Source organism: Pedobacter sp. AJM (genome assembly GCF_002197755.1).
Classification (GTDB): domain Bacteria; phylum Bacteroidota; class Bacteroidia; order Sphingobacteriales; family Sphingobacteriaceae; genus Pedobacter.
Map to the genome: position 1 here is coordinate 57672 of NZ_NHOT01000013.1, position 56697 is coordinate 114368.

The 56697-nt window shown below is 37.8% G+C and carries 51 protein-coding genes and 5 tRNA genes (1 of these 56 cut by a window edge); 16 read left to right on the forward strand and 40 right to left on the reverse strand.

Annotation, left to right across the window (positions count from 1 at the left end):
- Window positions 1-75, reverse strand: partial view of a YchJ family protein gene (locus CBW18_RS18730; protein ID WP_253249084.1) — the start only. It extends 306 nt beyond the left edge of the window; the window shows 75 of its 381 coding nt (coding positions 1-75); its start codon is at window positions 73-75; its stop codon lies off the left edge, out of view.
- A 74-nt stretch (window positions 76-149) separates the two neighbouring features.
- Between CBW18_RS18730 and CBW18_RS18735 the strand changes: the two genes are divergently transcribed.
- Window positions 150-950, forward strand: a complete 801-nt coding sequence (locus CBW18_RS18735) for a tRNA pseudouridine(38-40) synthase TruA (RefSeq protein ID WP_088302910.1) — start codon at window positions 150-152, stop codon at window positions 948-950.
- A gap of 116 nt (window positions 951-1066) precedes the next feature.
- On the opposite strand, the gene gyrB is transcribed toward CBW18_RS18735, so the two are convergent.
- From gyrB to CBW18_RS18750, 3 genes are all read right to left on the reverse strand, one after another.
- Window positions 1067-3025 (reverse strand): DNA topoisomerase (ATP-hydrolyzing) subunit B, encoded by a 1959-nt coding sequence (gyrB, locus tag CBW18_RS18740; protein ID WP_088302911.1) that lies wholly within the window; start codon window positions 3023-3025, stop codon window positions 1067-1069.
- Between the two features lie 142 nt (window positions 3026-3167).
- Complete coding sequence (locus CBW18_RS18745; RefSeq protein ID WP_088302912.1) at window positions 3168-3551, reverse strand: VOC family protein; 384 nt, start codon at window positions 3549-3551, stop codon at window positions 3168-3170.
- Between the two features lie 56 nt (window positions 3552-3607).
- Window positions 3608-3994, reverse strand: coding sequence for a hypothetical protein (locus CBW18_RS18750; RefSeq protein WP_088302913.1), 387 nt, complete (start codon window positions 3992-3994; stop codon window positions 3608-3610).
- A gap of 404 nt (window positions 3995-4398) precedes the next feature.
- Here CBW18_RS18750 and CBW18_RS18760 point away from each other — a divergent pair, with 404 nt between their 5' ends.
- The 3 genes from CBW18_RS18760 (at window position 4399) to CBW18_RS18770 (ending at window position 6371) form a co-directional block, all read left to right on the forward strand.
- The gene (locus CBW18_RS18760; protein ID WP_088302915.1) at window positions 4399-4998 is read left to right on the forward strand and encodes an OmpH family outer membrane protein; all 600 of its coding nucleotides are present in this window, start codon (window positions 4399-4401) and stop codon (window positions 4996-4998) included.
- A gap of 66 nt (window positions 4999-5064) precedes the next feature.
- Window positions 5065-5544, forward strand: a complete 480-nt coding sequence (locus tag CBW18_RS18765) for a nucleoside deaminase (RefSeq protein WP_088302916.1) — start codon at window positions 5065-5067, stop codon at window positions 5542-5544.
- A gap of 53 nt (window positions 5545-5597) precedes the next feature.
- Window positions 5598-6371: an EcsC family protein gene (locus CBW18_RS18770; protein ID WP_088302917.1), complete on the forward strand. Its 774-nt coding sequence runs from the start codon at window positions 5598-5600 to the stop codon at window positions 6369-6371.
- A 49-nt stretch (window positions 6372-6420) separates the two neighbouring features.
- Here the strand turns inward: CBW18_RS18770 and CBW18_RS18775 are convergent, their stop codons facing one another.
- Window positions 6421-6822: an RNA-binding S4 domain-containing protein gene (locus CBW18_RS18775; protein ID WP_088302957.1), complete on the reverse strand. Its 402-nt coding sequence runs from the start codon at window positions 6820-6822 to the stop codon at window positions 6421-6423.
- 206 nt (window positions 6823-7028) lie between these two features.
- Between CBW18_RS18775 and CBW18_RS18780 the strand changes: the two genes are divergently transcribed.
- Together CBW18_RS18780 and CBW18_RS18785 are read left to right on the forward strand one after the other, a co-directional pair.
- Window positions 7029-7847, forward strand: coding sequence for a 2,3,4,5-tetrahydropyridine-2,6-dicarboxylate N-succinyltransferase (locus CBW18_RS18780; RefSeq protein WP_029283273.1), 819 nt, complete (start codon window positions 7029-7031; stop codon window positions 7845-7847).
- 78 nt (window positions 7848-7925) lie between these two features.
- Window positions 7926-9053: a glycosyltransferase family 1 protein gene (locus CBW18_RS18785; protein ID WP_088302919.1), complete on the forward strand. Its 1128-nt coding sequence runs from the start codon at window positions 7926-7928 to the stop codon at window positions 9051-9053.
- On the opposite strand, the gene CBW18_RS18790 is transcribed toward CBW18_RS18785, so the two are convergent.
- Entirely contained in the window at window positions 9046-9612 is a 567-nt protein-coding gene (locus tag CBW18_RS18790) for a DUF4136 domain-containing protein (protein ID WP_088302920.1), read from the reverse strand. The two genes, CBW18_RS18785 and CBW18_RS18790, sit on opposite strands and share 8 nt — an antisense overlap.
- A 192-nt stretch (window positions 9613-9804) precedes the next feature.
- On the opposite strand from CBW18_RS18790, the gene CBW18_RS18795 reads away from it, so the two are divergent.
- The 4 genes from CBW18_RS18795 (at window position 9805) to miaA (ending at window position 13592) form a co-directional block, all read left to right on the forward strand.
- Window positions 9805-10371 carry an L-threonylcarbamoyladenylate synthase gene (locus CBW18_RS18795; RefSeq protein WP_088302921.1) on the forward strand — a complete coding sequence of 189 codons (567 nt, stop codon included), beginning with the start codon at window positions 9805-9807 and terminating at the stop codon, window positions 10369-10371.
- Window positions 10372-10456: 85 nt separating this feature from the next.
- On the forward strand, window positions 10457-11863 hold the full coding sequence (locus tag CBW18_RS18800) for a CCA tRNA nucleotidyltransferase (RefSeq protein ID WP_088302922.1): 1407 nt from the start codon (window positions 10457-10459) through the stop codon (window positions 11861-11863).
- 99 nt (window positions 11864-11962) lie between these two features.
- On the forward strand, window positions 11963-12607 hold the full coding sequence (locus CBW18_RS18805; protein ID WP_088302923.1) for a hypothetical protein: 645 nt from the start codon (window positions 11963-11965) through the stop codon (window positions 12605-12607).
- 76 nt (window positions 12608-12683) lie between these two features.
- Window positions 12684-13592: a tRNA (adenosine(37)-N6)-dimethylallyltransferase MiaA gene (miaA, locus tag CBW18_RS18810; protein ID WP_088302924.1), complete on the forward strand. Its 909-nt coding sequence runs from the start codon at window positions 12684-12686 to the stop codon at window positions 13590-13592.
- Window positions 13593-13642: 50 nt separating this feature from the next.
- On the opposite strand, the gene CBW18_RS18815 is transcribed toward miaA, so the two are convergent.
- The 24 genes from CBW18_RS18815 to rpsU form a co-directional block, all read right to left on the reverse strand.
- Window positions 13643-14929: an SGNH/GDSL hydrolase family protein gene (locus CBW18_RS18815; protein WP_253249085.1), complete on the reverse strand. Its 1287-nt coding sequence runs from the start codon at window positions 14927-14929 to the stop codon at window positions 13643-13645.
- Window positions 14930-14940: 11 nt separating this feature from the next.
- On the reverse strand, window positions 14941-16164 hold the full coding sequence (locus tag CBW18_RS18820; RefSeq protein WP_088302926.1) for an OmpP1/FadL family transporter: 1224 nt from the start codon (window positions 16162-16164) through the stop codon (window positions 14941-14943).
- A gap of 72 nt (window positions 16165-16236) precedes the next feature.
- On the reverse strand, window positions 16237-16548 hold the full coding sequence (locus CBW18_RS18825) for a DUF3467 domain-containing protein (protein WP_029283255.1): 312 nt from the start codon (window positions 16546-16548) through the stop codon (window positions 16237-16239).
- Window positions 16549-16624: 76 nt separating this feature from the next.
- On the reverse strand, window positions 16625-16900 hold the full coding sequence (locus CBW18_RS18830; RefSeq protein ID WP_088302927.1) for a hypothetical protein: 276 nt from the start codon (window positions 16898-16900) through the stop codon (window positions 16625-16627).
- Window positions 16901-16989: 89 nt separating this feature from the next.
- Entirely contained in the window at window positions 16990-21276 is a 4287-nt protein-coding gene (gene rpoC / locus CBW18_RS18835) for a DNA-directed RNA polymerase subunit beta' (RefSeq protein ID WP_088302958.1), read from the reverse strand.
- A gap of 91 nt (window positions 21277-21367) precedes the next feature.
- Complete coding sequence (gene rpoB, locus CBW18_RS18840) at window positions 21368-25171, reverse strand: DNA-directed RNA polymerase subunit beta (RefSeq protein WP_088302928.1); 3804 nt, start codon at window positions 25169-25171, stop codon at window positions 21368-21370.
- Window positions 25172-25328: 157 nt separating this feature from the next.
- Window positions 25329-25706, reverse strand: a complete 378-nt coding sequence (gene rplL / locus CBW18_RS18845; protein ID WP_029279312.1) for a 50S ribosomal protein L7/L12 — start codon at window positions 25704-25706, stop codon at window positions 25329-25331.
- A 64-nt stretch (window positions 25707-25770) separates the two neighbouring features.
- Window positions 25771-26292 (reverse strand): 50S ribosomal protein L10, encoded by a 522-nt coding sequence (gene rplJ / locus CBW18_RS18850; protein ID WP_088302929.1) that lies wholly within the window; start codon window positions 26290-26292, stop codon window positions 25771-25773.
- A gap of 2 nt (window positions 26293-26294) precedes the next feature.
- A complete protein-coding gene (gene rplA, locus CBW18_RS18855; RefSeq protein WP_029283242.1) occupies window positions 26295-26993 on the reverse strand; it encodes a 50S ribosomal protein L1 in 699 nt (232 codons plus the stop codon).
- Window positions 26994-27013: 20 nt separating this feature from the next.
- Window positions 27014-27457: a 50S ribosomal protein L11 gene (gene rplK / locus CBW18_RS18860; protein ID WP_010601094.1), complete on the reverse strand. Its 444-nt coding sequence runs from the start codon at window positions 27455-27457 to the stop codon at window positions 27014-27016.
- A gap of 151 nt (window positions 27458-27608) precedes the next feature.
- On the reverse strand, window positions 27609-28073 hold the full coding sequence (locus CBW18_RS18865) for a hypothetical protein (protein ID WP_088302930.1): 465 nt from the start codon (window positions 28071-28073) through the stop codon (window positions 27609-27611).
- Entirely contained in the window at window positions 28070-28708 is a 639-nt protein-coding gene (locus CBW18_RS18870; protein WP_088302931.1) for a hypothetical protein, read from the reverse strand. Before CBW18_RS18870 ends, CBW18_RS18865 begins: the two co-directional genes overlap by 4 nt.
- Complete coding sequence (locus tag CBW18_RS18875) at window positions 28660-29199, reverse strand: hypothetical protein (RefSeq protein WP_088302932.1); 540 nt, start codon at window positions 29197-29199, stop codon at window positions 28660-28662. The genes CBW18_RS18870 and CBW18_RS18875 overlap by 49 nt, the downstream gene beginning before the upstream one ends.
- Window positions 29200-29318: 119 nt before the next feature.
- Window positions 29319-29858: a transcription termination/antitermination protein NusG gene (nusG, locus tag CBW18_RS18880; protein WP_029283241.1), complete on the reverse strand. Its 540-nt coding sequence runs from the start codon at window positions 29856-29858 to the stop codon at window positions 29319-29321.
- A gap of 9 nt (window positions 29859-29867) precedes the next feature.
- Complete coding sequence (gene secE, locus CBW18_RS18885; RefSeq protein WP_010601092.1) at window positions 29868-30065, reverse strand: preprotein translocase subunit SecE; 198 nt, start codon at window positions 30063-30065, stop codon at window positions 29868-29870.
- Window positions 30066-30174: 109 nt separating this feature from the next.
- Window positions 30175-30245 (reverse strand) — tRNA-Trp (locus CBW18_RS18890).
- A 56-nt stretch (window positions 30246-30301) separates the two neighbouring features.
- A complete protein-coding gene (gene tuf, locus CBW18_RS18895; protein WP_029283239.1) occupies window positions 30302-31489 on the reverse strand; it encodes an elongation factor Tu in 1188 nt (395 codons plus the stop codon).
- A 119-nt stretch (window positions 31490-31608) separates the two neighbouring features.
- A tRNA-Thr gene (locus CBW18_RS18900) sits at window positions 31609-31680 on the reverse strand.
- 77 nt (window positions 31681-31757) lie between these two features.
- Window positions 31758-31830 (reverse strand) — tRNA-Gly (locus CBW18_RS18905).
- Window positions 31831-31919: 89 nt separating this feature from the next.
- Window positions 31920-32002, reverse strand: a tRNA-Tyr gene (locus CBW18_RS18910).
- Window positions 32003-32039: 37 nt separating this feature from the next.
- Window positions 32040-32112: transfer RNA gene (locus CBW18_RS18915), tRNA-Thr, on the reverse strand.
- A gap of 230 nt (window positions 32113-32342) precedes the next feature.
- Complete coding sequence (gene hpf / locus CBW18_RS18920) at window positions 32343-32690, reverse strand: ribosome hibernation-promoting factor, HPF/YfiA family (protein ID WP_088302933.1); 348 nt, start codon at window positions 32688-32690, stop codon at window positions 32343-32345.
- Between the two features lie 14 nt (window positions 32691-32704).
- Window positions 32705-33589 (reverse strand): tyrosine-type recombinase/integrase, encoded by an 885-nt coding sequence (locus tag CBW18_RS18925; protein ID WP_088302934.1) that lies wholly within the window; start codon window positions 33587-33589, stop codon window positions 32705-32707.
- 157 nt (window positions 33590-33746) lie between these two features.
- Window positions 33747-33941: a 30S ribosomal protein S21 gene (rpsU, locus tag CBW18_RS18930; RefSeq protein WP_010601088.1), complete on the reverse strand. Its 195-nt coding sequence runs from the start codon at window positions 33939-33941 to the stop codon at window positions 33747-33749.
- 168 nt (window positions 33942-34109) lie between these two features.
- On the opposite strand from rpsU, the gene CBW18_RS18935 reads away from it, so the two are divergent.
- On the forward strand, window positions 34110-34496 hold the full coding sequence (locus CBW18_RS18935; protein ID WP_088302935.1) for a hypothetical protein: 387 nt from the start codon (window positions 34110-34112) through the stop codon (window positions 34494-34496).
- A 190-nt stretch (window positions 34497-34686) separates the two neighbouring features.
- Here the strand turns inward: CBW18_RS18935 and CBW18_RS18940 are convergent, their stop codons facing one another.
- Together CBW18_RS18940 and CBW18_RS18945 are read right to left on the reverse strand one after the other, a co-directional pair.
- Entirely contained in the window at window positions 34687-35841 is a 1155-nt protein-coding gene (locus tag CBW18_RS18940) for an acyl-CoA dehydrogenase family protein (RefSeq protein WP_088302936.1), read from the reverse strand.
- Window positions 35842-36108: 267 nt separating this feature from the next.
- On the reverse strand, window positions 36109-37008 hold the full coding sequence (locus CBW18_RS18945) for a ComEA family DNA-binding protein (RefSeq protein ID WP_088302937.1): 900 nt from the start codon (window positions 37006-37008) through the stop codon (window positions 36109-36111).
- A gap of 96 nt (window positions 37009-37104) precedes the next feature.
- Here CBW18_RS18945 and CBW18_RS18950 point away from each other — a divergent pair, with 96 nt between their 5' ends.
- The 5 genes from CBW18_RS18950 (at window position 37105) to CBW18_RS18970 (ending at window position 42199) form a co-directional block, all read left to right on the forward strand.
- Entirely contained in the window at window positions 37105-38856 is a 1752-nt protein-coding gene (locus tag CBW18_RS18950; RefSeq protein ID WP_088302938.1) for a lysophospholipid acyltransferase family protein, read from the forward strand.
- A 329-nt stretch (window positions 38857-39185) separates the two neighbouring features.
- Window positions 39186-39995, forward strand: coding sequence for a 1-acyl-sn-glycerol-3-phosphate acyltransferase (locus CBW18_RS18955; protein WP_140418713.1), 810 nt, complete (start codon window positions 39186-39188; stop codon window positions 39993-39995).
- 179 nt (window positions 39996-40174) lie between these two features.
- A complete protein-coding gene (locus CBW18_RS18960) occupies window positions 40175-41332 on the forward strand; it encodes a hypothetical protein (RefSeq protein WP_088302940.1) in 1158 nt (385 codons plus the stop codon).
- A 115-nt stretch (window positions 41333-41447) separates the two neighbouring features.
- Complete coding sequence (locus tag CBW18_RS18965) at window positions 41448-41723, forward strand: hypothetical protein (RefSeq protein ID WP_140418714.1); 276 nt, start codon at window positions 41448-41450, stop codon at window positions 41721-41723.
- Between the two features lie 164 nt (window positions 41724-41887).
- A complete protein-coding gene (locus CBW18_RS18970) occupies window positions 41888-42199 on the forward strand; it encodes a hypothetical protein (protein WP_088302942.1) in 312 nt (103 codons plus the stop codon).
- Between the two features lie 52 nt (window positions 42200-42251).
- Here the strand turns inward: CBW18_RS18970 and CBW18_RS18975 are convergent, their stop codons facing one another.
- The 8 genes from CBW18_RS18975 to pheT form a co-directional block, all read right to left on the reverse strand.
- Window positions 42252-45506, reverse strand: a complete 3255-nt coding sequence (locus tag CBW18_RS18975; protein ID WP_088302943.1) for a TonB-dependent receptor — start codon at window positions 45504-45506, stop codon at window positions 42252-42254.
- Window positions 45507-45808: 302 nt separating this feature from the next.
- Window positions 45809-47332 (reverse strand): Ig-like domain repeat protein, encoded by a 1524-nt coding sequence (locus CBW18_RS18980; protein ID WP_140418715.1) that lies wholly within the window; start codon window positions 47330-47332, stop codon window positions 45809-45811.
- A 36-nt stretch (window positions 47333-47368) separates the two neighbouring features.
- On the reverse strand, window positions 47369-50176 hold the full coding sequence (locus CBW18_RS18985; RefSeq protein ID WP_140418716.1) for a TonB-dependent receptor: 2808 nt from the start codon (window positions 50174-50176) through the stop codon (window positions 47369-47371).
- 112 nt (window positions 50177-50288) lie between these two features.
- The gene (locus CBW18_RS18990; RefSeq protein WP_088302946.1) at window positions 50289-50804 is read right to left on the reverse strand and encodes a DUF962 domain-containing protein; all 516 of its coding nucleotides are present in this window, start codon (window positions 50802-50804) and stop codon (window positions 50289-50291) included.
- 151 nt (window positions 50805-50955) lie between these two features.
- Window positions 50956-52527 carry a ribonuclease Y gene (rny, locus tag CBW18_RS18995; RefSeq protein WP_088302947.1) on the reverse strand — a complete coding sequence of 524 codons (1572 nt, stop codon included), beginning with the start codon at window positions 52525-52527 and terminating at the stop codon, window positions 50956-50958.
- Between the two features lie 296 nt (window positions 52528-52823).
- A complete protein-coding gene (locus CBW18_RS19000; protein WP_088302948.1) occupies window positions 52824-53114 on the reverse strand; it encodes a cell division protein ZapA in 291 nt (96 codons plus the stop codon).
- A gap of 33 nt (window positions 53115-53147) precedes the next feature.
- The gene (locus tag CBW18_RS19005) at window positions 53148-53438 is read right to left on the reverse strand and encodes a hypothetical protein (RefSeq protein ID WP_088302949.1); all 291 of its coding nucleotides are present in this window, start codon (window positions 53436-53438) and stop codon (window positions 53148-53150) included.
- Window positions 53439-53469: 31 nt separating this feature from the next.
- Complete coding sequence (gene pheT, locus CBW18_RS19010; RefSeq protein ID WP_088302950.1) at window positions 53470-55869, reverse strand: phenylalanine--tRNA ligase subunit beta; 2400 nt, start codon at window positions 55867-55869, stop codon at window positions 53470-53472.
- Window positions 55870-56697: the final 828 nt, after the last annotated feature.

The window sequence follows — 56697 nt, forward strand, 5'->3', positions numbered from 1 at the left end:
AGCCCTGAGATGATAAGGCTGACAACAGTTTATGTAATCCAGGCCACTACTGCAAGGGCATTTTATAACATTCATAACTTAATGTGAATTGCAAAATTAGGATTTTAATACCTGCTCTGATAAAATTTGATTAAAATTGCAATGTAAAAATGAGATATTTCTTCCATATTGCCTACCAGGGACAACACTATAATGGGTGGCAAAAACAGCCGGGTGCCATTAGTGTACAAGAGGTAATTGAAAAGGCACTGCTGAAAATTTTCAAAACCCCTATCGCCATAATTGGTTGTGGAAGAACGGATGCCCATGTACATGCCAGTCAGTTTTTCTTTCATGCAGATATTCAACAGGAATTTGAATTTGATCTGGCCTATCGTCTGAATAAAGCCTTACCACAAAACATTGCCATTTTTCATATTTTTAAAATGGAAGGTTTGCCGCATGCCCGTTTTGATGCCGTTCAGCGTAGATATGATTATTTTATCCACACGTACAAAGATCCTTTCCTGGCTAATCAGAGTTCTCTTTATTTAGAATCAAACCTTGACTTGCTCAGCATGAAAAAGGCGGTTAGTTTATTACCAATTTATAAGGATTACCGGGCTTTTTGTACCCAGCCGAATAAATACGAACATACCATTTGCAACGTGATGGAGGCAGATTTATTCATGAACGCAAAGGGCGATCGCATTCGGTTTCATATTGCAAGCAACCGTTTCCTGAGCAAAATGATTAGAATCTTGATGGGTAAATTACTCCGAATTGGCAAAGGTGAATTGAGTCTGGATGAATTCGAAAGTCTTTTAATCAACCTGGAAACACCTAAAACATTAAATCCGGCACATCCCACCGGCTTATACCTCTCGAAGGTTACTTATCCCTATTTAAATTTAGAGCCGAGAACAACGTTTCTTACCGCTATGCAGGGAACAGATTGGAAATCAATTTAGTTCTTGCATTTATCGTTGCCAATTTATTTTAATAGCGCCTGATAAATAAAAAACCCTCTCCAAGTTTTAACTTGAAGAGGGTTTTATCAGTTTTATTTCTAAGCTTTCAGCTCTTGTTAAGCGTCAATCTTTGCATATTTTGCATTGCGCTCAATAAATTCTCTGCGTGGGGCCACTTCATCGCCCATCAACATAGAGAAAGTATGATCACACTCTGCAGCACTTTCAATGGTGGCCTGCAACAAGGTACGCGTAGCCGGATTCAAAGTGGTATCCCAAAGTTGTTCGGCATTCATTTCACCCAAACCTTTATAGCGTTGAATGTGCACACTATCTTCTTTACCTGCACCTTTTAAACGCTGTACAGCCGCATCACGTTGTATGTCATTCCAGCAATATTCAAATTCTTTACCTTTTTTAACCTGATAAAGCGGTGGTGATGCAATATAAACATAACCGGCTTCAATCAAAGCCCTCATATAACGGTAGAAGAATGTTAAAATCAGGGTGGTGATGTGTGATCCGTCGATATCCGCATCCGTCATGATCACGATTTTGTGGTAACGCAGTTTCGTTAAGTTCAAAGCCTTATCATCTTCTGGCGTACCAATGCTCACACCAATGGCCGTGAACATATTCTTAATCTCATCGTTTTCGTAGATTTTGTGCTCCATAGCCTTCTCTACGTTCAAAATTTTACCCTTTAGCGGTAAAATGGCCTGAATGTTTCTATCTCTGCCTTGTTTAGCGGTACCACCCGCCGAGTCACCCTCTACCAGGTAAATTTCACATTTTACAGGATCACTGTCTGAGCAATCGGCAAGTTTACCTGGCAAGCCAGAACCACCCATTACGCTCTTACGCTGAACCATCTCGCGGGCTTTACGTGCCGCAGCACGAGCCGTTGCCGCTAAAATCACCTTGTTAACAATCATTTTAGCTTCCTTCGGATTTTCTTCCAGATAAGCACCCAATGCCTCACCAACAGCAATATCTACAGCACCCATCACCTCACTGTTACCCAGTTTGGTTTTAGTTTGCCCTTCAAACTGCGGCTCCTGCACTTTTACAGAAACGACAGCTGTTAACCCTTCTCTAAAGTCATCGCCGGTAATTTCCATTTTCAGGTTCTTTAACAAACCTGATTTATCTGCATAACTTTTTAAAGTACGGGTTAAACCCCTACGGAAACCAGCAATATGTGTTCCGCCCTCATGTGTATTAATGTTGTTTACATAAGAGTGCACATTTTCTGAATAACTGTCGTTATACTGGAAAGCCAGTTCAACCGGAACCCCGTTTTTAATGCCATCGATATAAATCGGTTCCGGTAAGAATGAAGCTCTTGTTCCATCTAAAAAGGAAACAAATTCTTTTAAACCTCCTTCAGATTGAAAAACTTCTGATAAGAATGTGCCGTCTTCCAAAGCTTCACGCTCATCCGTTAAGGTTAATTTTATTCCTTTATTTAAGAATGCCAGCTCGCGTAAACGACTGGCTAAAGTATCGTATTTGTATTCAGTTGTCTGGGTAAAAATAGTTGGATCCGGACTAAAAGTTACAATCGTACCCCGTTTATCAGTTGTTCCAACTTCTTTAACGTCATACTGCGGAACACCAATTTTATATTCCTGCATCCAGATTTTACCTTCACGGTGTACTTCGGCTTTTAAGTCGGTAGATAATGCATTCACACAACTTACCCCCACACCGTGTAAACCACCGGAAACTTTGTAGGTATCTTTATCAAATTTACCACCCGCATGCAAAACCGTCATTACGATTTCCAACGCCGATTTATTTTCTTTTGTATTAATTCCTGTAGGAATACCACGACCATTATCTTCAACCCGGATGGCATTTCCTTCTAAAATTCTAACGTCGATTGTATCTGCATGACCGGCTAAAGCCTCATCAATAGAGTTATCCACAACCTCGTAAACCAAGTGGTGTAAACCCTTCACACCCGTATCACCTATATACATCGAAGGGCGCTTCCGCACCGCTTCCAAACCTTCTAAAACCTGTATATTATCTGCCGAATAATTTGACTTTAAATCCTGTTCTTCGCTCATATTTTATTTAAAAACTATAAGTATCAAAAATACGGAATATTTGGCATTTAAACTAATATGTGGATAAATGTACCCGCAGTTAAAAAAGGTTTTATGAACCCATATATCCCCCACAGATAATGAAGATGAGCATTGTGGCAGATTATTTCTGCTGTTTCAACTGGAAAACATTTCCTTCCGGATCTACCCCGTCACATAACCAATAATCATAAGCATCAAAAGTTTTAACCTCCCTCATCTCCACACCCTGATCCATCAAATGAGTTCGGAGTAAATGAATATCCTGATCAATGTTAAAAACAATTTTTGTATTGCTGTCAAACTTAAATGCGCCTTTACTTTTATCCAGGTAATCTGCTCCGATTTGATGAAGACCTATTTTACCATCTCCAGCAGAAAGCAGTGCCCAGGTAGATTCGAATGCTTCTACCACTTCAAAACCAAAAATAGCAGAATAAAAGGTCTTTAAATTTTCTACATCCTGTACATAGAATATGATGGTATCCAGGTTAAATGTTGTTTTCATACGGTATACTCAGCTTTGTAATATGGAAAGATTTATAAAATTGCGTGTTAACTAACTTAGCGTTGCGCCCTTGTTGCTTTGTCAAAGGTGAAAACCAAATTTTTCTGATCAATTTTATTTAACGGAATTTCGATGGTTTTGACGCCTTTAACTGTGGTGAAATAAACTTCTGACTTTACTTCCGACCCCTTATCAAGTCCATCTTCAAATAGGGCAATTCCAAACAGGTTTGGATCTGTCTTAGACGTAGCAGTAATACTAACCGTACCTAAATCATACTGACCGTTATTTTTTAAAGTGACTACCCCATTCTTATAAGTATAAGTTAATCCTTTTACGGTAGCCAAATAGGTTTTGTTTTTACTGGTTACAGCCTTATAGGTTTGTGCCTGCACAGAAATGCCCACTCCCAGCGCAATCAAAAAGGTGAAGAATGTTTTCATTGTTTTTTATTTAAAGTAAAGCTAAGAATATATCCATAAATCCAAATGTGCAACATCATAAATATTTTCTTTAATCTACTTATCACTAGCCGTTAACAGATTTTAAGCACTAACCTATGCTTTAATTCCGCCTCAAATTTCAGCTCTCATTAAAAAATAATTTTAGCCGCCATATGCCAGGTAATTTTAGCTTCAACCAAGCACCTAAATGCAGTAAAAGCGAACTCGCACTGCTGCCTTTTAAAGTTGATAAGCAACATAAAGCAATTAGCTGAAACAGGAAAAACATACCTGCTTTCCAAATCATCTTTAGCCATTAATTTAATTCGGCTGGCCCTATACATAACTCTTAATTGCATTTAAAAACTAATTTCTATAAGTTTGTTAAAATTTATTAAACAATAATGGAAAGAAAAACCTTTAAAACCTTTGGTTTATTTGCTACAGCTGCTTTAATCACAGCATTTTCTGCATGCCAAAACAAAGACACTAAAACCACTGAAACTAAAAAGACAGATAGCACTACTGCAGCAGTTTCTGTTAACGAAAAAATAGTATTTGTTAACCAGGATTCTTTATTAACCAAGTACGAATATTATAAAGACCTTAAAAATAAATTTGAGAAAAAAACCAAAGATGCGCAGTCAGACCTGCAATCAAAACAACAAGCATACCAACGTGAAGTAACGCAATACCAACAGTCTGCAGGTACACTTTCAGCTGATCAGCGCAAAACTACTGAGGAGCGTTTAGGCAGAAAAGGTCAGGAGTTACAGGCTTATCAGCAAAATGCTGGCGGTGCTTTACAAAATGAGCAGGCTGTAGAAACTGAAAAACTTTATGATAAAGTAGCAGGTTACTTAAAAACCTACTCGAAAGAAAAAGGTTATAAAATGGTGTTAACTTACTCCAAAGGTAACAGTGCAATTCTTTTTGCAGATGAATCTCTTGATATTACTTCTGATGTAATTAAAGGATTGAATGCCGAATACACTAAAAAATAATTACTAATATATCTAATAAAAAATGCTCCGGGTAATCGGGGCATTTTTTTTGTGTCATCATTTAATATGGAGAATCAAAAACACGAAGAATTTATGAAGATGGCCATTGCGTTATCTGTTGAAAATGTAACAGAAAATATTGGCGGGCCGTTTGGTGCTGTTATTGTAAAAGATGGAAAATTTATTGCAGGCTCAGCCAATAAAGTGACGTCAACCAATGATCCAACTGCACATGCCGAGGTTTCTGCCATTCGTTTGGCTTGTGCTCAACTCAATACTTTTGATTTGGGTGGCTGTGTCATTTATACCAGTTGCGAACCTTGCCCCATGTGTTTAGGTGCCATTTACTGGGCAAAAATTGACACTATTTATTATGCTAACACCAAAACTGACGCCGAAAATATCGGTTTTAGCGACAAATTTATCTATGAAGAACTGGATAAGCCAATGGAAAAAAGATCATTACCATTGGTTCAAATGATGCGCAACGAAGCTTTAAAGGCATTTAAACTTTGGGAAACTTCCCCTTTGAGCATCAAATATTAACGTGATACAGAAACAATTCGCGCCAGTTAATGTCTGAATATTAAATATAGCCCATGACTTACGAACAAAAGATAACCAGTGAACTGGATTTTTGGAAATTTAAAACTTTACAGAAATCTTCATTTTTGAATAAAGTTACGGATACCGTTCAGAAGAGGATCAACAGCTATATTCCGGATAAAATTCATAATGCCATTACCATGGCTATAAAACAGATGGTGAAGGCAGTGCTTTTTGGATCAACTTTTACAACCGCAAAGCCTGTTACCGATTTAACACTGATGCACCGTGAGGCCTTAATTAATAAGAAAATAGACACCTACAAAAAAACCGGTGCTGCCGAAGGTGGCATTACCGGTGCAGGTGGCTTTTTAATGAGTCTGGCTGATTTCCCTTTGCTGTTGGGTATTAAAATGAAAATGCTTTTTGATATTGCTGCCTTGTATGGCTACGATGTGAAAGATTACCGTGAACGACTGTACATTCTGCACATCTTTCAACTGGCTTTTTCCAGTAAGGAAGAAAGTAAGAACATATTTTTGAAAATGCAGGACTGGGACGATAAAGCGCATCAATTACCCACAAATATCGATGAATTTGACTGGCTTACCTTCCAACAGCAATATCGTGACTATATTGATCTGGCGAAACTGGCGCAGATGTTACCCTTTATTGGTGCCGCAGTTGGAGCAGTTGCAAATTATAAACTGATCGAGAAACTGGGCAAAACTGCCATGATGAGTTATCGCATGCGTTATTTTAATCTTCAGTCTATAACTTTAAGTCATGAGCCAACCAGCAATTTCAAAATCACAAAAGGGAATTGATTTCCCTAGTCTCATGCCTATGAACTTCGGACTCCAGACTGATGGATAACTAATCTTCTTCTTCAAACATTCCGCTGATCAGATCATCGGTCTCACGCCTATCCTTTTTTGTCGGACGGCCCGCACCACGATCACGCTTTAAGCTAGGCGCATGAAAGGCAGATTTAAAAGCATGGGTTTCTTCAACCGGAGTTAAATCTTTGTACTTGGTTAAAGCTGTCGGAGAATCTGTTCTGTTATAAGAAAAGTCTACCACCTCAATTACTTTTTTTTCTATTCCTTTTGATACCTGATAAACATCGCCGATTTTAACAATCGCTGATGGTTTGATATTTTGCCCTTTCAGTTTTACGCGCCCTGCCTTACACGCATCTGTAGCCAGACTTCGGGTTTTGAACAACCTGATCGCCCATAAATATTTATCAATTCTAAGTTTCTCTGTTTCTGCCATAAAATTCAAAAATACGGTAAAATTGTTAAATTGCTTTATTGTTAAATCCTTACCGGTAACAACCTCTAAAATCTTTTTCCCTGGGCAGCAATTCCAACAATCTGACAATTTAGCAATCTTTCACCTTAACAAGGAACAAACAATTTAAACAATTAGCCCTTTAATAAGCAAAAATTGATTTATTTTGCGTAAAATTTAAAAACATCATGTATTCAGATTTAAAGAAATTAATTGAAGCCGCCTGGGAAGATAGAACCCTTTTAAAATATAGCAATTATTGCGAAGCGATCGAAACCATTATTCAGGGTTTGGATAAAGGTGAAATTCGTGTCGCTGAACCAGTTCTAAATTCATGGGGCATTAATGAGTGGGTAAAGAAAGCTGTAATTCTATACTTCCCGATTCGGGAGATGAAGGAAATTAAGAGCGGTCCTTTTGTATACCACGATAAAATGGATTTAAAAACCGATTATAAAGCAACCGGTGTACGTGTGGTGCCAATGGCCAGTGCCCGTTACGGTTCTTATTTAGCAAAAGGCGTGATTATGATGCCATCTTACATTAATATTGGCGCTTATGTAGACGAGGGTACAATGGTTGATACCTGGGCTACGGTAGGCTCATGTGCACAAATTGGCAAACGTGTTCACTTAAGTGGTGGTGTAGGTATTGGCGGTGTTTTAGAACCTGTTCAGGCTGCGCCAGTGATTATCGAAGATGATGCATTTTTAGGTTCAAGAGCTATTGTTGTTGAAGGTGTTAAAGTAGAGCGCGAGGCAGTATTGGGTGCTAACGTAGTATTAACCGCATCTACTAAAATTATAGATGTAACTGGTCCAACGCCGGTTGAATATAAAGGTGTGGTACCAGCACGTTCTGTCGTGATTCCAGGTAGTTATACGAAGAAATTCCCTTCAGGTGAATACCAGGTTCCTTGTGCTTTAATCATTGGTAAACGTAAAGAAAGTACAGATAAGAAAACCTCACTTAACGATGCGTTGAGAGAAAATAATGTAGCAGTATAAAATGGTTTAAGGTATGGGGTTTAGGGTGTAAGGCAACACCCAAAGCCTTAAGCCTTCTACCTTAAACCTTTCACCCTTATGAAAATCGGTTTCGATGGTAAACGTGCCGCAACTAATTTAACCGGACTGGGTAATTACAGCCGTTCTTTAATTGAATCTCTTGCCCGCCAGTATCCTGAGCATCAATATTTGGTTTATTCCCCTAAAGTAAAAAGTGCCGGTCAAATTGATACCTTCTTCGAAAAAGAAAACATTAGTCTAAAACTACCTCAAGATGGTGGTTTTCTGTGGAGAAGTCTGAATATTGTTAAAGACCTTGCCCGCGATCAGGTACAATTGTTTCATGGTTTAAGTCACGAAATACCTTTCGCCATTCAGCATACCCGGATTAAATCCGTCGTTACCATTCATGATTTAATTTTCCTCCGTTTCCCGCAATACTATCAGTTTATCGACCGTAAACTCTACAAATGGAAAAGTAAGTCTGCCTGCAAAAGGGCAGATCAGATCATCGCCATCAGTGAGAAAACAAAGGCCGACATCATTGAATTTTACAGCATCAACCCAGATAAAATTGAGGTAATTTATCAGAGCTGCGATGATATATTCAAAAACCCATTTGATGATTCAACACTGAAAAGAATTAGTTTAAAGTATAAACTTCCTGAAAAATTCATTTTAAATGTAGGAACAATTGAGGAACGTAAAAACCTTAACCTAATCGTTCAGGCATTAAAAAATGTGGATGAAGATTATAAGCTGGTTGTAATTGGAAAAAAGACAGGCTATTTCAAAACCGTTAAAAAGGAAATTGAAAAACTCGGCCTGAACAAAAGAGTCATTTTTCTCCAGAACATTCCTTTTGCAGATTTACCGGGTATTTACCAACTGGCAGATTTATTTGTTTATCCGTCCTTTTATGAAGGTTTCGGCATTCCGATTATCGAAGCCTTATATTCAGGTGTGCCGGTTATTGCCGCTACAGGTTCCTGTTTGGAAGAAGCCGGTGGCCCTGACAGCATTTACGTCGATCCAACAAATGTGAATGACTTAAGCACTGCAATTAACCATGTATTGGGTAATCCTGCACTACAAAAAGAGATGAAAGAAAAAGGGCTGGAATTTGTTCAAAAATTCAACAGCCCTAATGTTACGCAGCAATTAATGGATTGCTATATCAATTTGTTAAGCCCTTCCACTACTTAGCCGCCAATGCATTTGGTGGATATTGCGCTAAAATTTCTTTAACCCCTGTATACAGGCGTTCTTCTCTTTTCTTTAAGTTATCTAAATTAAACCCGCTTCCTCTTCCATGCCAGAATAACTCTTTTTTAGCCGGATCTAAGAAATCGATGATAATGGTACCTTCAATGTATTGGTTAACATAGTTGCCACCACCCCAGAAAGGAGAACCCCAACCACCACGCCAGCCCCAGCCGCCGCCCCAACCCCAGCCACCGTAATAGGCAGGACCGTAAACGTCGGTTTTTTCTCTGGCAACAACCACTAAATTCACCAGCATATCAGGGCGGTCAGATTTTGTAAACCCTTTGGCATTCATCTCGGTTTCTACAGCAGCCATCAGGCGCCTTTTATCCAGATTATTTAATTTCACTCTTGCGATTCCCTTATCATAAAAGTTATACGTTTTATAACGATTGAAGTCAGCATTTTTATCATAATCAGATGCAGTACGGAGACTCGAACATCCGGCTAATGCGATTACGACAGTAAACAGCATTAATACATTTTTAATTGTTTTCATTTGTGTTGTTTCATTTAAATAACCGATATTAAAAATAATAAAATTTAATGTTAATTTCTTTAAAACAGGTATAATTTTACAATCAGATTGTTTGGATAGAACGTGTGATAAAACAGAAAGTTTTAAGGCAAATGTTAAATAATTAACGATTGATCAATATTTAACATTTCAACTAAAAAATTACCTTTGTATATGCTAAGAGAGGAAATTAATAAAGCGTTGGAAGTGCTGAAAAATGGTGGGGTAATTCTTTATCCTACAGATACCATCTGGGGTTTAGGCTGCGATGCAACTAATCAGGAAGCTGTAGATAAATTACTTAAAATTAAAAACCGCCCGGCAGAAAAAAGCCTGATTGTATTGCTCGATGTGGACAGTAAAATTCAAAGTTATGTGAAGGAAATTCCGGATGTAGCGTATGATTTGATGGAATACGCTGAAAATCCGCTTACCATTATTTTCTCCGACGCCAAGAATTTAGCAGCCAATGTCATCAATGCCGATGGCAGTGTGGGTATCCGTATAGTGAAACACGATTTCTGTACCCCATTGCTCCAGCGTTTTCGTAAACCCATTGTTTCCACCTCTGCCAATTTAAGCGGAAAACCCTCACCAAAATATTTCGACGACATTGATCCTGAAATTTTAATAGCAGTAGATTACGTCGTCGATTTCGAACAGGAAAACAGAAGTCACAAGAAGCCATCTACCATTATGAAACTTTCAGCTGGCGGGCAATTTGAATTTATTCGTAAGTAATTTTATTACTTTTGTTTTTTTTATCCTGGTTTTAAAGATTTGTTTCATAACAAACAAATGCTTTTAACAGCTACTATAAATATCCATGCAACAACACTTACAAAATCCAATATTTAAAACCCTTTCCGCTATAGCCGATCAGTACCATATTGAAGCTTATGTCATTGGAGGTTTTGTTCGTGATCTTTTTCTGAACCGCCCATCTAAAGATATTGATGTTGTAGTGGTAGGCAGCGGAATAACCTATGCAGAGGCTGTGGCTAAAAAATTGAACACCAAAGTAGCTGTTTTTAAAAATTTCGGTACAGCCAATATTAAGTTCCAGGATTTAGAGGTTGAATTTGTGGGTGCGAGGAAAGAATCTTACAGGTCAGAATCACGGAAACCAATAGTGGAAGATGGAACGCTGGAAGATGACCAGCTGCGTCGTGACTTCACCATTAACGCATTGGCCATTAACCTCAATGCTGCTCATTTTGGCCAATTACTGGATCCCTTTGACGGCTTAACAGATTTAAGAAGTAAATTCATCCGCACACCGCTTGATCCTGAAATTACTTTTTCTGATGATCCCTTGAGGATGATGAGGGCAATTCGTTTCGCTTCACAGCTTGATTTCAAAATAGATCCGGCGGCATTAAATGCCATCAAAACACAAAAAGAACGGATTGCCATCGTTTCCAAAGAACGGATCACCGATGAGCTGAATAAAATTATTTTATCCGCCAAACCATCCATCGGGTTTAAACATCTTTTTGATACCGGCCTGTTACAAATCATTTTTCCGCAGATGGCACAGCTGTACGGCGTCGAAATCATCAAAGGCAAAGGTCATAAGGATAATTTTTACCATACCTTAGAAGTATTGGATAATATCTGTATGTATACCGATGATTTATGGTTACGCTGGGCCGCTATTCTTCACGACATTGCCAAACCGGCAACCAAACGTTTTGAGGAAGGCCATGGCTGGACCTTTCACGGGCACGAAGATAAAGGTGCCAGAATGGTTCCGAAAATCTTTGCGCAACTAAAACTTCCGCTGAATGAAAAAATGAAATTCGTTCAGAAACTCGTTCAGTTACACCTAAGGCCAATTGTGCTGGCACAGGAAACGGTTACAGATTCAGCGGTAAGAAGGCTTTTGTTTGATGCCGGCGAAGAAATAGAAAGCTTAATGCTGCTCTGTAATGCCGATGTTACAACCAAAAATGAATACAAAAAAACCAAATACAGGAACAACTTTGAGTTAGTTAAACAAAAGCTTAAAGATGTAGAAGAGCGCGATAAAATCCGGAATTGGCAGCCTCCTATCACCGGAAACGATATTATGGTTACTTTTGGACTTGATGCCGGCAAAGAAGTGGGCTTGATTAAAAATGCCATTCGCGAAGCTATTCTGGAAGGAGAGATTAAAAATGACTACCAGGAAGCATTTGATTTTATGCTGAATCAGGCAAAACAAATGGGATTAAATCCTGTTCTTAAATAATTTAATTGACCAAATACCATCTTTGAGGTGCTGCTGAGAAGAGATGATGTTTGTCGTTAATATAATTAATTTTATTTTTACGGTTTCCAAAATATAATAATGGCTATTTATAAGTTTAGAATTACTTTCGAAGATTTTGATGATGTGGTGAGAGAGATCGACATTAAATCAAACCAAACATTTGAAGACCTGCACAAGGCTATCCATAAATCTACAGGATACAATGCTGAAAAACCTTCTTCATTTTATGTCAGTACAGATAACTGGTTAAAAGGTGACGAAATTGCCTACTTACCCAATGAGAGAAAAAAGGATCGTGTGGTGTTGATGGAAAACTCTAAACTAAGTGGCTTTATAGAAGATCCGCATCAGAAATTCTATTACATTTATAATTTTGAACGCCCCTTTGATTTTCATGTGGAACTGGTTAAAATCGTTCTGGATGCTGACCCAAATATAGAATATCCATTTTTAGCCAAGAGTTCAGGCGAGGCACCCAAAATATTTGAAAAAAATGCAGTGAGTGTTGATGATGCCGAAAATTCGGCCACAGCTGTAGGTGAGTTCGATTTTTTGAACGAATTAAACTTTGTTCCTGAAGATACAGATGAACTCGAAGCGATGGGTGAAATGGGTATCAATGAGAAAGAACGAGACGATGATGAAGAATCTGAAGATGATGAATTTGGAGATGAATTTTCAGATAATGATCATTTTGAAGATGATACCAAAGATGATTATTAATTAATACCAACTTATATGCAATTATAAAAGCTGTCAAACATTAAAATTGGCAGCTTTTATTTTATACAAGCTCCTCATGTCTAATTTAAAAACATTAATTTCCATTGTAGGGCCAACTGCTATTGGCAAAACTGCACTGGCTATTGAACTGGCTAATCATTTTCAAACAGAAATTATTTCTGCAGATTCGCGACAGTTTTATAAAGAAATGGAAATAGGTACCGCTAAGCCTACTCAAACTGAACTGGCAGCTGCAAAACATCACTTCATAAATTCCCATTCTGTTAATCAATTATTTAGTACAGGAGATTTTGAAATCGAGGGTTTAAAAGTGCTGGATGAAATTTTTAAAACGCATGATTTAGCCATTATGGTGGGTGGATCTGGATTATATGTAAATGCGCTAATTAATGGTCTGGATGAAATGCCGGAAATAGATCTGGCTGTCAGAGATCAACTTAACAATCTTTTCAAAACAGAGGGGATTTCCCCTATCCGGGAGCAACTCGCAAAACATGATCCTGAATATTATGCCAAAGTTGATCAGCAAAACCCCCAAAGAATGATCCGCGGACTGGAAGTCTTTTTATCAACCGGACAAAAACTTTCATCCATGTTATCTGCCACAAAGAAAGAACGGCCTTTTAACATCATCAAAGTAGGTTTAAATACAGAGCGGGCAACCTTATACAATCGAATTAATAGCAGAGTGGATAAGATGATGCATGATGGACTGGTAGAAGAAGTGAAATCATTAACTGAATTTAGATCTTATAATGCACTAAACACAGTGGGTTATAGTGAAATATTTGATTATTTAGATCAAAAGCTGTCAATTGAAGAAGCGGTTTCAAATATTAAACAAAATACACGCAGGTTTGCCAAACGACAGCTTACCTGGTTCAGGCGGGATGAGGAAATCAGGTGGTTTGAGCCAAACCAACAGCAAGTGGTCATTAAATATATTGAAAGTGTGATGAAATAAAAAAGGGATTTGCTAAATGGCAAACCCCTTTAAAATATCTGGATGTAATCTTATTTTGAATCCGGAAATTTCACACCTCTGTATTTAGTAATATCAATGTTTGGAATGGTTGAACCATATTTCGTATTAATGGCATCAACAAATACATTGGCAATGACAGCATTTCCACGTGGTGTTAAATGGATACCGTCTAAAGAAAAAGCACCTCCGGTAATAAATGCAGCATTGATATTAACCCCTTGAACATTAATCCCTGCTTTCACCGTATTGAAATAAGTATAGGTATCGGCAATGGCTAAGCCTTTGTTATTGGCCAGTGATTTAATAGTACTGTTATAGCTGTTTACATAATCTTTAACCTTTGCCACTTCATCTTTGTCTAACACCCAATTATTAGCTATAGGATTTAATGGATGTAAGCCATAGGGTATACTTCCGGTACCTAACAATCCAGCAGTTTGAAAAGGCAATCTGATTAAATCTTCACTGGTTGCAACCCTTACCGCACCAGCACCTGTTCGAATATATATTGCTGCAGCGGCAGGATTAATGGCTTTGGCAGCAGCCAATAAAGCCGCAGGCATTACCGTATTAAAATAAGGTACAGCCGTAACATCCGGAATGGTTGCCACTACACCTTTTTGTCCGCCAGCAGTTAAAATATTAAGCATATTGGTATACAAGAAAGAGAAAGTTGCTTTTTCAGTAAGCACAGTTGTCGCGTCTGTAGTAACACCACCATTCAGTGCATAACCCAACACATCATTATTACCCAACCATAAAGAGAAAAAAGTATGATTTCTGCCCTGAATATAAGCTGCATAATTTACTTTACCCACTTGGGCATCCGTAAGCAAACGCTCAAAAAACATATTTGCCGCACTAAAGGTAAATGTCGGATCAAAAGCTAAATCCAAACGCATTCCTGGAATACCTAAATTTTGAATTTCTCCTGAGTATTTAGCCAGTTTGCCAGCCCCTACATAAGCTGTACCAGTAGTAACCTGGCTAATGGTCGGACTACCATTGGTTAGTGCCGTTAAACTTGCATAACCAGAGCCATTAGGTTGACTATCACTAAAAAATGGAGAAGTAAAGCTTCCGCCCCCAACGGTAGCCATTTGGGCTGCCAATAAATTTGGGTAAGCCACTTTCTGGCCTTCTAAATACAAACCACCATCAGCATAGCCAGAGGTTAAGGAATTACCTATGGCAATATACTTGCTAAAATTAGCTGTACCTGCTGTTGTTGCAGCTGGTGTTTCAATTTCAGGCTTACAAGATGCTACGAACAATATGGTAGCAGCAACAAGACTATTGAATATAATTTTTTTCATGTTGATATCTCCTACCATTTATAAGTTAATGAAAGACCTGGTGCATAAACCAATGTTTTGAACGTACCATCTAATCCGGTTTCTTTGTTCTTTTGCTGACGTGATTTAACGTCTTCAAAAAAGAATGATGCATTCAGTTCAAAATGTCTTGTCGGTGCATAACCCACACCCGCACTTAAGATATAACGGTCAGCATCCGGTGCTTCCGGTGTAACATAACCATCCTGAACGGGAGAAAATGCATACCCCACTCCTGCACGTAGTGCCAGTTTTTCTGAAGCCTGGTGGTTAATACCTAATTTAAATGATGATCCGTCACGGTAATTTCTTTCTGAAGGTCTATCTGTTAACTGAGGTGTATTGATTGCATAATCAAACGTTAAATCCTGATAAATATGCCATTGTACCCAACTGGCATCGAAGGCCAGAACAGTATTTTTTGATAAAGGCACACCTATACCTAAAGATGTAGTAGAAGGTAATGGCAATTCAGCATTAAAAGTATTCCCTGCAGGAAATGCGCCCCTTAATGATTCAGGCACATCAAATGTTGCAGATCCTCCTTCTAACTTTGTAATTACCTTTGATTTATGAACGACAGCGAAGGTAATGTTACTTTGCGTTTTAATATATAAACCTGCATTCCATCCATAACCACTACCCGTGCCTTCTAATGTTGCATGACCAGATCTTCCGTCAGGATAATTTACGGGTAATGCCCTTTGCAGATTTACCTCTCCATGGTTATAAACAAACCCTGCTCCAATACCAATGTTTTCTGTAATTTTTACACTTAAGGTCGGCTGGAAATATATGGCCTTTAAATTCAAAGAGGTTAATGCATATCTTCCGGACCAATCGTTACCCCAATCAACCAAACCACCAAAAGGTGTATAAACGCCCAATCCTAATTTCCATTTATTGGACTTGGGACCCCATACAGCGTAAGCTTCAAAGGGAGGGGCAATTTTATTTTTAACGTTTTCCGTGATATTTGATCCCGTTTGTTTAAATGCCGATTTAAATAACAAAGGATTTACGCCGGCAGAAATAGAGTTCTTTTCCAGAAAAGAAACAGCCCCGGGATTATAAAAGACTGAAGCTTCATCTAAAGCCAATGCAGATCCTGCACCAGCCATACCAATCTGCTTTTGCCCTTGTAAGTTAACCTGGAAACCCTGTCCAAACACCCACAGCGGGACAGAAAGTACTACGCTCAATAAAATTTTTTTCATTTTTATATATGGTTATACACAAATATATATTATGCTGGCATAGCAAGCAAATATTTAGAATAAGAAATTATATTAAGCCTGCGCAGTTGGTCCGCCAAAGCCCATTGGAAATGGCGGCTCTTCCTGTGTTTTAATTCGGCCATTTATGGCTTCAAATTTTTGAATGTTATCATCAAGTGCACTTAATAATCGTTTAGCATGTTCAGGTGTTAAAATAATACGTGATTTCACCTTCGCTTTAGGAATGCCCGGCATTACCCGGATAAAATCCAGTACAAATTCGGTATTAGAATGTGTGATGATAGCCAGATTAGAGAAAATACCTTCTGCAATTTCTTCTGATAGCTCTATATTTAGTTGGTTTTCGTTTTGTTGTTCTTCCATAATAGATCAAAAATAAAAAATTCCGCTACTTGATAGCGGAATTAAATGTAATATTAAAAATAAGTTCTTTTATAATTTATTTCATCATAAAATTAATGAAACCTATTACAGCACCAACAATAGCTAAAAATTGAATAAGTCCAACCAAGTAAATAAATTTTAAAAGCTCAGATTTTAACTGTAAAATATATTCTTTTGTATTTGCGATATCTTCCTTAGTAGCTAAGGTTTCTCTCTTATTATCAAATTCAGATCTAACTTCTTCCTTCACAAAAGAAACCAACTGTTTAGCTTCCTGTTCTCCAAGCTTAGCTTTTAAAAGCTGAAAGAGTTGAATTTCTGTTACGCTCATTATTTTATTTTGATATAAAAATAAAAAATCTATTCCAAACAAAAAGTCCCCCACTTTTGGTGGAGGACTTGATTTAAAGTATTTAAATTTTAAGCTTCTACTTCTTCTTGTTTCGAAGCCAATAATTTATCGTATTCTTCCTGAGAACCCACGATGATTCTTTCGTAACCACGTACACCAGTACCTGAAGGGATTAAGTGACCAACGATCACATTTTCTTTCAAGCCTAACATATTATCGCGTTTACCTGCAATCGCCGCCTCATTTAATACTTTCGTAGTTTCCTGGAACGAAGCCGCAGAAATGAACGATTTAGTACCCAATGAAGCTCTTGTAATACCCTGTAAGATAGAACTTGCTGTCGCTGGTCTTGCATCTCTAACCGTGATTTGTTTTAAATCCTTACGTTTCAATTGAGAATTTTCATCTCTTAATCTACGTAATGAAACAATCTGACCTGGTTTGAAATCGTTAGAATCACCTGCATCTTCCACAACTTTCTTGTCATACATCGCATCATTTTCGTCAGCAAAATCCCAACGGTCAACGGCATTGTTTTCTAAGAAAATCGTATCACCCGGATCTTCAATGTGAACTTTTTGCATCATCTGGTGAACAATTACCTCGAAGTGCTTATCATTAATTTTTACCCCTTGTAAACGGTAAACCTCTTGAATACCATTTACTAAGTATTCCTGAACCGCTGCCGGACCTTTAATAGATAAGATATCCGCTGGAGAAATTGAACCATCAGATAAAGGCATACCCGCTTTCACGAAGTCATTATCCTGTACAAGGATGTGTTTAGACAATGGAACCAGGTATTTTTTAACTTCACCATCTTTAGATTCGATGGTAATCTCACGGTTACCACGTTTCACGCCACCTAAAGTTACCACACCATCAATCTCAGTTACTACAGCTGGGTTTGAAGGATTACGTGCTTCAAATAACTCTGTTACACGAGGCAAACCACCCGTAATATCCCGGGTTTTACCAGTAGCACGAGGAATCTTAGCGATAATCTGACCAGTTTGGATGCTTTCACCTTCATCAACTGAAACGTGAGCACCTACCGGAATGTTATAACCTTTGATAAATTCACCTTTCTTATCCACAATCTGAACAGAAGGGTTTTTAGTTTTATCACGGGTATCAATAATCACTTTTTCACGGTGACCAGTTTGCTCATCTGATTCTTCACGGAAGGTAACACCTTCAATAATGGCATCAAATTGTGCTTTACCGGCAAATTCTGAAAGAATAACCGCGTTGTACGGATCCCATGAACAGATTTTGTCGCCTTTTGATAACTTATCTCCTTCTTTAACGAATAAGAATGCACCATAAGGAATGTTATTGGTTACAATGATACGTCCGGTTCCTGGTTCAACAATTTTGAACTCACCTGAACGACCCAATACCACCTGAACTGTACCATCTTCTGTTTGTGTATCAACAGTACGGATATTTTCGAATTCGATCACACCATCAAACTTAGCTACGATGTTTGATTCTGCCGCAATGTTAGATGCAGTACCACCCACGTGGAAAGTACGAAGTGTTAACTGTGTACCCGGCTCACCGATTGATTGTGCTGCAATTACACCAACTGCCTCACCTCTTTGAACGCGTTTACCAGATGCCAGGTTACGACCATAACATAATGCACAAACACCACGTTTTGCCTCGCAAGTTAATACTGAACGAATCTCAATACCTTCTAAAGGCGATTCTTCGATCAATTTAGCAACTTCCTCGTTTATATCTTCGCCCGCACCTACTAATAATGTATTATCCAGAGGATTATACACATCATGTAATGAAGTACGGCCTAAAATCCTGTCGTATAATGGCTCAACGATATCTTCCTGATCTTTTAAAGCAGTAGTATACATACCCCTTAAAGTACCACAATCGTTATCATTCACAATCATATCCTGTGCAACGTCATGTAAACGACGGGTTAAGTAACCCGCATCTGCCGTTTTTAATGCCGTATCTGCCAAACCTTTACGCGCACCGTGAGTAGAGATAAAATACTCTAATACCGATAAGCCTTCTTTAAAGTTTGATAAGATAGGGTTTTCAATGATATCACCACCTGATCCTGATTTCTGAGGTTTCGCCATCAAACCACGCATGCCGCAAAGCTGACGAATCTGCTCTTTCGAACCACGTGCACCTGAATCAAGCATCATGTAAACTGAGTTAAAACCTTGGTTATCGGATGATAACTGCGTCATAACAAAAGTAGTTAACCTGTTGTTGATACGGGTCCAGATATCGATAATCTGGTTGTAACGTTCGTTATTGGTAATGAAACCCATATTATAGTTGTTTCTTACCTCTTCCACTTCAGCAGCTGCCTGTTCTAACAAAGTATGTTTCTCAACCGGAATGTTTACGTCTTGTAAGTTGAACGATAAACCTCCCTGGAAAGCCATTTTGAAACCTAATTCTTTGATGTCATCCAGGAATTGAGAAGCACGGGCCATACCAGTCATTTTAACTACTTCACCGATAATATCTCTTAACGATTTTTTAGTTAATAACTCATTGATATAACCTACTTCTTCAGGAACCAATTGGTTAAATAATACCCTACCAACAGTAGTTTCAGTTAATTTATTAACGATGGAACCATCGTTTTGCTTCACATTTACTCTTACTTTAATGAAAGCATGCAGATCCAATTCTTTCTCGTTATAAGCGATAATTACTTCTTCCGGAGAATAGAAATTTGAATCCTGACCTTTTACAACCCTGGTTTCATCTGTTCTGCGGCCTTTAGTAATATAATAAAGACCCAAAACCATATCCTGAGATGGTACTGTAATTGGCGTACCGTTTGCAGGATTCAAGATGTTATGTGCGGCCAACATTAATACCTGGGCTTCCAAAATTGCTGCATTACCTAACGGTAAGTGGACAGCCATCTGGTCACCATCAAAATCGGCGTTGAATGCGGTACACACTAACGGGTGTAACTGGATGGCTTTTCCTTCAATTAATTTTGGCTGGAAAGCCTGGATACCTAGCCTGTGTAGTGTAGGTGCACGGTTTAATAATACCGGGTGACCTTTTAATACATTTTCTAAAATATCCCAAACCAACGGATCTTTTCGATCAACAATTTTCTTGGCAGATTTAACTGTTTTTACCACACCACGCTCAATCATCTTGCGAATAATGAACGGTTTGTAAAGCTCGGCAGCCATATCTTTAGGGATACCGCACTCATGTAATTTTAGGCTAGGCCCTACAACAATTACAGAACGAGCTGAATAATCCACACGTTTACCTAATAGGTTCTGACGGAAACGACCTTGTTTACCTTTCAGGATATCTGAAAGTGATTTCAGAGCACGGTTACCTTCAGTTTTAACCGCATTAACTTTACGTGAGTTATCAAATAACGAATCTACAGCTTCCTGCAACATCCGTTTTTCGTTACGTAAAATTACCTCTGGTGCTTTAATCTCGATCAAACGTTTTAAACGGTTGTTACGGATAATTACACGACGGTATAAATCATTTAAATCTGAAGTGGCGAAACGACCACCTTCTAATGGCACTAAAGGACGTAATTCTGGTGGAATAACCGGAACGATTTTAACAATCATCCACTCAGGGCGATTCTCAATACGTGTATTAGCTCCACGGAAAGCTTCAACAACCTGAAGACGTTTTAATGCCTCATTTTTACGTTGTTGAGAAGTTTCATTAGCAGCCTGGTGACGTAAATCGTAAGATAAGGTATCTAAGTTAATACGCTTCAATAAGTCTTCTAATGCTTCAGCACCCATTTTGGCAATGAATTTATTAGGATCTTTATCGTCTAAGTATTGGTTTTCTTTAGGTAATTTATCTAAGATATCTAAATATTCTTCCTCTGTTAAGAAGTCCATATAGTTGATCCCTTCTTCAGCCATTAAGCCTGACTGGATCACTACGTAACGCTCGTAATAGATAATTAAATCTAATTTTTTAGTAGGTAAACCTAATAAATAACCGATTTTGTTTGGTAACGAACGGAAATACCAGATGTGTGCAACAGGCACCACCAATGCGATGTGTCCCATACGCTCACGACGTACTTTCTTCTCTGTTACTTCAACACCACAACGATCACAAACAATACCTTTATAACGGATACGTTTGTATTTACCGCAATGACATTCGTAATCTTTTACCGGACCAAAAATACGCTCACAAAACAAACCATCACGTTCAGGTTTGTAAGTACGGTAGTTAATGGTTTCCGGTTTCAACACCTCACCGCTTGAACGTTCCAGAATAATTTCCGGAGACGATAAGCTAATCGTGATTGATGTGAAATTGCTTTTTAATTTATTATCCTTTTTGTAAGACATATCTCTTTCTTTAATGATCGAAGGATTGAGTGATTGAATGATTGAATAACAGTTGCCCATCATTCAATCATTCACTCATTCTTTCATTCAATTAGTCTAACGTAATATCTAAACCTAAACCGCGTAACTCATGTACCAATACGTTAAACGATTCCGGTACACCTGGAGTTGGCAGGTTTTCACCTTTAACAATGGCTTCGTAAGTTTTGGCCCTTCCGATCACATCATCCGATTTAACGGTTAAGATCTCCTGAAGAATATTAGCAGCACCGAATGCCTCTAATGCCCAAACCTCCATCTCACCAAAACGCTGACCACCAAACTGAGCTTTACCACCCAATGGCTGTTGTGTAATTAATGAATATGGTCCGATTGAACGGGCGTGCATCTTATCATCAACCATGTGACCAAGTTTCAGCATATAAATAATACCTACTGTGGTCGTCTGATCGAAGCGCTCACCTGTTAAACCATTGTATAAGTAGGTTTTTCCGGAAGCCGGAACACCTGCTTTAGCGATCCACTCTTCTACTTCATCATGGGTTGCACCATCAAAAATCGGCGTAGCAAATTTCACACCCAATTCCTGACCAGCCCATGCCAGAATAGTTTCATAAATCTGACCCAAGTTCATACGTGAAGGTACACCCAGTGGGTTCAACACAATATCAACCGGTGTACCATCGGCCAAGAAAGGCATATCCTCATCACGTACAATACGTGCAACAATACCTTTGTTACCGTGGCGACCTGCCATCTTATCACCTACTTTTAATTTACGTTTCTTAGCCACATAAACTTTTGCCATCTGTACGATTCCTGAAGGAAGCTCATCACCTACACTGATCGCAAATTTATCGCGTTTGTAAGCGCCAAGTTCTTCATTCACACGGATACCGTAGTTGTGAAGCAACATTTTAATCATCTCGTTTTTGTCATCATCAGTAGTCCATTTGTTAGGGCTAATGTGTGCAAATTCAAGATCAGCTAAAATTTTCTGTGTAAATTTCGCGCCTTTAGCCACCAATAATTCTTTGTAAATGTTGAATACACCCTGTGAGGTTTTTCCATTTACAATGGTGAATAACTTGTCAACTAATTCTGCTTTTAACTTCTCAGTGATCTGATTATAATCTTTGTCTAATTTTTCAATCGCTGATTTCTCTTCCGCTTTTGTTGTTTTCTTAGCACGGCTGAATAATTTGGTATCAATTACTACACCCTGGATGGAAGGAGGCGTTTTTAAAGATGCATCTTTCACATCACCTGCTTTATCACCAAAGATTGCACGTAGTAATTTCTCTTCCGGTGAAGGATCAGATTCACCTTTCGGCGTAATCTTACCAATTAAAATGTCACCTTCTTTTACATCAGCACCAACACGGATAATACCGTTTTCATCAAGGTCTTTTGTAGCCTCTTCAGAAACGTTCGGGATATCTGGTGTTAATTCCTCTTCTCCACGTTTAGTATCACGTACTTCTAATTCAAATTCTTCAATATGCAATGAAGTGAAAACGTCATCACGAACAATACGCTCATTGATTACAATCGCATCCTCAAAGTTGAAACCTTGCCAAGGCATGAAAGCCACTTTCAGGTTTCTACCTAATGCCAATTCACCATTTTCAGTAGCATATCCTTCGCAAAGAACCTGTCCTTTAGTAACTTTCTGACCTTTCTTAACGATTGGTTTTAAGTTGATACAAGTATTCTGATTGGTTTTTTTGAACTTAATTAAACGGTAAGTTTTGCTATCACCTTCAAATGAAACCAAACGATCATCTTCGTTACGCTCATATTTAATGGTGATTTCATTTGCATCTACATATTCTACCACACCGTCGCCTTCTGCATTGATCAGCGTTCTGGAGTCACGGGCAACGCGACCTTCCAAACCTGTACCAACAATTGGCGCTTCAGGACGTAACAATGGTACGGCCTGACGTTGCATGTTTGATCCCATCAAAGCCCTGTTCGCATCATCATGTTCCAAGAACGGAATCAACGATGCAGCAATTGAAGTAATCTGGTTAGGCGCAACATCCATCAAGTCTAATTTCTCAGGCTCAATAATCGGGAAGTCACCCTCATAACGTGCTTTAACGCGTGGTGTAATGAAGTTACCTTTATCATCATATTCTGCATTCGCCTGAGCAATGGTTTTACCATCTTCATCTTCTGCAGATAAATAAATCACGTCTGAATCTACAACTACTTTACCATCTTCAACACGTTTGTATGGTGTTTCAATGAAACCTAGGTTATTGATTTTTGCATGCACACAAAGTGATGAAATCAAACCAATGTTTGGTCCCTCCGGTGTTTCAATTGTACATAAACGACCGTAGTGCGTGTAGTGAACGTCACGTACCTCGAAACCAGCTCTTTCACGTGATAAACCACCTGGGCCTAAAGCTGATAAACGACGTTTGTGTGTAATCTCTGCCAATGGATTCGTTTGATCCATGAACTGAGATAACTGATTGGTACCAAAGAAAGAGTTGATTACTGATGATAACGTACGGGCGTTAATCAAATCAGTTGGTGTAAACACCTCGTTATCGCGAATGTTCATACGCTCACGGATGGTTCTGGCCATACGGGCTAAACCAACACCGAACTGTGCGTACAACTGCTCACCTACCGTACGTACACGACGGTTAGATAAGTGGTCAATATCATCCACTTCTTCTTTAGAGTTGATCAGTTTGATCAGGTATTTAACAATTGCGATAATATCCGCTTTTGTTAATACTTTTACATCATCAGGAGTATTCATTTTCAATTTACGGTTGATGCGGTAACGACCAACATCTCCTAAATCGTAACGTTTATCCGAGAAGAATAAACGGTCAATGATACCACGTGCAGTTTCCTCATCAGGTGGTTCTGCGTTACGCAAAGCACGATAGATGTTTTCTACAGCCTCTTTTTCTGAGTTTGATGTATCCTTTTGTAATGTATTATAAATAATGGTATAATCGGCCTGGCTGGCACCATCTTCCTTAGAAAGGATAATGGTTTTTACACCCGCTTCAATTACCATATCAATGTGTTCGTCTTCAAGAACGGTTTCTCTTTCGAGAATCACTTCATTACGGTCGATAGAAACTACCTCACCTGTATCTTCATCTACAAAATCTTCGACCCATTTCTTTAAAACTCTAGCAGCCAGTTTACGACCAATATATTTCTTTAAACCTGATTTACTAACTTTTACTTCGTCAGCAAGATCAAAAAGTTCTAAGATGTCTTTATCAGAATCGTAACCGATGGCACGTAATAAAGTGGTAACCGGGAATTTTTTCTTACGATCGATATAAGCATACATCACGTTATTTACGTCTGTAGCAAACTCGATCCATGAACCTTTAAAAGGAATTACACGCGCAGAATACAATTTGGTTCCGTTAGTGTGACGGCTTTGGCCGAAAAACACACCAGGAGAACGGTGTAATTGCGAAACGATTACACGTTCAGCACCGTTAATCACAAATGTACCTTTTGGTGTCATATACGGGATGGTACCTAAATACACATCCTGGATAATGGTTTCAAAGTCTTCATGTTCAACATCGTTACAAGAAAGCTTTAGCTTTGCTTTTAATGGAACATTGTAGGTTAATCCACGCTCAATACACTCGTGTATATCGTAACGTGGTGGATCAACAAAATAATCAAGAAATTCTAATACGAAGATATTTCTTGAATCTGTTATTGGAAAGTTCTCAGCAAACACTTTAAACAAACCTTCGCTAGAGCGATCGTCTGATGTGGTATCTATCTGGAAAAATTCTCTGAATGATTGCAATTGCACATCCAGAAAATCCGGATAGTCTATAATGTGCTTACTAGTTGCAAAATTTACTCTTTGTTCGACTGTCTTTGCCAATGGACTAAAAGATTTTAGTTTAAGAATAAACTATTTGCTTGGTTCGGGTTTGAAACATTCTCATTAACCAAACAAAATGAGGTGTTTATAAACAGGTAAAGACACCGACATTTTCAGTCGGTGTCTAATACATTTTTAGCTAAGCTAAATTAAGTGATTACTTAATTTCAACTACTGCTCCAGCTTCTTCTAATTGTTTTTTAAGTGCTTCTGCTTCGTCTTTAGTAACACCAGCTTTTAATTCTTTTGGTGCGCCATCAACTAAGTCTTTTGCTTCTTTCAAACCAAGGCCAGTTAAGTCTTTTACAAGTTTAACAACTGCTAATTTAGCGCCACCAGCTTCTTTTAAGATAACATCAAAAGATGTTTTTTCTGCAGCAGCAGCAGGTGCATCACCACCAGCAGCAGGACCAGCAACTACAGCAGCAGCTGCAGGCTCGATACCATACTCGTCTTTTAAGATTTGAGCTAATTCGTTAACTTCTTTAACGGTTAAGTTTACTAATTGCTCAGCAAACGATTTTAAATCTGCCATTTTATTAAGATTTTAAATTTTTACGTAAAATAATTTTGTTTTATTTGCGAACTTAAGGTGTTCGTTAACCTTCTCTTTCCTGAAGAGTTTTAACAATTCCTGCAATTTTGCCTCCACTTGATTTAAGCGCAGATACAACATTTTTCGCTGGTGATTGTAATAATCCAATGATATCGCCAATAAGCTCTTCTCTCGATTTTAAGCTTACTAAGTTATTCAACTGGTCATCGCCAACGTATACTGATGAATCTATAAATGCTGCTTTAAGCAATGGTTTATCAGATGTTCTTCTCAAAGCTTTAATCAACTTAGCCGGAGCGTTTGCTGTTTTTGAGAATAATAATGATGATGAACCTTTAAGGGCTTCGTATATCTCAGAAGCATCGCCATCTAAACCTTCAATCGCTTTGCGGATTAAAGAGTTCTTGGCAACTTTCATGATGATATCATCTTCGAAACATTTGCGGCGGATGTTATTAATCTGCTCAACAGAAAGGCTAGAGGTATCAGCAATATAGAAATTGCCATACTCTTGCATTTGTCCTTGTAGTTCTAAAACTACTTCGTTTTTTTCTTCTCTGTTCATGATTAAATCCCCGCTACTGATTTAGTTTCAATTGCAATTCCAGGACTCATTGTAGAAGACACGTGAATGCTTTTAAAATAAGTTCCTTTTGCAGCAGACGGTTTTAATTTAGAGATCACCTGAATAATTTCAAGCGCATTCTCATAAATTTTGTCTGCTGGGAATGATACTTTTCCTATCGAGGCGTGTATGATACCCGTTTTGTCTACTTTAAAATCAATCTTACCTGCTTTAACTTCAGTTACAGCTTTACCAACATCGTTAGTTACTGTACCTGATTTTGGATTAGGCATTAAGTTCCTTGGACCTAAAACACGGCCCAATTTACCTACCTTAGCCATACAAGCTGGTGTAGTGATAATAATGTCTACATCGGTCCAACCACCTTCAATTTTAGCTACATACTCGTCTAAACCTACGAAGTCTGCGCCAGCTGCTTTTGCTTCTTCTTCCTTATCAGGAGTTACCAAAGCTAAAACACGTACAGTTTTACCTGTTCCGTGTGGTAAAGTAGCAATCCCACGTACCATTTGATTGGCTTTACGCGGATCTACACCTAAAGATACATCAATATCTACTGATGCATCGAACTTAGTGGTAGTGATTTCTTTTACCAAAGCAGCAGCAGCCTGTAAAGTATAAGCTTTACCAGCTTCTATCTTAGCATGTGCCTTTTTTTGATTTTTAGTTAATTTCGCCACTGTTGTAAACTGTTTTTTAATTAATTGTTCCAGGGTGCGTCACCAGAAACGGTGATTCCCATACTGCGTGCTGTTCCAGCAACCATACTCATTGCAGATTCGATTGTAAATGCATTTAAATCAGGCATTTTATCTTCAGCAATAACTTTAATCTGGTCCCAGGTCACCGACCCAACTTTCTTACGGTTAGGCTCAGCAGAACCACTCTGTAATTTAGTAGCATCTTTTAACTGGATAGCTACTGGAGGGGTTTTGATGATGAAATCGAATGACTTATCAGCATAAACAGTAATTACAACTGGCAATACTTTACCTGCTTTATCTTGGGTACGAGCGTTGTACTGTTTGCAAAACTCCATAATGTTCACCCCTTTAGCACCTAATGCAGGTCCTACTGGTGGCGATGGATTTGCCGCTCCGCCTTTGATCTGTAATTTGATCATTGCACTGACTTCTTTTGCCATTTTGTGTTTTTTGTTTATTTAAAACTCAATGTTAAATATTGGAAGCATGTAACATTTAATTCCTTCGAGCTCCTATAAAGCTTAAAGGACTGCAAAGATATGGATAATCTTGCAGTCCTACAATAGATTAAGTAAAATAATATTTTAATTCTTAGATAGTTCTTTCATTTATTCCAATAACCTCAAAACCACTGTCTTCCTTCTTTTTTATTCTCAATTGAAAATCGTGTCCTGTTGATCTGAAAATAATCTCCATGTATATTAACCCATTCTTAAGTTCTAATTGTATCACCTCTGTAAATGGAATAGGGTTATAAATACTTTTTCTACTTAAAATATCCATGATTTTAGTACCCTCAGGCAGCATGACACACTCTTTTCCATTGACTACTATTTTAACATCTTTATTAAATCCTTTAGGTTGAATAAGTTGTAAAGGCTGACTATAATATTCTTTTGGTAAGACATTCTGTTTTAAAATGTGATTTAGTGCTACATTTAGTATTAAAACTGAATCTCTATTATTTATGCTTTTCGTTTCATACCTCTTACATGAACAGTAAAGAATTATGGTTATTAGGCAAAAACAAATATCTAATATGATTATTTTTCTCATTTTTTATAAAGTCTAAATCTATAATTATAAGGAGCCGCTCCATCGTTTTCAATTATTAAACCAAAAGCAGACTGTTCAAAGCCATAACCATATTCATAATTACGATCTAATCCATTCGCAGCACGCGACTGATGCACAAATTCATGCAAAGCAGTAACTGCAAGTAAAAAACCTGTCGCTTCCTGTGTTTCAAGTAAATTAGCAGTTTCTAAACCTCTTACCCAACTTGCATCAATATTTATCACATCAGGATTTTCTGCTCTATCAAAATAACCATATTTCCCTGTCAATTCTTTAACAGTAATTGTTGGGCCTTGACCAAATTTTACTTTTTCTAATATTTGTTCCCGATTATAGCCTGACCACTTTATTAAAGCATCCATAACTTTTTTATCATTAGCTACAAAACTTTCTAGTCTCTTTATTAAATCAGTAAATTTAGGATATTTATCCTGTGTTGATTTATCTATAATAAAATTACCTACACTACTTGTATTACCTGTACCTCCTCCTGGCCCAGGAGGTACTACGGGAAATGGATTCCAAGTGGGATCAGGATTTCCAGGGGCAGTTATAATTACATCATTTAAAGGAATTCCATTATGACAGTTATTACAGTAAGAAATTCCTTCCAACCGCCTAAACTAATCTTATTATCACGAATACCTCCGTTCAATGACATTAGTCTACCATTTTTACCCGAAACATTAAATGTAGAGATTCCAAACTTGCCTGTCGAGTAAATCTGGACTAAACTATCTGGCCTATTTTTTATTATTCCAACAATATTATCATAATTGAGTATAGCCGTAGCAATACGAACAAAAGCACTTATATTATTATCTGAATCAACACTGTAATAATAATATGAATTTACTCCAATACTTTCATTATTAAATGAAAATATATAAATTTTGCTGTAAGCATTTTCTACTAACCGGTAATTGTTCCAGTCTACAATTGCTAAATAATCTTTTCTGTGATGCAAATTTTTAAATTCCTTTAAAAATTTTGCTTTTGAATTTCTGATAATTTCTTGTTTATAATTTTCATCCTTTTTACATCCATAAAAAGCAAAACAAATTATAATTAAAACTATTCTAAAGCTTAAATAATGTCTATGCATATTTTTCTTTCAAAATTATCATTTTTATTTAATCTAAATAAAAATAAATAACTCTAATTACATAAAAAAACCTCCGAAAATAAATCCGGAGGTTTAATTTTTTTATATCGTAAATCTTATTATTCTTTTTCTACCTGCATATAGTTAAGTTCCAGTGGCGTTTTACGACCAAAAATCTTAACCATCACTTTTAATTTTTTCTTCTCTTCGTTCACTTCTTCAATCACACCAGAGAAACCGTTAAATGGTCCATCCATAACTTTAATACCTTCACCAACATAATAAGGAACATTCATGGTTTCACCTTGTTCGCTCATTTCATCAACCACCCCTAAAATACGGTTTACTTCTGCCTGGCGCATTGGGATTGGGTTACCAGCTTTATCACCTAAGAAACCAATCACACTATTAATCCCTTTAATGATGTGCTCTAACTCCCCATCTAATGTTGCTTCGATTAAAACATAACCAGGATAAAAGTTACGTTCTTTGGCAATCTTTTTACCATCCTTCATCTGGTAATATTTCTCCATAGGGATTAACACCTGTGGAACCAAATGAGAGAAACCTAAACGGCTGATCTCAGCATCAATGTATTGTTTTACCTTCTTTTCTTTACCGCTAACCGCCCTTACAACGTACCACTTTAGATCGCTCATTAGTAAATATTAATTAGAAAGTGATTTATAAAAAGTATCTAACACAAAGGTAGATCCCTTATCCATTGCAAAAATAACCAATGCAATGATTAGAGAAGCTACTAAAACAAGAATCGCAGAGCTTTGCAACTCGCCCCAGGTAGGCCATGTAACCTTACTGGTCATTTCATCGTATGATTCTTTTATAAACTCAACTACTTTAGCCATATCAAATTATTGAATGAGAGAATGAGTAAATGAGTGAATGATATTGTCTTGAAAGCTGTCTTTCAAATTCAATCATTCACTCATTCTAGAACTCAATCATTATGTTAAGCACGGGAACAAGGATTCGAACCCTGATCAAAGGTTTTGGAGACCTCTATTCTACCGTTGAACTATTCCCGTGTGTATAAAAAAGAGCTAGCCTTAACTAGCTCTTTTTATATTATTGTTAGCTTAAATTAAGCTAAGATTTCAGTTACCTGACCAGCACCTACTGTTCTACCACCTTCACGGATAGCGAAACGTAGACCTTTTTCCATTGCAATCGCGTTAATTAATTTAACTGTGATTGTAACGTTATCACCTGGCATTACCATTTCAGTTCCTTCAGCCAGTGAAATCTCACCAGTTACGTCTGTGGTACGGAAATAGAATTGAGGACGATATTTGTTGAAGAATGGCGTGTGACGACCACCTTCTGCTTTTGATAATACATAGATTTCAGCTTTGAAATCAGTGTGAGGAGTTACTGAACCTGGTTTACAGATTACCATACCACGACGGATATCAGTTTTCTCAATACCACGTAATAATAAACCTACGTTATCACCAGCTTCACCGTAATCTAAAATTTTACGGAACATCTCTACACCAGTTACGGTAGATTTTAAGTTCTCAGCACCCATACCTAAGATCTCAACCGGATCTCCGGAGTTGATTACACCACGCTCAATACGACCAGTAGCAACAGTACCACGACCAGTAATTGAGAATACATCTTCAACAGGCATTAAGAAAGGAAGATCAGTTAAACGTGGAGGAATTGGAATGTAGCTATCAACTGCAGCCATTAATTCCATAATTTTTTCCACCCATTTAGCATCACCGTTTAATCCACCTAATGCAGAACCTTGGATTACAGGAATATCATCTCCAGGGAAATCGTAGAATGATAATAATTCACGAACTTCCATTTCAACTAATTCTAATAATTCAGGATCATCAACCATATCCACTTTATTCATGAATACAACTAATGAAGGAACACCTACCTGACGAGCCAATAAGATGTGCTCGCGGGTTTGTGGCATTGGACCGTCAGTAGCAGCAACAACGATAATTGCACCGTCCATTTGAGCAGCACCTGTAACCATGTTTTTCACATAATCCGCGTGACCTGGACAGTCAACGTGTGCATAGTGACGGTTAGCTGTTGAATACTCAACGTGAGCTGTATTGATTGTAATACCTCTTTCTTTTTCCTCTGGAGCAGAGTCAATTGAATCGAATGAACGTGCCTCAGATAAACCTGCATCAGCCAAAACTTTTGTAATAGCTGCTGTTAAAGTTGTTTTACCGTGATCGACGTGACCGATTGTACCGATGTTTAAGTGCGGTTTACTGCGGTCAAATTTTTCTTTTGCCATTTTATTTATAACTAATTAGTAGGTTAACTTTTTATTATTTTTATTTATTGTTTTTCCAACACAAAAAACCTTGCCTCTTCTGTATCTTTAACAGATTTAACAAAGCTTTATTATACCTGAGCCAACTATGGGAATTGAACCCATGACCTCTTCCTTACCAAGGAAGTGCTCTACCGCTGAGCTAAGTCGGCTAATTTAGTTCCCAGTTTTCAGCCGTCAGTTACAGTAACTGCAAACCGCCAATTGCCAACTACTCAACTTATTTAAGAGCGGAAGACGAGGTTCGAACTCGCGACCTATAGCTTGGAAGGCTATCGCTCTACCAACTGAGCTACTTCCGCTTTTTCCAAATGCTTGTATGAGTGAATGTCTCCATGAAGAACGGCAAGCATTCTATCAATCTTTCATTCAAAATTCAAACCTTTCGGTGTGGGGAGAGAAGGATTCGAACCTTCGAAATCTTGCGATAACAGAGTTACAGTCTGTCCCATTTGGCCGCTCTGGAATCTCCCCAACTTTATCTTAAAATGTAACACTTTAAAATAAAAAGAGCCTCCTATCGGAATCGAACCAATGACCTACTGATTACAAGTCAGTTGCTCTACCAGCTGAGCTAAGGAGGCTTTTAAATTTGTGCAATGATACGAAAAATCTTCATTTTTCATACTATTAACGTGTTTTTTTAAAAGTTTATCTTTTTAAAGAACTAACCCTTTTGTGATTGGCTTAACACCGTTTCCGAAAGGGAATGCAAATATACACACTTATATTTCAGTTCAAAATAAATTTGAAAAAAAATAGCGAACTTTTTAGTCCGCTATTTCTGTATTTTATGTTTTAAAGCAATACTTACTTAGTAATCAGATGCTTCGCTTTCACTTAAAATTGCTTTATGCTCACTTAATTTTGCTCGCGTTTTATCTTTGTGTTTCGTAATCTGCTTCCTCAACGACTCAATTGCCAAATCGGTAGCCTCTTCAAATGATTTACATTGTTCCTTAGCAAAGAGGGTCCCCCCCGGCACAATCAATTTAATCTCACTGATTTTATTGGCCTCGTCCTCTACATTCTCTAGCTTTAAATACACTTCTCCGCTAATAATCTGGTCAAAAAACTGATCCAGCTTGTTTGCTTTCTTCTGAATAAACGCTAACAACTTACTATCTGCACTGAAGTGGATTGATTGAACTCCGATTTTCATTTTTCCTCCTTTTTTTATGCCTTTGGATGGGCTTGTTTATAAATTGTTTTTAATCTTTCGATTGAATTGTGTGTGTAAACCTGGGTTGCAGCTAAACTGGCATGCCCCAAAAGTTCTTTAATGGCATTTAAATCTGCTCCTGCATTTAACAGAGAAGTGGCGTAACTGTGCCGCAGAACGTGTGGACTTCTTTTCTCATGGGTGGATATGTAGTTTAGGTATGAGGTTACAACGCGGTATATTAATTTTGAATAAGCCGCAGCTCCTGTATTGGTAACGATTAAGTTTGACAAATTGTTATCAAAATCCTGTAACTTTTTTTGTGCTATATAGGTATTTAACTGATTAATAAGCGGTTTATTTACAGGGATAATTCTTTCTTTATTCCGTTTACCCAACACTTTAATTGTACCTGTATAAACATCCACATCTGTTTCTTTCAGTGATAGGAGTTCAGACAAACGAATCCCCGTGCCAAAAAGTAGCTCTATCACAAGGTGATCCCTTAAAGAAGGAAAGCTTTCATCAAAATAATGTTCAGAGTCCAGCAGCTGATCCATTTTCTGCGCATCAACAAAAACAGGAAGCCGCTTTGGGATTTTCGGCGCTTTTAGTAGCAGCGTGGGATTTTGCTCCAGCTTCCCCTCCCTTACCAAAAACTTATAAAAACTTTTCAGGGCCGATATTTTTCTGTTAATGGTGGTTTCTGATCTCTTCTCTTCCATTAACTCCACCATGAAACTCCGGAGATGACTATATTTTATTTCAGGAACCGTTAACTGGTATGTGATGCTGACATAAGATTCAAACTGTTTGAGATCAGCCAGGTAGGAAGAAACGGTATGCTTGGAATAACGTTTCTCGTGGGTTAAATATGTAATAAAACTATCTATAAACATTCCACATCATTTAGGCCTATAAATATGAAGTTACAAATTGTTTTGATATAAAGAAATGATTAATGAATTGTTTAGATAAGATGATGAATAAGGCCATAAAACAAAAAAAGCCTTTTGATGCAACATCAAAAGGCTCTTACAAAAATATCTTGAACAACTATGAAGTTGTGTCTTGATTCATATTCTGAATGTAAACAGCATGTTTAATTTCAGTACGACGGGCAACAGATTTCTTCTCGTATGCCTGACGGCTACGTAGTTCTCTTAACACACCAGTTTTTTCAAACTTTTTCTTGAAACGTTTAAGGGCTTTATCTAATGATTCGCCGTCTTTAATGTTGATAATGATCATAACGCTGAAATACCTCCTCTCGTGGTCTTTTAATTTCCCCTACCTATCGGGGTTGCAAATGTAAGTAATTATTTGATAATGAGGAAAATTTTTAATCACATTTTATTTCTTTTTAGCCAGTGATTTATTCCCTTGTTTCACTACATTTATTTATACATACATGAATATATGACAACAGGTAAAAAAGTGATCGCTATTGTTGGGGTTCTGCTGGTAATTGTAATTGCAGCCATTTGCTACTATCGCTATTTTTTCGTTTTTGGAGAAGGCGTGAAGGCAGGTGAACTAAACTATGTAGTTAAAAAAGGTTACCTCTTTAAAACGTATGAAGGAAAACTCATCCAGAGCGGCATCCGGTCCAAACAGATGGGCACCCTTCAAAACAATGAATTTGAGTTCTCCATATCAAACGATGAAATCGCGAACCAGATGATGGCCAATAGCGGCAAGTTTTATGAACTGCACTATAAAGAATATAAAAACACATTGCCTTGGCGAGGTTTCAGTGTATATGTCGTTGATCGAATCATCTCCTCCAAAGAGATGCCGCAATAGTCTTTAGTCTTTAGTCTTTAGTCCAAAACATGATGAAGGCAACCTGGTTTTAGAAAAACAAAAAATCCGGAGGTAATTAAACCGTCCGGATTAGGTATTATATATTTGGTCTTTTTAATAAGGTTAAGACGCAAGGCTTAGGGATAAGGTTCAACGCTATATGGCCCTAAACCTTCTACCTTCAAACCCTCTACCTTGATAATATTTCCCTGGCGATCACAATCTTCTGAATTTCTGACGTGCCCTCACCTATCGTACATAATTTACTGTCGCGATAAAATTTCTCTACCGGAAAATCTTTTGTATAGCCGTAACCACCAAAAATCTGTACCGCCTCTGTTGCCACTCTTACCGAAACTTCTGAGGCAAAATATTTCGCCATTGCCGATTCCTTTGTCATGGGTAAATGCCTGTTCTTTAAATCTGCTGCCTGCCGGATCAATAACTCGGCTGCTTCAATCTCTGTAGCCATATCAGCAAGTTTAAAACTAATCGCCTGAAAGCTGGAGATCGGCTGACCAAATTGCTGACGTTGCTTGGAGTAATCTACAGCCGCATCAAAAGCACCTTTTGCAATTCCTAAAGCCAATGCTGCAATAGAAATTCTTCCGCCATCTAAAACTTTCATGGCTTGTTTAAAACCTTCTCCCACATGACCTAAAAGATTGGCTTTCGGCACTCTGCAATTATCAAAAATCATTTCCGTGGTTTCTGATGCACGCATGCCCAGTTTGTTTTCTTTTTTCCCGGCAGAAAAACCCGGTGTACCACGCTCCACTACAATGGCGGAAATTCCTTTTGAACTTCCCTGCTCACCCGTTCTCACCATCACCACCGCAATATCTCCGCTTTTTCCATGGGTAATCCAGTTTTTCGCACCATTTATAATGTAATCGTCACCATCTTCTACGGCAGTAGTCATCATTCGTAAGGCATCAGAACCCGTGTTGGCCTCTGTTAGGCCCCAGGCACCAATCCATTCAGCGGTAGCCAATTTTGGCAGCCACTTTTGTTTCTGTTCTTCATTTGCAAAAGCCATAATATGACCGGTACAAAGTGAATTATGTGCCGCCAATGATAAACCGATAGAACCACAAACCCTGGCCACCTCTACAATCACATCTACATATTCCTGGTAGCCCAAACCTGAACCACCGTATTCTTCCGGAACCAAAACGCCCATTAACCCTAAATCGCCAAGCTGTTTAAAAAGCGCTACGGGAAAGTGTTGCGCTTCATCCCATTCCATAATATTTGGGCGAATATTCTTCTCTGCAAAATCGCGAACCATCGCCTTCACACTTTGCTGCGTTTCTGTCTCTGAAAAATTAAAGCTTACACTCATTGAGTTTATATTTAAGTTAGTTTACAGCAATGATAAACAAATATCTGATGGTTAAATACCATTAAATATTTGTGCTGTTACATAATGAAATGGTATTTAGTACAATTTGTTTATTGATGAATTTTAAAGCTTGAAATTAAGCGGAAAAGTTTTTTTAATTATTTTACAACCCGGGCTAAATAAGCTGATAAATCCAGGGTTCAGGTAAATAAAATCTGAAACCTGCTTTTTGGTTTTACAGGATTTTAATCCCCAAAATTCAAAAAATTAAAAGGATAGATAAGGTGTGATCTGATCAATTACCTTTTGATTCAGAATCGCAATCTTTTTTAAATCGGAGATATCAGTATAGTCGCCATGTTGCTTTCGGTATTGAATGATGGCATTAATCTGCCTATAGGAAAGGTATGGATTTGTTTTTAAGTCATTAAATTGTGCTGTATTGATATTGACCACTTTTAAAGCAATACGGCTTAATGAAACCTGATCTTTAATTTCATTGTATTTAATAGAATCCAGGCCGTATATTTCCAGAAGCTGTTCCTTTTTATGGAAACCGCCCAATCGTTCCCGATACTTTAAAATCCGCGTGGCAAATACGCCACCTATCCCCTTAATCTCATCCAGTTGGGCCGAATCAGCCGTATTGATATCAATAATTTGTAATGGCTTTTTCACGTATACCTTTCTTTCATCAACCATATTCTTTTGCAAATCAGCAACAGCATTCTTTTTTATCTGAATGAAGGGAAGGAGTTTGGCATATCGTTCCGGCGAAATGACATACATTTTCTGTAAATCTTCCGGTTTGTAAAACTTCCCGCCCTTTTGGGTATAATTAACAATAGATTTCGCCTGTTTCAGCGACAAGCCTAAGCTTTGCCAACCATCCGTACTTAGTGTATTCGGATCAAAATTAAAGAGGTTTTCCTTTCGTTTTTTCCATTCAACACCATTCGCATATTTACCGGCATCAATTTTTTTGTCTTCGGTTAGTTTAATTTTCTGAAGCTGTGCAAGCAGGCCGGGATGATCTTTTTCAACCGGTTTAAAATAATCATATATATAAGGTATGCTTTTAATAAGGCATAAAATTAACAGCAAAAAAAGCAATCCGTTAAATTCGCTTTTACTAAAACCGAAATACTTATTCAGCCAAATTCTCATGATGATTGATGTTATGACATTTTTATTTGAATATAAATCTTATTTTTGGGATCGCAAAACAATTTGGATTTTGCCTGTCAACTACCTATATTTTATATGAAGATCATAACTACATCTGAGTTTGCCAAAGCAACTAAGATCGATAAGCTCGGTGTGCCGGGTTTAGCAGGCTTAATGATGGAACTCATGAAACTGAATGACATTAACGATGTTTTTGCTCAAAATCAACATTTTAAAGGACTAGAATTTGTAGATAAAATATTGGAAACTATTGGTGTGGCCATTGAGTTTGATGAAGATGACTTAAACTGCATTCCAAAAACAGGACCATTTATTGCCATTGCCAATCACCCTTATGGCGGTGTGGAAGGGCTTGCACTCGTTAAATTATTATGTACCGTTCGGCCTGATGCAAAGGTTATGGTTAATTTTATTTTAAAAAAGATCCCTAATCTTGATGAATTTTTCGTTGCGGTTAATCCTTTCGAAAATGTACAGCATTCATCAAGTATCAGCGGACTAAAAACCACTTTTGATTTACTGAGAAGCGGCACACCAATCGGCATTTTTCCTGCCGGCGAAGTATCAACTTTTAAACTGGATGCCCAGCAGGTTACCGATAGAATGTGGCATCCTGTGGTTGGAAAACTGATTGCGAAAGCAAAGGTTCCGGTTGTTCCCATCTATTTTCATGGCAATAACGGTGTCCTATTTAATATCCTGAGTTTCATTCATCCTACTTTAAGAACAGCGAAGCTCCCATCAGAATTTTTAAATAAACAAGGTTTAACCATTAAGGTAAGAATCGGAAAACCAATTGCGCCGGCTGAAGTATCACATATGAACAGCAGCAATAAGTTGATGGATTTTTTAAGGGCCCGTACTTATGCACTGGGCATCGGGTTGGATACCGAAAAGAAACTTTTTAATCCGCTCAACCTTTTTAAAATTAGAAAGAAACCTGCTGAAGTGATCGAAGAAACTTCTAGGGTTTTAATTAAAGCCGAAGTGGAAACACTTGAGGATTTTAAAGTATGGACTGAAAAAAATTATGAAGTTTATATTGTGCCTACACTTAAAATCCCCAATATTTTAAGGGAAATCGGGCGTTTAAGGGAAATTACTTTCCGCGAAGTTGGAGAAGGGACAAACAAAAAAATAGATCTCGATAACTATGATATCTATTACAATCACTTATTTATCTGGGACCGCGATTTAGAAAATATTGTTGGTGCCTATCGTATTGGCAAAGGCGATGAGATTTTAGAAAGCATGGGTCGCCGGGGTTTTTATCTTTCTGAGCTTTTTAAAATAAAAGATCAGTTTTATCCCATGCTGAAACAGGGTATTGAACTGGGCAGATCCTGGATCAGAAAAGAATACCAGGGCAAACCCCTGCCCCTCTTTTTGTTATGGAAGGGGATTTTAAAATACCTGCTGGATAATCCGCAATACCGTTATATGTTTGGTCCGGTAAGTATCAGCAATAACTTTTCTAAATTTAGTAAAGCTTTGATTGTGGATTACATTACTAAAAATCATTTCGATTATGAAATGGCCAAATATGTAAAACCACGGAATAAATTTAAAGCAGATCTTTTACCCATTTCTACAGACACTTTGGTGGATAGCAGCGAATCTTTTAAAGACCTGGATAGTATAATTGGCGACATTGAAAATTCACACATTAAAATTCCGGTTTTGTTAAGGCAATACATGAATTTAAATGCAAAAATTATCTCCTTTAATATTGATCCTAAATTTTCAGATTGTTTAGATGGCTTCCTGGTAGTTGATACCCATAACATCCCACCCGAGATGATTGAAAAACTTGGAAAGAATTTATAAAATAAAAAACCCAGACATCCATCTGGGTTTTTTATTATCAACTAACCTAAACTTTATAAATACTAACCAAATATTTATATCACAAAAGTATAGCTGGCTTGTTAAATTGGTATTAATGAAATGTTATTTATTAAATATGCTGTATTAATTTCTTATCAAAGAATTAACCTGATCACCCCACTTATTCTCCTATCTTTAACACGCTGCATGAGCTAGATTAAACCAGTTATTAATCAGTATAACGGGTTCCTTTTCCTCTATATGGCTCAAATTAAAAATCATTTTTATAGATCTGGTTTTCAAATTGAATAAACTTTGAACTGTAATTTATGAACGTAATTTCAAAAGAAAATTTCGCCAAAGCAACCGGCATTTGCAATGTTCCTATTCCGGGTCTTGCTTCCTTTTTAATGCGGTTTTTGAAAATTAATAATTTCAATGGAATGATCAGGGATGCAAATTCTTTAGAAGGAGAAAAATTTGCTAAACATATTCTAAATGTTTTAGGGGTAAGCATTCAAATGAGTGACGAAGATTTAGCGCATATCCCAAAGGATGGTGCTTTTATTGCTATTGCAAACCATCCATATGGTGCGATAGAATCTTTAGCCTTATTAAGTATCCTTGCCAATCATCGCCCTGACACCATGTTTATGGGTAATTTTTTGCTAAAAAAAATTCCTAATCTGGAAAAATGTATCATCGCTGTTAATCCATTTGAAAAAGTGCTGGATTCATCAAGTATCAGCGGATTAAAAATAACGTTGAAAGTGCTGAAAGATGGAAGTCCGGTGGCTATTTTTCCAGCAGGTGAAGTTTCTTCGTATAAATTCAGAAAAAATCAAATTACAGACAAGGAATGGCATCCGGTAGTAGGCAAAATTATTTCGAAGGCAAATGTTCCTGTTTTACCGATCTATTTTCATGGTAATAATGGAATTTTCTTTAGCTTGTTGAAATTAATCCATCCATCATTACAAACGGCTAAACTCATCTCTGAATTATTTAATAAAAACGGACATCAATTAAAAATCAGCATCGGTAAACCAATTAAACTCATCGATATTGATTATAAAAATTGCAATCATTCATTATTAAAATACCTTAGAAACAGCCTTTATTCCTTAAAAGGGAATTAATAAATGCCTGAACTATTCCCTGTATTAATTTCTTATTAAGTTCACCTAACAGTTTAACATAAAGAAATTGTTGCTTTTAGGTTAATTATATGTAAATTTAATATAACCAAATATGGAGCGGTTTGAAAAGCGGGATATCAACATATTTTATAAAGACCTTTTTGTTCATTTGCCTTGCGATGAATCTCGTTACGGTAAAGGGACAAAACTATTCTTTCGATTTTTATGAGGGCACCTTTAATTTCAATGCCGATTCTTCTTTATCTGTACCTGTTTCTGAAATGGCTTCAGCAGGCGAAGTAAAGCAGTTTTACGCCAGGATAGCCACAGCCCATTATGATGATTTAATTTCTAATCTTAAATCTTACCAGGAAAAACATCACCTGAATGACTGGATCTATTACCAGCTCATCCGTAAAGTGGCTGAGCAAATCAGTCCTAAATCAGAGAACTATTTTCGTTATACATTATATAAATGGTTTATTTTAAATAAATGTGGTTATGATGCCCGGTTGGCTACAGGAAATAATCAGGTAATATTTTATATCAGGAATGAGGAAGACATCAGTGATATTCCTTTTTTTATGATCGACCGTAAAAAATATATGTGTTTAAACTATCATGATTATGGGAAATTGTTTAAACAGGCTGATGCCTATAAACCAATAGATATTGCAATCCCTGAAGCAAAAAATCAGTTTTCATATAAAGTAACGCGGATGCCAGATTTCAAGCCGGAAGGTTATGAGGATAAGAACATCGAATTTAGTTACAGGCAAAAAAATTATCACTTTAAATTAAAAGTAAACAAAGAAGTACAAAACATTTTCAAGAATTACCCCGTCGTAGATTTTGAAAGTTACTTTAACATCCCGTTAAGCAGAGAAACCTATAGTTCTTTAATTCCTACTTTAAAGGAAAACCTAAAGAAAATGGATCAAAAAAACGGCATCGATTACCTGATGCGTTTTACCCGTTATGCATTTTTATATGAAGATGATGGAGAAAATTTAGGAAAGGAGAAACGCAATGCCCCTGAACAAACCCTGCTAAGTCAATACAGTGATTGTGATGACCGGGCTGCCCTTTTCTTTTACCTGGTTAAAGAGATCTATAACTTACCCATGGTGGCCGTACTTTACCCGGAACATTTAACCATTGCTGTAAACCTGGATAAGCCTGTGGGCAATACCCTTACCTATAATGGCCGGCAGTATTCATTTTGTGAACCTACACCGCAAATTCGGGATTTAAAAATCGGACAGATTTCCTCCAGTCTGAAGCATAGCAAATTTGAAATTGTATATGCTTATGAACCAAAAAGAACTGCTAATTAAGCAGACTAACATAAAATTAACTTTAATTTTATGTTAACTCAAAGTTATCTTATTGCTAAGAAGACTGAACTGTTCGCCTTTTAATCTACTTTAGCCCTTACTTAAATTAATTGCAATGTCGGCTATCATATATAACATACTAAAAGAGTTTTTTGTCCTCATCCATGAACATCCGGTTAAGGCAAGAATTATGTCACCAGTGAATGATGAAAATAGCTTTACTTTTCAGATCAGTTTGCATTTTAAAAACAATAGTAGTGCAGATGCAAATATTCCAAATTCTACATTTACCTCGTATGCCACTGCCGAAAGGCATTTATTAGGATATTTAGACGCCTTTCAAAATACGATGGATTTAGGTGGCAGTATCGCTGAGGGGACCAGGTTTTAATTATTTTTTCGCATTTTCTTGTATTAATGCTGAGCCGATAAATGGTTTTCAGTAATCTTTAATAAATATTTTACATGTTAACTTCAGTTGGTTTTGTTAACATAATCATAATGTTAATTTAACTTAGCGATATTTTATCTTTGCATAAATCCTAATTAAGTTAAATGAAAAAGCACAAATCTAAGTCGAAGAATATTTCGGCAAACAAGAGAGTACGTAAAGAAATAGAAACTAAACTAACAACTGCATTTAACGAGGTTCTGGCGCAGTTTGGAAAGGCAAAGAAAACGGAGCAGGTAATAGAGAAATTCGCCAAACGTCTTTCTAAAAAAATCAACCTGAAACCTGCAGATGATTCGATCGAACCATTTATAAAAGAAGAAGTAGCTGTTGTAGTGAAAGAAAAAGCGGTTAAGCCCGCCATAGCAAAAAAAATAAAAACGCCGTTAGTGGAAGCGCCGGAATTAAAAGCATAAAAAATGCCCTGCTGGTTTTAATCAGCAGGGCATTTTTGTTTATAATCAGCTATTAGAAGCTATATCTCAATCCCAGTTGCATCTGATAACGTGATGCAAAAAAGTCTCTCGAATAAGAAGTAACGTTCCCCTTATTAAATGTGTAACTAGGATAAGTAGTTGCATTACCTGCAGAAATTACTTTTCCAGCAGCATCTTTCTCAAGAGATAATCCAACATTCGCCATTGAATTGAATGTATTCGGAGAAAAATACTGGATGCCCCAATTCTTATTTACCAGATTGGTTAAGTTCACAATATCATAAGTTAAGGTTAAAACATGAGGATGTTTTCCTTGTGCGACCTGAATATCCTGAGAGAATCTGAAATCAGCCTGAACGTTCCATGGTGTACGTGCACCGTTACGCTCTGTGAACTGGCCCCTGCGGGTACTCAGATATTTATCTCCGTCTATGTATGCATCAAATGCTGCAGCCTGTGCCTGATTGGCTGAAGAAAAGAATTTCGAAGTTTCACCAACAGCCGGGATATAAACTAAACCAACTGTTTGTCCAGTATTATTTACCGTAGCATTTACAAATCCTAAAGAATAAGGAGCACCGGACTGTGCACTAAAGAAAATGGAGAAGTTACTTACATACTTATTGTTTTTAGCCCAGTCTAACCTGTAATTTAAGGTTGAAATAACCCGATTACGCACATCAAAGTTAGAATAAGCCAAACCTGGGTTATTCGGACTTAAGGCCTGATTTAACTGCCAGTTAGATTCCATGGAGTTACGGATACCGTTGGCAATATCTTTAGACTGACCATAAGTGTAGGCAACCATTACATCTAAACCAAAAGGTAAAGATTTACTTACCTGACCAGTTAAGGAATATTTATATCCTTTATCGGTATTTGACAATAGATAAGCGTTTGTATATTTTGAATTAATTTTTGCTCCGGAATAAATGGGCTGCTGGTGCTGTGTATCATAAGCCATATAAGTTGGATTATCTACATAGTTAATTTGCTGGAAAGCAACATCCTGAATAACCTTGCTGTAAATACCCTCTACAGTAAACTTCCAGTTATCCTGGGTTTTGAAATCAAAGGCTAAGTTAGTTCTCCAGGCCTTCGGCATTTTGAAATTATTATCCACTAAATCAACCTGAGTTGCACCATTGGCATCATTGATATTTACACCTTGCTTGGCTGCATATCCGGCTTCGCCGTTTCCGTTTAAAGCATCTTTTATCGGATCACTACCTGCAACCTGGGTTACAGATTTATTTCCGCTTGCAGGTTTAAGATCATAAGCACCATAATTTACACCATTATTGTAATAAGCGTAACCTAACCAGGCAAAAGGTACACGACTGGTAAATAAACCACTACCACCGCGTACAATCAAGCTTTGATCACCCAATGCATCGAAATTAAAACCTAATCTTGGTGAAATCTGAATTTTGTTTAGAAACTTGTTATTAATGGCTGAGGGTTGCGTATAAGTATAGGTTGTACCATAATTTGGATCAACTGGTGAGTTGGTCGTTTTATTACTCAAAGTTGGCATGGTTGGTAAATCAGCCATATCGAAACGCAAACCTAAGGTAAGTTTAAATTTATCACTTAAACGCATTTCATCCTGTCCGTAAGCGCTATAAAGATTAACATTGAATTTAGCAGTCGGATTGGCAATAATATTATCGCGTGAGTTATCAGCATAATCAAAGCTGGTACGAACCCTTTTCGGTCTGTTATTCAGGAAGTCGTCAACCGTATCATAAGCTACCCTACCATTCCATGCATTCACAAAACCGTAGTTTATTTTATAAAATTCATTGTGCGTACCTACCGTAAAATTATGGATGCCTTTGCTGAATGAATAGTTATCCGTTAACTCAAAAGTATTTTGTTTCATATTAAAAATACTTGCTTCTCTATCTGTACCCAGGAAAATAGTACCACCACTAGAGCCAATCTCAATTTGTGGAATAGCAGGATCAGAAAGAGGTGTACGGAAATCGTGTACAGTTGAATAACCTAAAATCAGGTTATTGGTAGCAGAATTGTTAAACCTTGTTTTTAAATCAGCAACGGTTGAACTCTGATTATTATTCTGTTTAAAATCAATTCCTCCAAACCTGAAGTTAGACTGATCTCTTTCTAAATTGGTTGCCTTTGAAACGATGGTATTGTTTCTGATGGTCAACTGTGTACTCTCACTGATGTTCCAATCTAAACGATTAAAGAACTTGTTAGATTGAGAGTAAATGTTATAATCACCATAAGCACCAGCATCTAAACCATATGCATTTTTCATGCGATCTGAAATTTGTTGGGCCTGAGATAATGAAATAATACCATCAGGAGAACCTGCACCTAAAATTACCGGATCCTGACGGCGGGTAATTTCCTCATTGGTGAAGAAGAACAACTTATCTTTTATAATCGGAAAACCAACACGGAAGCCGGTTTGATAATCGTGAAAAGCAGAAGGCTCTTTGCTGTTATCCCCTATTTTATTTCTGCCGATTAATGAAGCATTACGGCCATAACCATAAACAGATCCGGTGACATCATTTGTACCACCACGGGTTACGGCATTGATACTTCCCCCTAAAAAGTTACCTACTTTCACATCATAAGGAGATAAAAGTACAGTTACATCCTGAATCGCATCTAACGATACCGGATTGGTACGGGTACTGCTTCCCGGCATGCCCGAACTACCACTTTGTCCGCCCAGAGATGGGCTAAAACCAATGGCATCATTGTTAATCGCACCATCAATAGTGACGTTATTGTACCTGAAATTGGTTCCGCCAAAGGTATTGTCTTTACTGCCTTGTGGGGTTACCCGGGTAACATCCTGTAAACTCCGGTTCATGGTTGGCATTGTTTTAATCTGACCTTCACCAATGCTGGTACCGGCACCGGATTTTGTCGGGCCTTTTTGTCCTTTTACACTCACATCAGCCAGCTGACTGCCCTGTTCCTGAATATCAATATCCAGTTTCTGATCAGCACCCAGCGCTAAATAGATATTGTCTTTCACTACCGGACTGTAACCTACATAAGTTACGGTGATTTTATAGGGACCACCGGGATTTAAGTTTCCGATGCGGTATAGCCCTGTTTCATTTGATGAAGCTTTAGAGACTGTTCCGGTAGGGACATGAACAACCACAATGGTAGCCCCCGGAATAATCCCTTTCTCATCTTTAATTTTTCCATTTAAACTGGCTGTTGTGACCTGTGCATGAGCAGCGGTAACAAACAACACTAAAATACTAAATAAAAATAGTAAACGCGATTTCATTTTCTGTTGTTTTTGTTTGGTACAAAGCAACAACAGTGATGTTAACCTAATGTTAATTAAAAATTAATTATTGCGTCTTATTTAACATTAAATAAATAATTCAGAAATATATGAGACACAGTTTCTTAACACCCGATTGGGCGACCTGAAAGCGGGTTATATGAAGGGCTAAAGCTACTTTTGAAAGATGAAGATTTCATGAAGATTGAATACTATCCATCACACAAGCATGAAACATAAAAGAATAGTAAACAAAAAAAGCCAGATATCGCTATCTGGCTTTTTAATGAAAATATTAAATTTTAATATACATTAGTTTGTGGTGTGAAATTGGCCCAGCCTGCAGTCCAATCTGAAGTGCCAAATGCACCACGGTGACTCACCACATCGAAACCAGTTAAACCTGTAAAACTCGCACCAGCTAAAAGTATCGATCCAGTATTCAATGTGAATTTTGGCGTAGCACCTAAATCAAAAATACTTCCGTCAATACCTAGATCTTCCCATTTGGCATAAGTCTCGTTTCCAAATGAAGCCGTTTTGAACCAGGCATCAATGGTTTGAGTACCAACATTAGCAGTTGATTTTGTTTCCACTCCGATTGGATTTGGGAATGTTGTCGTACCACCAGTACCGTAACCATTAGCTCCCCAACCATCTACACCCGCAAGAACATTATTTTTGAGCACCAATTCACCATTAGCTGCATTCGCAAGAGTGGTAGATCCATCTATGAACAATCCATTTGGATAGGCTGTAAATACAGAATTATAGATCTTAATTTTATTGTTTCTTCTCAAATGCATTGCATTTTGAAATTGTGTTGAAATGGTTTTAGTTCTATCTTTCTTTGGACCGATAATCGTCACGTTAGAAAACTGAGCCGACGTGAAAGGAGCAACACTTGATCCGGTACCGTCATTATCAACCTCAAAACCATTGGATCCAGACTGGTCAGCAGAGTTGGCATCGCGAATACCAACCGCGAACTGTACCGTACCGCGGAAACCAAAATCAACATCGAAATCATCATCAAGACCACGATAGGCGATTAAGTGTTTTGCATTTACCGTTCCGCCAAACCATTCAAAAGCGTCATCTAAACCATATGAGCATTGTACATAATCAATCACGGTTCCGGAACCAACAGAACCCATTGTTAAAGAGTTCACCTCCTGGTTTGGATTAATTGGTGTGCCGGCATAATCAATTCTAACATATTTTAGAATTCCGGAATTATCAGTATCAACTGTTCCACCATGCCATCCTTCATAAGCACCTTCCAATTCTGCTTCGCCTCCAGATTGATTGTTGGTTGCCTTTCCACACAATACAACACCACCCCAGTCTCCCGGCTCACGCAAACCAGCAGCTCGTTCCGATGTAAAAATAATCGGTTGAGATGCTGTTCCTTCTGCAATTAGTTTATTGCCTCTTTGTACCACCAAAGTACCTTTCGTTTCCCGATCACCGATGATTGTTGTACCAGCTTCAATTGTTAAGGTAATGCCCTCAACCGCTGCTAAACCAGCTTTATTTTTAGGATCTCTTCCAACTCTCACAAAGCCATTAAGCCTGTAAATGTTATCTTTGGTCCATTTTGTGTTCGTTGTAATACTGCCGGCTGCTACTTCCACAACCGGCTTGGTAAACCCGGTAGCTGGATTAGGAGTGGTTCCACCTCCATTACCTGAGTTGTATCCAGCTTCATTATATTCTATCACAGTTGTTTTTTTGCATGAACTAAAAATTAATGTTCCTGCCAAAACAAATGCCATTGCTTTAAGTCCGTTAGTACCAAATTTTGGTTTGTAGCGCTTTTTCATATTCATTTCTTGTTTTTTATGTCTTTTTATTATTGATTAAAATAATTTGTATGAAAGTGTTAATCCGAACTGACGGCCACTTTTAAATTGCGCCGTAACCTGGTCAACTGACTGATCAAAATTTCCATCTTGATTTCCGTCCTGCATCAGGGTAAAATTCTGATTCAGCAAATCATTGAAGTTTGCTTTTAAGGAGAGCTTGTTGGTAAAATTTTTAGTAACGACCAAATCCACAACATTTCTAGGCATCTCATAAATATCCCTGATCAGATCAGTACCTACAAAAGCGATGCGCTTGCCTGCCACATTGTAAAGGAGGTTAACCTGGAACTTAGATTTGATATTATTATAGAATATAGCCGCGTTAAGGATATATGGCGACTGGCCCTGCATTGGACGATTATTGGATTGCCCTATTGCACTTGCACCATCAAACATTACTTTACTATTGATGTAAGATGCATTTAATAAGACTGTCAAATCATTCAAGAACTGGCTTTCACTTAAACCTGCCAATGATTTACGCATTTCCAATTCTACGCCAACGTTTCTGACCTTTTGGGCGTTATTAAAATTGAAAGACTGCGCATTAGACCCTGGTATCGCCGTCATCTCAATCGCATCTTTAAACTTTTTATAAAAACCTGAAATACTAATCAATTCGCCTGACGATGGGTAGAATTCATATTTTAAATCAAAATTATCAATCTTTGCTGTTTTTAAATTAGGGTTACCAGCCACATTGAAATTCTGATCAAAATCATAAAATGAGAAAGGTGCAATCTCTCTGAATTCAGGTCTGTTCAGGGTTTTACCATAAGCCAATCTGAATAAAGATTTTTCATTCACATTAAACTGTACGTTAGCAGAAGGGAGTATTCTCGTGATATCGTTGTTTACATTAACAGGTCCATCAGTATCAAAACTATTTAATTTTTGAACGTTATTTTCAACTCTCGCACCTGCAACTATGGTTAGCTTATCTTTATAAGGTAGCACAAAATTTGCAAACCCTGCGAGTAATTTATTTGAAGCATCATAGTTATCATATGGATTTGATTTTTCATCCAATCTAATTCCTGTGGTCGTATTGATATTTTTCCAATCGAAAAGTTCTTCTATAGTACCTTTCAGCAAGGATTGATCAAAATTTAGTGAGTTTGCCCGTACGTAACCAATGTTTCTCGAAGTAAAGGTTCTTTGTTTATCCTCATAATAACCACCAATTTTTAATGAAGGTTTAAACCCTTCTGATTTTGGGGCAAGTGCTTGTTCAATATTAAATGCACCTGTTTTAATGTCTTCATTCATTTTAGAAAAGAATCTTCCCAAAAATTCTGGCTGAGCACCACCTGTTGGCACGAAAATGTTAAAAGTACCATCCCCATTAGCCAATGTTCTGTAACGTGAATAATCGGGCTGATCTCTGAAAGATTTACTATAACCAAAAACCCAATCAAACTTAGTATGCTCGTTATTGAATTTATGCACGCCGGATAACTGACCAGAATAAATCCCCCGGTATAGCACATTAGAAGCAAAATTGGCATAATCCTGTTGCTTTTCAGAACCAAAGCGGCTTACATACTGAGAAGTACTTAACTGGTTATAAAGATTTTTAAATTCAAATGTATTGTTATTATCTAACTTGAAAGCCCAATTGTGTACAATGCCTAAACGTACATTATAGGTATACTGATCATCATTATATCTGTAATTTTCCTCAGCAATTTGCGAAACAGGATCATAAACTTCATAATTCCCTCTAAAAACCGCGTTATTTGTCTTGCTGTTACTGTAAGTGATTGCTGTAATATTTCCTAATAATTTATTGTTGATGTTAAAGCGTTTACTACCATAAATATTTAACTTCTGATCCAGATTTGCCGTATTTACATCTGGTAACCAGTTATTTCTAAGTGCATGACCAGCTGCGTTTAACTTGCTCGCACTGACACTATTCAAATTAGAAGGAAAATTTACAGGCAGATCATTATCACCTGTATTAAAACCAGTAAAGTATAAACTTCCGGTATTGGTCCTTTTGAAATCTTTAAATGTTGCATTCTGGCGATAACTCGTTCCATAATCAATAGTTAACCGGTCGTCATCGGGAATACTCTTGAGAAAAACCTTTACCACACCTCCTGCGAAATCCGCAGGAATATCTGCAGAAGGACTTTTATAAACCAATACCCGATCAATTTGATTGCTTGGAATTAAATCAAAAGAGAAAGATCTGACATCAGTTTCCAAACTTGGAGCAGTGACATTATTGAGTTGAACATTATTGTATCGCTCAGCTAGCCCCCTGATATTAATAAAACGATTGTCAACAATGGTAATGCCCGGAACACGTTTCACTACTTGTGCGGCATCCGTATCACCAGATCTTTGAATGGTTTGAGACGAAACGCCATTTGCTATTGACTGAGATTTTTTTAATTCTGCGAGCAATGAAACCTCAGTACCAGTTTTTCTGGAGCCGGTTACTACAACATCGTTAAGTGTGGATTGATCATCCTCCATGACAACATCTACAACTGTTGTTTTTCCTGGAGTAACCTTTACATTTGGAATAATTTGTTTCTTAAAAGAAATAAACGAAAAGCTTATCCTGTAAGTACCAGGCTTTACGGTATTGAGAATATAATTCCCGTCTGCATCACTCGTTGTACCGATCGATGTGCCTTCTATTAATACTGATAACCCAACTAAGGTTTGCCCCGTAGTTTTATCCGTTATTTTACCAGAAATTTTTCCTGTCTGCGCATACGAGAGCATGCTGATCGTCAAAGCGAACACAGTAAGTGCCGCTCTTTTAAAAGAGTTTAGTAAGTCCAATTTGCCTTTATTTGATAAGGGCAAAGCTATTACCACAGTGTTAACCGCAAGTTAGGTGTTAATTAACATTCCTTTACTTTAAGGTTAACTAAAAGTTAACTGATTTTTTATGTCAGTAACGGATACCGGTTTTCTTGCAGATGAAGTGCAATAACCAGATCGGACCTATTAACAAAAACTTAACATCATCTAAAAAAGAAGGCTTCTTGCCTTCAATTTTATGCCCGATAAATTGCCCGATCCAGGCTGCAATAAAAATAACGGCATAAATGGCATATGCCGTTCCACTGCCTAAACCTACGGCCTGTTCAATCTTAACAATGACATAACTCATTAAACCCACCAGCCAGATCATCATAAAAAATAATACGGGTGAAAGTGTAAAGTAATAATATAAACTAAAAGCCAGCAGAAATGAAGCCCAATTGAAAAATCCATTATAACTCCCCAGAAAACCAATATGCGGAAAAGGAATCTGCCATACCAGACCAAGCAAACTAAACACAATTAAAGGAACACAAATCCAGTGCACCATCTTATTGGTATGGTTTTGATGACTTTCTGCATATTGATCAAAAAGGACATCAACAGGGCGCTTGGGCTCTACAGGTATGGTTGGCTTGCTCATGATGTAAAAATAAAAAAAGCGATGGATATTCCATCGCTTAATATAATCTGTATCATCCTTTAATCTGTGTAATCAACCACTTTAGTGTAAATTACCTTAGTTTAATCTATTTAATCAAACACTTTAGTGTAAATCTGCACAATCATTGTAGTTATTTTGCAAAGGCAACAGAACGGGTTTCACGAATTACGGTAACCTTAATCTGACCTGGATAAGTCATCTCCGTTTGGATACGGGTAGAGATATCAGCAGCCAGTAATTCAGCCTGTGCATCTGTTATTCTTTCACTTTCTACAATTACCCGCAGCTCTCTACCAGCCTGGATTGCAAATGTTTTTTCTACTCCCGGATAAGATAAAGCCAGTTCTTCCAAATCCTTTAAACGTTTAATATAGCTTTCCACCACTTCCCTACGGGCACCCGGACGGGCACCAGAAATGGCATCACAAGCCTGAATAATCGGCGAAATCATTGAAGTCATTTCGATTTCATCGTGGTGGGCACCAATGGCATTGCAAATTTCAGGATGTTCCTTATATTTTTCTGCCAGTTGCATCCCTAAAATGGCGTGAGGTAATTCCGGATTGTCATCAGGCACCTTACCAATATCATGTAACAGTCCGGCACGTTTAGCCATCTTTGCATTTAAGCCTAATTCTGCTGCCATGGTCGCACAGAAATTAGCCACCTCTCGCGAGTGATGTAACAAGTTCTGTCCATAAGAAGAGCGGTAACGCATCCGTCCAACCATACGAATCAGTTCAGGGTGTAAACCATGAATGCCTAAATCAATGACGGTACGCTCACCAATTTCTACAATTTCATCTTCAATTTGCTTTTTGGTCTTCGCCACAATTTCTTCAATACGGGCCGGGTGAATCCGTCCATCTGTCACCAGACGGTGTAAAGCCAAACGGGCAATTTCCCTTCTTACCGGATCAAAACCAGATAAAATAATCGCTTCAGGTGTATCATCCACAATAATTTCGATACCGGTAGCGGCCTCTAAAGCACGGATATTTCTACCCTCTCTACCAATTACACGACCTTTAATCTCATCACTTTCGATATGGAAAATCGAAACTGAGTTTTCAATTGCCGCTTCAGTTGCCGTACGTTGAATGGTTTGAATAACCACCTTTTTGGCTTCTTTACTCGCCGTCAATTTTGCTTCATCCACAATATCTTTAACCTGCATCATGGCCTGCGTGCGGGCCTCTTGTTTCAGGTTTTCTACCAATTGTTCTTTCGCTTCTTCAGCAGAAAGTCCGGCAATGGTTTCCAGTTGTTTCAGGTGCTGATTTTTTAATACTTCAACTTCTTCCTGCTTTTTAACAGCTAAATCGGTTTGCTTTTCAAGATTTGCCTTTTGCTTATCCAGCTCCTGCTCTTTTTTGTTGAAGTTTTCCATGCGCTGATTAACAGATTGTTCTTTCTGTTTCATCGTGTTTTCGCGTTGGTTAATCGTATTGTTTTTAGCATTTACTTCCTGCTCATGCTCTGCTTTTAATTGCAAAAATTTCTCTTTTGCTTCCAAAAGTTTATTCTTCTTTAAGATTTCCGCATTATTCTCTGCGTCTTTCAAAATCTTTTTAACCTTGTTTTGAGCGGCAACTTCCTGCCCTTTAAGCAAGTTGCGTAGTAGGAACCTCCCTACCGCTATACCGATACCTAAGCCTGCTATTAAGGCAAATATGTATCCTAGAATTTCCGTTATCTCCATTTTGTTTTTTAAGTAAAAAAAAACCGCAACTAATTTTTAAAGCCTCATTATTTTAAACCTCAACTAAGCATAATTGGGATTTAAGCCATTTTCAGGTGCTTAAAGCAGATGAAATACGCCCTCTTAACCCCATAGATATTGAAGTGTTAAGTTTTATAAATTTTGAAACTCAAAAACTAGCCGCGGCTATGTCTTTATGCTAATGATAGAGACTCGTCATCCTGAATCTATTTCAGAATCTTATTAAAAAGGCACTGAAACAAGTTCAGCGCGACGAATCGCCAAAGAACGATCCTTTATTTTTTGAAAAAACCATTAAGTAAAATATCCAACTCTTCAACTTTATCGGCAACTGCAGTATCCTGGTTTTGCACCTGGTTTTCCGTTCTTAATACAGCCGTTGCATAATGCAATACAGCCATAGAAAGAAGATCCTGCTTATCCCTAACCGCATAATTATCCTGATAATCTTTTATGCGCTCATTGATCATTTTAGCTGCCCGTCTCACAATTTCTTCCTCTTCTGTATTCACCTTTAAAGGGTAAATACGGTCGGAAATGGTTATTTTAATCGAGATTTCTCCCATTTGTTAGCTTAGTTTCTGATTTCTCCGCATCATTTATTTTTTTAACAATGCGATACTTTTATCAATCTCCCGCACAAAATCGTTAATTTTCTGTTTAATATCAAGTGATTTCTCACTCGCCCCTTCTATACTTTTAGCCAGTTTCGTAACTCTTAATTTTTCTTCAAGATCTACGGTCTTTGCTTTCGAAGTATCAACGGCTACTTTTAACGATTGATTTTCAAGCTTTAATAAATCATTTTCTTCCTGTAAGGCATCACATAACTCGATTAAACGAGCCGTTTTTTGTAATACCTTATCTAATTGATCAGCAACAGAAGTCATGAATTTATTTCTAAAAATACGAATTTATATTTTATTTCCTAATTTCTGCCCCTGCTTGCTGCGTTAAATTTGCAATGAGCTTCTGCATCGTACTTTCTATTTGCTTATCAGTTAAAGTTTGCTCCTCATCCTGCAAAATGAAATTCAAGGCATAAGATTTTTTACCTTCAGGCAATTTGTCTCCCACATACACATCAAAAACCCCTACTTCTTTAATCAGCTTTTTATCGGTTTTAAAGGCAATTCCTTTTAAAGTATCAAAGGTTACTGCCTGATCAATCAATAAAGACAAATCGCGGCGCACCTGCGGGTATTTTGACAGCTCCTTATTCACTATTTTATTTTTCTTGACGATATCTAAAATAGCAGCCCAGTCAAAATCGGCATAAAAAACTTCTGCATGAACATCGGCCAGCTTACGGTCGGCTTTTGTAGCAGCACCAAAACTTACAATGGCTTTATCTCCACGGAAATATTTAATACCATAGGCAAAGTGCACATCATTTAAAGTATCTGTCTGATAACCCGAGATGCCTAAACGGGATATGATGCCATCAACCGCTGCCTTCAGGTTGTAAAAGGTAGCTGGTTTGGCATGATGATTCCACTGCTCACTTTGTTTTGCACCAGAAATCAGCAACAATAACCGTTGCCGCTCTACATAGCGTTCATTGATCAAATGATAGGTTTTACCAAATTCGTAAAACTTCACATCAGCATTTTTACGGTTCTGGTTATACGCAACGCTTTCAAGGGCTGGCATTAATAACTCCTGGCGCATCACATTCAAATCACTGCTTAAAGGATTTAAGATAAATACGGCCTCATCTGGTTGTTTTGAATAGGCTGATTTAGTTAACGAGTTACACATGATTTCCGCATATCCGTTAGCCGTTAATACATCTGCAATTACATTTTGCGTATTTTCTTTCTCCGGCTTCACACTATATGACAATGATGCATTTACCTTCGATGGAATTTCGATATTGTTATAGCCGTAAATGCGCAATACTTCTTCGGTAATATCACACTCCCGGGTTACATCTACCTTAAACGACGGAACCCTTAAAGCCAGTGTATCATCAGAAGTGCTGGTGGCCGTAATACCCAAAGCGGTAATAATATGTTTAATCTCCGCAGCAGGAATCTGTGCACCAATTAATTGATTGATATTGGTGTAGCTTACTTCAAATTCAAACGGACGAATGGGTTCAGGATAAATATCAGAAACTGATGAAGAAATTTCTCCCCCGGCCAGTGCTTTAATTAAAATAGCGGCATATTTCAAGGCCGTAACCGTAATTTCCGGATCGGTTCCACGCTCAAAACGGAAAGAGGCATCAGTTTTTAAACCATGGCGTTTTGCTGTTTTACGGACTGAAACCGAATTGAAGTAGGCACTTTCGAGGAATATGTTCTTCGTATCGGCATCAACGCCGGAAGTTTTCCCACCAAATACACCGGCAATACACATCGGTGCTTCAGTGTTGCAAATCATTAAATCGTCTGCACTCAATTTACGCTCTGCATCATCAAGGGTTACAAAAGGTGTTCCTTCGGCAACTTTCTTTACGATCACCCTGCCGCCAGCAATTTTATCTGCATCAAAAGCATGTAAAGGCTGACCTAATCCGTGTAAAACGTAATTGGTAATATCCACTACATTATTAACCGGGCGGAGGCCAATTACTTTTAATTTATCTTTTAGCCAATCCGGAGACGCTGCAACGGTAACACCAGAAATGGTTACACTGCTGTAACGCGGACAGGCGTCCATATCTTCCACTTCAACCGGAATCACTAAATTTTCGTTATCGGTTTTAAAGGCAGAAAGGTCGGGCATTTCATAATCACTTCTGAAATAAGCAGCCAAATCTCTTGCTACACCTAGATGAGAAGCCGCATCGGCACGGTTTGGTGTTAAACCAATTTCGAAAACAAAATCATCGCCCATTTTGAAATGGTCTTTGGCGCGGATTCCGATTTCAGTATCTTCAGCCAGAACCATAATTCCATCATGAGACTTTCCTAAACCAATTTCATCCTCAGCACAGATCATGCCCTGCGAAACTTCTCCCCTGATTTTAGATTCTTTAATTTTAAAAGGCTCACCTTCCAGTGGATAAACAGTAGTGCCAACCGGGGCAACCACTACTTTCTGACCGGCACCTACATTTGGCGCGCCGCAAACAATCTGAAGATTTTCTTTTCCGCCAATATTTACGGTAGTGATGCGCAAGCGATCGGCATTAGGATGGGTCATGCAGGTTAAAACTTCGCCAATCACCAGGCCCTCTAATCCACCCACTACAGGCTGCACTTTATCTACACTTTCCACTTCCAGGCCAATATCGGTTAAGATCAGGGAAAGCTCCTGAGGCGTTTTGTTTAGCTGAACGAATTGTTTTAACCAGTTATAGGATATTTTCATTTGTAAGTATCAAGTAGTGAGTATCATGTATCGAGATAATTGTCGATACTTCGATTTCATAAAACGCAAAGATATTATTTAAAGCTTAAAGCAGAAAACTAAACCGGAAATCTTCGGGCAATAATGCTAAGCTGGTCAGCTATGTCTTTGAACCATGCAAACTGCAACTTTAAAGGATTTCTCCACTGCGGTTGGAATGACGACCGGGTTGATGGTGGAACTACAACCATCGCAACACCGTCCTCCCAACTGGAGTGCAACGGAATGGAGAGATCTTTGAACCATACATTCTTCAACCTGAAAAGATTCCTCCACTGCGGTCGGAATGACGACTAGGCTGATAGCGGAACTACAACTATCGCAACACCGTCCTCTCGACTGGAGTGCAACGGAATGGAGAGATCTTTGAATCATACCATTCTTCAACCTGAAAAGATTCTTCTACTGCGGTCGGAATGACGAATATGCTGATTACGAAGTGAACACCATTGTGCCAGCGTCCTCCCAACTGGAGTGCAACGGAATGGAGAGATCTTTGAACCATACCATTCTTCAAGCTAAAAAGATTTCTCCACTGCGGTCGGAATGACGACGATGCTGATAACGAAGTGAACACCATTGTGCCACCGTCCTCTCGACTGGAGTGCAACGGAATGGAGAGATCTTTGAACCATACATTCTTCAACCTGAAAAGATTCCTCCACTGCGGTCGGAATGACGACTAGGCTGATAGCGGAACTACAACTATCGCAACACCGTCCTCTCGACTGGAGTGCAACGGAATGGAGAGATCTTTGAATCATACCGTTCTTCAACCTGAAAAGATTT

Coding starts and splice junctions, on each gene's coding strand:
- miaA (WP_088302924.1), top strand. CDS start 12,684: ATGTCTAATTTAAAAACATTAATTTCCATTGTAGGGCCAACTGCTATT.
- hpf (WP_088302933.1), bottom strand. CDS start 32,690: ATGAAAATCGGAGTTCAATCAATCCACTTCAGTGCAGATAGTAAGTTG.
- CBW18_RS18950 (WP_088302938.1), top strand. CDS start 37,105: ATGAAGATCATAACTACATCTGAGTTTGCCAAAGCAACTAAGATCGAT.
- CBW18_RS19000 (WP_088302948.1), bottom strand. CDS start 53,114: ATGGGAGAAATCTCGATTAAAATAACCATTTCCGACCGTATTTACCCT.
- CBW18_RS18765 (WP_088302916.1), top strand. CDS start 5,065: ATGGAGAATCAAAAACACGAAGAATTTATGAAGATGGCCATTGCGTTA.
- rplL (WP_029279312.1), bottom strand. CDS start 25,706: ATGGCAGATTTAAAATCGTTTGCTGAGCAATTAGTAAACTTAACCGTT.
- CBW18_RS18865 (WP_088302930.1), bottom strand. CDS start 28,073: ATGAGAAAAATAATCATATTAGATATTTGTTTTTGCCTAATAACCATA.
- CBW18_RS18830 (WP_088302927.1), bottom strand. CDS start 16,900: ATGAGCGTAACAGAAATTCAACTCTTTCAGCTTTTAAAAGCTAAGCTT.
- CBW18_RS18815 (WP_253249085.1), bottom strand. CDS start 14,929: ATGAAAAAAATTATATTCAATAGTCTTGTTGCTGCTACCATATTGTTC.
- gyrB (WP_088302911.1), bottom strand. CDS start 3,025: ATGAGCGAAGAACAGGATTTAAAGTCAAATTATTCGGCAGATAATATA.
- rpsU (WP_010601088.1), bottom strand. CDS start 33,941: ATGATCATTATCAACATTAAAGACGGCGAATCATTAGATAAAGCCCTT.
- CBW18_RS18825 (WP_029283255.1), bottom strand. CDS start 16,548: ATGGAAGAACAACAAAACGAAAACCAACTAAATATAGAGCTATCAGAA.
- tuf (WP_029283239.1), bottom strand. CDS start 31,489: ATGGCAAAAGAAAAATTTGACCGCAGTAAACCGCACTTAAACATCGGT.
- CBW18_RS18975 (WP_088302943.1), bottom strand. CDS start 45,506: ATGAAATCGCGTTTACTATTTTTATTTAGTATTTTAGTGTTGTTTGTT.
- CBW18_RS18750 (WP_088302913.1), bottom strand. CDS start 3,994: ATGAAAACATTCTTCACCTTTTTGATTGCGCTGGGAGTGGGCATTTCT.
- rny (WP_088302947.1), bottom strand. CDS start 52,527: ATGGAGATAACGGAAATTCTAGGATACATATTTGCCTTAATAGCAGGC.
- CBW18_RS19005 (WP_088302949.1), bottom strand. CDS start 53,438: ATGACTTCTGTTGCTGATCAATTAGATAAGGTATTACAAAAAACGGCT.
- CBW18_RS18945 (WP_088302937.1), bottom strand. CDS start 37,008: ATGAGAATTTGGCTGAATAAGTATTTCGGTTTTAGTAAAAGCGAATTT.
- CBW18_RS18820 (WP_088302926.1), bottom strand. CDS start 16,164: ATGAAAAAAATTTTATTGAGCGTAGTACTTTCTGTCCCGCTGTGGGTG.
- secE (WP_010601092.1), bottom strand. CDS start 30,065: ATGGCTAAAGTAGTTGAGTTTATAAAAGAATCATACGATGAAATGACC.
- CBW18_RS18980 (WP_140418715.1), bottom strand. CDS start 47,332: ATGAAAAAGCGCTACAAACCAAAATTTGGTACTAACGGACTTAAAGCA.
- CBW18_RS18940 (WP_088302936.1), bottom strand. CDS start 35,841: ATGAGTGTAAGCTTTAATTTTTCAGAGACAGAAACGCAGCAAAGTGTG.
- CBW18_RS18965 (WP_140418714.1), top strand. CDS start 41,448: ATGTCGGCTATCATATATAACATACTAAAAGAGTTTTTTGTCCTCATC.
- rplJ (WP_088302929.1), bottom strand. CDS start 26,292: ATGAACAGAGAAGAAAAAAACGAAGTAGTTTTAGAACTACAAGGACAA.
- CBW18_RS18800 (WP_088302922.1), top strand. CDS start 10,457: ATGCAACAACACTTACAAAATCCAATATTTAAAACCCTTTCCGCTATA.
- nusG (WP_029283241.1), bottom strand. CDS start 29,858: ATGAGCGATCTAAAGTGGTACGTTGTAAGGGCGGTTAGCGGTAAAGAA.
- pheT (WP_088302950.1), bottom strand. CDS start 55,869: ATGAAAATATCCTATAACTGGTTAAAACAATTCGTTCAGCTAAACAAA.
- CBW18_RS18955 (WP_140418713.1), top strand. CDS start 39,186: ATGAACGTAATTTCAAAAGAAAATTTCGCCAAAGCAACCGGCATTTGC.
- CBW18_RS18760 (WP_088302915.1), top strand. CDS start 4,399: ATGGAAAGAAAAACCTTTAAAACCTTTGGTTTATTTGCTACAGCTGCT.
- CBW18_RS18790 (WP_088302920.1), bottom strand. CDS start 9,612: ATGAAAACAATTAAAAATGTATTAATGCTGTTTACTGTCGTAATCGCA.
- CBW18_RS18785 (WP_088302919.1), top strand. CDS start 7,926: ATGAAAATCGGTTTCGATGGTAAACGTGCCGCAACTAATTTAACCGGA.
- CBW18_RS18805 (WP_088302923.1), top strand. CDS start 11,963: ATGGCTATTTATAAGTTTAGAATTACTTTCGAAGATTTTGATGATGTG.
- CBW18_RS18745 (WP_088302912.1), bottom strand. CDS start 3,551: ATGAAAACAACATTTAACCTGGATACCATCATATTCTATGTACAGGAT.
- CBW18_RS18735 (WP_088302910.1), top strand. CDS start 150: ATGAGATATTTCTTCCATATTGCCTACCAGGGACAACACTATAATGGG.
- CBW18_RS18770 (WP_088302917.1), top strand. CDS start 5,598: ATGACTTACGAACAAAAGATAACCAGTGAACTGGATTTTTGGAAATTT.
- rplK (WP_010601094.1), bottom strand. CDS start 27,457: ATGGCAAAAGAAGTCAGTGCAATGATCAAATTACAGATCAAAGGCGGA.
- CBW18_RS18875 (WP_088302932.1), bottom strand. CDS start 29,199: ATGCATAGACATTATTTAAGCTTTAGAATAGTTTTAATTATAATTTGT.
- rpoC (WP_088302958.1), bottom strand. CDS start 21,276: ATGTCTTACAAAAAGGATAATAAATTAAAAAGCAATTTCACATCAATC.
- CBW18_RS18970 (WP_088302942.1), top strand. CDS start 41,888: ATGAAAAAGCACAAATCTAAGTCGAAGAATATTTCGGCAAACAAGAGA.
- CBW18_RS18960 (WP_088302940.1), top strand. CDS start 40,175: ATGAATCTCGTTACGGTAAAGGGACAAAACTATTCTTTCGATTTTTAT.
- CBW18_RS18935 (WP_088302935.1), top strand. CDS start 34,110: ATGACAACAGGTAAAAAAGTGATCGCTATTGTTGGGGTTCTGCTGGTA.
- CBW18_RS18990 (WP_088302946.1), bottom strand. CDS start 50,804: ATGAGCAAGCCAACCATACCTGTAGAGCCCAAGCGCCCTGTTGATGTC.
- CBW18_RS18795 (WP_088302921.1), top strand. CDS start 9,805: ATGCTAAGAGAGGAAATTAATAAAGCGTTGGAAGTGCTGAAAAATGGT.
- CBW18_RS18925 (WP_088302934.1), bottom strand. CDS start 33,589: ATGTTTATAGATAGTTTTATTACATATTTAACCCACGAGAAACGTTAT.
- CBW18_RS18780 (WP_029283273.1), top strand. CDS start 7,029: ATGTATTCAGATTTAAAGAAATTAATTGAAGCCGCCTGGGAAGATAGA.
- CBW18_RS18775 (WP_088302957.1), bottom strand. CDS start 6,822: ATGGCAGAAACAGAGAAACTTAGAATTGATAAATATTTATGGGCGATC.